Source organism: Kribbella sp. NPDC031520, from assembly GCF_055580825.1.
In genome coordinates, this window is the sequence record NZ_JBVIKS010000005.1 from 696,114 (window position 1) to 744,232 (window position 48,119).

45 protein-coding genes, 3 tRNA genes and 1 pseudogene (1 of these 49 only partly in view) are annotated in these 48,119 nt (G+C 67.7%); 30 read left to right on the top strand and 19 right to left on the bottom strand.

Annotated features, from left to right (window positions below):
- Positions 1-481: the 5' portion of a hypothetical protein gene (locus tag ACZ5BU_RS28605; RefSeq protein ID WP_465703520.1), read on the bottom strand. 722 nt of this gene lie to the left of the window's left edge; only the first 481 of its 1,203 coding nucleotides appear in the window; the start codon lies at positions 479-481; its stop codon lies off the left edge, out of view.
- Positions 478-1,611: a hypothetical protein gene (locus tag ACZ5BU_RS28610; protein WP_465703521.1), complete on the bottom strand. Its 1,134-nt coding sequence runs from the start codon at positions 1,609-1,611 to the stop codon at positions 478-480. The genes ACZ5BU_RS28605 and ACZ5BU_RS28610 overlap by 4 nt, the downstream gene beginning before the upstream one ends.
- Before the next feature lie 626 nt (positions 1,612-2,237).
- Between ACZ5BU_RS28610 and ACZ5BU_RS28615 the strand changes: the two genes are divergently transcribed.
- The gene (locus ACZ5BU_RS28615) at positions 2,238-3,416 is read left to right on the top strand and encodes an acyltransferase family protein (RefSeq protein WP_465703522.1); all 1,179 of its coding nucleotides are present in this window, start codon (positions 2,238-2,240) and stop codon (positions 3,414-3,416) included.
- Between the two features lie 36 nt (positions 3,417-3,452).
- On the opposite strand, the gene ACZ5BU_RS28620 is transcribed toward ACZ5BU_RS28615, so the two are convergent.
- Together ACZ5BU_RS28620 and ACZ5BU_RS28625 are read right to left on the bottom strand one after the other, a co-directional pair.
- Positions 3,453-4,064, bottom strand: a complete 612-nt coding sequence (locus tag ACZ5BU_RS28620; RefSeq protein ID WP_465703523.1) for a dienelactone hydrolase family protein — start codon at positions 4,062-4,064, stop codon at positions 3,453-3,455.
- 377 nt (positions 4,065-4,441) lie between these two features.
- Entirely contained in the window at positions 4,442-4,888 is a 447-nt protein-coding gene (locus ACZ5BU_RS28625; RefSeq protein ID WP_465703524.1) for a hypothetical protein, read from the bottom strand.
- A 265-nt stretch (positions 4,889-5,153) separates the two neighbouring features.
- Between ACZ5BU_RS28625 and ACZ5BU_RS28630 the strand changes: the two genes are divergently transcribed.
- The 3 genes from ACZ5BU_RS28630 (at position 5,154) to ACZ5BU_RS28640 (ending at position 10,143) form a co-directional block, all read left to right on the top strand.
- The gene (locus ACZ5BU_RS28630; RefSeq protein ID WP_465703525.1) at positions 5,154-5,831 is read left to right on the top strand and encodes a hypothetical protein; all 678 of its coding nucleotides are present in this window, start codon (positions 5,154-5,156) and stop codon (positions 5,829-5,831) included.
- A gap of 753 nt (positions 5,832-6,584) precedes the next feature.
- Complete coding sequence (locus tag ACZ5BU_RS28635; protein WP_465703526.1) at positions 6,585-9,464, top strand: HsdM family class I SAM-dependent methyltransferase; 2,880 nt, start codon at positions 6,585-6,587, stop codon at positions 9,462-9,464.
- 280 nt (positions 9,465-9,744) lie between these two features.
- Positions 9,745-10,143: a hypothetical protein gene (locus ACZ5BU_RS28640; RefSeq protein ID WP_465703527.1), complete on the top strand. Its 399-nt coding sequence runs from the start codon at positions 9,745-9,747 to the stop codon at positions 10,141-10,143.
- A 307-nt stretch (positions 10,144-10,450) separates the two neighbouring features.
- Here ACZ5BU_RS28640 and ACZ5BU_RS28645 read toward each other — a convergent pair whose 3' ends face one another.
- On the bottom strand, positions 10,451-10,549 hold the full coding sequence (locus ACZ5BU_RS28645) for a flavoprotein (RefSeq protein ID WP_465703528.1): 99 nt from the start codon (positions 10,547-10,549) through the stop codon (positions 10,451-10,453).
- Between the two features lie 113 nt (positions 10,550-10,662).
- On the opposite strand from ACZ5BU_RS28645, the gene ACZ5BU_RS28650 reads away from it, so the two are divergent.
- Both ACZ5BU_RS28650 and ACZ5BU_RS28655 read left to right on the top strand, forming a co-directional pair.
- Positions 10,663-10,833, top strand: coding sequence for a hypothetical protein (locus tag ACZ5BU_RS28650; RefSeq protein WP_465703529.1), 171 nt, complete (start codon positions 10,663-10,665; stop codon positions 10,831-10,833).
- A gap of 33 nt (positions 10,834-10,866) precedes the next feature.
- Positions 10,867-11,166, top strand: a complete 300-nt coding sequence (locus tag ACZ5BU_RS28655; RefSeq protein ID WP_465703530.1) for a hypothetical protein — start codon at positions 10,867-10,869, stop codon at positions 11,164-11,166.
- A 304-nt stretch (positions 11,167-11,470) separates the two neighbouring features.
- On the opposite strand, the gene ACZ5BU_RS28660 is transcribed toward ACZ5BU_RS28655, so the two are convergent.
- From ACZ5BU_RS28660 to ACZ5BU_RS28670, 3 genes are all read right to left on the bottom strand, one after another.
- Positions 11,471-11,546: transfer RNA gene (locus tag ACZ5BU_RS28660), tRNA-Phe, on the bottom strand.
- 45 nt (positions 11,547-11,591) lie between these two features.
- Positions 11,592-11,668, bottom strand: a tRNA-Asp gene (locus ACZ5BU_RS28665).
- A gap of 58 nt (positions 11,669-11,726) precedes the next feature.
- Positions 11,727-11,799, bottom strand: a tRNA-Glu gene (locus ACZ5BU_RS28670).
- A gap of 230 nt (positions 11,800-12,029) precedes the next feature.
- Between ACZ5BU_RS28670 and ACZ5BU_RS28675 the strand changes: the two genes are divergently transcribed.
- A complete protein-coding gene (locus tag ACZ5BU_RS28675) occupies positions 12,030-12,380 on the top strand; it encodes a metallopeptidase family protein (protein WP_465703531.1) in 351 nt (116 codons plus the stop codon).
- A gap of 387 nt (positions 12,381-12,767) precedes the next feature.
- Positions 12,768-13,412: a hypothetical protein gene (locus tag ACZ5BU_RS28680; protein WP_465703532.1), complete on the top strand. Its 645-nt coding sequence runs from the start codon at positions 12,768-12,770 to the stop codon at positions 13,410-13,412.
- On the opposite strand, the gene ACZ5BU_RS28685 is transcribed toward ACZ5BU_RS28680, so the two are convergent.
- Positions 13,409-14,137 carry a polyprenol monophosphomannose synthase gene (locus ACZ5BU_RS28685; RefSeq protein WP_465703533.1) on the bottom strand — a complete coding sequence of 243 codons (729 nt, stop codon included), beginning with the start codon at positions 14,135-14,137 and terminating at the stop codon, positions 13,409-13,411. The two genes, ACZ5BU_RS28680 and ACZ5BU_RS28685, sit on opposite strands and share 4 nt — an antisense overlap.
- 63 nt (positions 14,138-14,200) lie before the next feature.
- Positions 14,201-14,551, bottom strand: a complete 351-nt coding sequence (locus ACZ5BU_RS28690; protein ID WP_465703534.1) for an STAS domain-containing protein — start codon at positions 14,549-14,551, stop codon at positions 14,201-14,203.
- Positions 14,552-14,771: 220 nt separating this feature from the next.
- Between ACZ5BU_RS28690 and ACZ5BU_RS28695 the strand changes: the two genes are divergently transcribed.
- The gene (locus tag ACZ5BU_RS28695) at positions 14,772-15,515 is read left to right on the top strand and encodes an SDR family oxidoreductase (RefSeq protein WP_465703535.1); all 744 of its coding nucleotides are present in this window, start codon (positions 14,772-14,774) and stop codon (positions 15,513-15,515) included.
- Between the two features lie 11 nt (positions 15,516-15,526).
- The gene (locus ACZ5BU_RS28700; protein WP_465703576.1) at positions 15,527-16,246 is read left to right on the top strand and encodes a DNA alkylation repair protein; all 720 of its coding nucleotides are present in this window, start codon (positions 15,527-15,529) and stop codon (positions 16,244-16,246) included.
- Positions 16,247-16,255: 9 nt separating this feature from the next.
- Here the strand turns inward: ACZ5BU_RS28700 and ACZ5BU_RS28705 are convergent, their stop codons facing one another.
- A complete protein-coding gene (locus ACZ5BU_RS28705; protein ID WP_465703536.1) occupies positions 16,256-17,719 on the bottom strand; it encodes an MFS transporter in 1,464 nt (487 codons plus the stop codon).
- Positions 17,720-17,724: 5 nt separating this feature from the next.
- Positions 17,725-18,435 carry a hypothetical protein gene (locus ACZ5BU_RS28710; protein ID WP_465703537.1) on the bottom strand — a complete coding sequence of 237 codons (711 nt, stop codon included), beginning with the start codon at positions 18,433-18,435 and terminating at the stop codon, positions 17,725-17,727.
- Positions 18,436-18,656: 221 nt separating this feature from the next.
- Here ACZ5BU_RS28710 and ACZ5BU_RS28715 point away from each other — a divergent pair, with 221 nt between their 5' ends.
- Genes ACZ5BU_RS28715 through ACZ5BU_RS28730 form a run of 4 tightly spaced genes read left to right on the top strand, consistent with a single transcriptional unit; the run spans position 18,657 to position 21,418 of the window.
- Entirely contained in the window at positions 18,657-19,472 is an 816-nt protein-coding gene (locus tag ACZ5BU_RS28715) for a DUF4397 domain-containing protein (protein WP_465703538.1), read from the top strand.
- Positions 19,403-20,122: a class F sortase gene (locus ACZ5BU_RS28720; RefSeq protein ID WP_465703539.1), complete on the top strand. Its 720-nt coding sequence runs from the start codon at positions 19,403-19,405 to the stop codon at positions 20,120-20,122. Before ACZ5BU_RS28715 ends, ACZ5BU_RS28720 begins: the two co-directional genes overlap by 70 nt.
- 18 nt (positions 20,123-20,140) lie before the next feature.
- Positions 20,141-20,758, top strand: coding sequence for an L-threonylcarbamoyladenylate synthase (locus ACZ5BU_RS28725; RefSeq protein ID WP_465703540.1), 618 nt, complete (start codon positions 20,141-20,143; stop codon positions 20,756-20,758).
- A 12-nt stretch (positions 20,759-20,770) separates the two neighbouring features.
- Complete coding sequence (locus ACZ5BU_RS28730; protein WP_465703541.1) at positions 20,771-21,418, top strand: nitroreductase family protein; 648 nt, start codon at positions 20,771-20,773, stop codon at positions 21,416-21,418.
- A 59-nt stretch (positions 21,419-21,477) separates the two neighbouring features.
- Here ACZ5BU_RS28730 and ACZ5BU_RS28735 read toward each other — a convergent pair whose 3' ends face one another.
- A complete protein-coding gene (locus ACZ5BU_RS28735) occupies positions 21,478-21,978 on the bottom strand; it encodes a DNA polymerase ligase N-terminal domain-containing protein (protein ID WP_465703542.1) in 501 nt (166 codons plus the stop codon).
- Positions 21,979-22,108: 130 nt separating this feature from the next.
- On the opposite strand from ACZ5BU_RS28735, the gene ACZ5BU_RS28740 reads away from it, so the two are divergent.
- Positions 22,109-22,285 (top strand): hypothetical protein, encoded by a 177-nt coding sequence (locus ACZ5BU_RS28740; RefSeq protein ID WP_465703543.1) that lies wholly within the window; start codon positions 22,109-22,111, stop codon positions 22,283-22,285.
- Between the two features lie 28 nt (positions 22,286-22,313).
- On the opposite strand, the gene ACZ5BU_RS28745 is transcribed toward ACZ5BU_RS28740, so the two are convergent.
- Positions 22,314-23,375, bottom strand: coding sequence for a serine hydrolase domain-containing protein (locus tag ACZ5BU_RS28745; protein ID WP_465703544.1), 1,062 nt, complete (start codon positions 23,373-23,375; stop codon positions 22,314-22,316).
- A gap of 334 nt (positions 23,376-23,709) precedes the next feature.
- Here ACZ5BU_RS28745 and ACZ5BU_RS28750 point away from each other — a divergent pair, with 334 nt between their 5' ends.
- The gene (locus tag ACZ5BU_RS28750) at positions 23,710-26,154 is read left to right on the top strand and encodes an MDR family MFS transporter (RefSeq protein ID WP_465703545.1); all 2,445 of its coding nucleotides are present in this window, start codon (positions 23,710-23,712) and stop codon (positions 26,152-26,154) included.
- Positions 26,155-26,948: 794 nt separating this feature from the next.
- On the opposite strand, the gene ACZ5BU_RS28755 is transcribed toward ACZ5BU_RS28750, so the two are convergent.
- Positions 26,949-27,293, bottom strand: a complete 345-nt coding sequence (locus ACZ5BU_RS28755) for a hypothetical protein (protein WP_465703546.1) — start codon at positions 27,291-27,293, stop codon at positions 26,949-26,951.
- A gap of 21 nt (positions 27,294-27,314) precedes the next feature.
- Here ACZ5BU_RS28755 and ACZ5BU_RS28760 point away from each other — a divergent pair.
- From ACZ5BU_RS28760 to ACZ5BU_RS28790, 7 genes and pseudogenes are all read left to right on the top strand, one after another.
- Positions 27,315-27,392 (top strand): annotated as a pseudogene (locus ACZ5BU_RS28760) (SWIM zinc finger family protein); the annotation flags it as partial.
- A 48-nt stretch (positions 27,393-27,440) separates the two neighbouring features.
- On the top strand, positions 27,441-28,436 hold the full coding sequence (locus ACZ5BU_RS28765; protein ID WP_465703578.1) for an SWIM zinc finger family protein: 996 nt from the start codon (positions 27,441-27,443) through the stop codon (positions 28,434-28,436).
- The gene (locus tag ACZ5BU_RS28770; RefSeq protein ID WP_465703547.1) at positions 28,433-30,022 is read left to right on the top strand and encodes a DUF5691 domain-containing protein; all 1,590 of its coding nucleotides are present in this window, start codon (positions 28,433-28,435) and stop codon (positions 30,020-30,022) included. The genes ACZ5BU_RS28765 and ACZ5BU_RS28770 overlap by 4 nt, the downstream gene beginning before the upstream one ends.
- Positions 30,019-31,098, top strand: coding sequence for an ATP-binding protein (locus tag ACZ5BU_RS28775; RefSeq protein ID WP_465703548.1), 1,080 nt, complete (start codon positions 30,019-30,021; stop codon positions 31,096-31,098). Before ACZ5BU_RS28770 ends, ACZ5BU_RS28775 begins: the two co-directional genes overlap by 4 nt.
- A complete protein-coding gene (locus tag ACZ5BU_RS28780) occupies positions 31,095-33,269 on the top strand; it encodes a DUF5682 family protein (protein WP_465703549.1) in 2,175 nt (724 codons plus the stop codon). The genes ACZ5BU_RS28775 and ACZ5BU_RS28780 overlap by 4 nt, the downstream gene beginning before the upstream one ends.
- Positions 33,266-34,411 (top strand): VWA domain-containing protein, encoded by a 1,146-nt coding sequence (locus ACZ5BU_RS28785; RefSeq protein ID WP_465703550.1) that lies wholly within the window; start codon positions 33,266-33,268, stop codon positions 34,409-34,411. Before ACZ5BU_RS28780 ends, ACZ5BU_RS28785 begins: the two co-directional genes overlap by 4 nt.
- A gap of 41 nt (positions 34,412-34,452) precedes the next feature.
- Positions 34,453-34,881, top strand: coding sequence for a GNAT family N-acetyltransferase (locus ACZ5BU_RS28790; RefSeq protein ID WP_465703551.1), 429 nt, complete (start codon positions 34,453-34,455; stop codon positions 34,879-34,881).
- On the opposite strand, the gene ACZ5BU_RS28795 is transcribed toward ACZ5BU_RS28790, so the two are convergent.
- On the bottom strand, positions 34,878-35,222 hold the full coding sequence (locus ACZ5BU_RS28795; protein ID WP_465703552.1) for a YciI family protein: 345 nt from the start codon (positions 35,220-35,222) through the stop codon (positions 34,878-34,880). The two genes, ACZ5BU_RS28790 and ACZ5BU_RS28795, sit on opposite strands and share 4 nt — an antisense overlap.
- Positions 35,219-36,160, bottom strand: coding sequence for an aldo/keto reductase (locus ACZ5BU_RS28800; protein WP_465703553.1), 942 nt, complete (start codon positions 36,158-36,160; stop codon positions 35,219-35,221). Before ACZ5BU_RS28800 ends, ACZ5BU_RS28795 begins: the two co-directional genes overlap by 4 nt.
- A 156-nt stretch (positions 36,161-36,316) precedes the next feature.
- Between ACZ5BU_RS28800 and ACZ5BU_RS28805 the strand changes: the two genes are divergently transcribed.
- On the top strand, positions 36,317-36,865 hold the full coding sequence (locus tag ACZ5BU_RS28805) for a TIGR03086 family metal-binding protein (RefSeq protein ID WP_465703554.1): 549 nt from the start codon (positions 36,317-36,319) through the stop codon (positions 36,863-36,865).
- Here the strand turns inward: ACZ5BU_RS28805 and ACZ5BU_RS28810 are convergent.
- A complete protein-coding gene (locus tag ACZ5BU_RS28810) occupies positions 36,836-38,023 on the bottom strand; it encodes a hypothetical protein (RefSeq protein WP_465703577.1) in 1,188 nt (395 codons plus the stop codon). The two genes, ACZ5BU_RS28805 and ACZ5BU_RS28810, sit on opposite strands and share 30 nt — an antisense overlap.
- On the bottom strand, positions 37,983-39,044 hold the full coding sequence (locus tag ACZ5BU_RS28815; RefSeq protein ID WP_465703555.1) for a glycosyltransferase family 2 protein: 1,062 nt from the start codon (positions 39,042-39,044) through the stop codon (positions 37,983-37,985). Before ACZ5BU_RS28815 ends, ACZ5BU_RS28810 begins: the two co-directional genes overlap by 41 nt.
- Positions 39,045-39,252: 208 nt before the next feature.
- Between ACZ5BU_RS28815 and ACZ5BU_RS28820 the strand changes: the two genes are divergently transcribed.
- The 6 genes from ACZ5BU_RS28820 to ACZ5BU_RS28845 all read left to right on the top strand — a co-directional run.
- Positions 39,253-42,126: a S8 family serine peptidase gene (locus ACZ5BU_RS28820; protein WP_465703556.1), complete on the top strand. Its 2,874-nt coding sequence runs from the start codon at positions 39,253-39,255 to the stop codon at positions 42,124-42,126.
- A gap of 46 nt (positions 42,127-42,172) precedes the next feature.
- The gene (locus ACZ5BU_RS28825) at positions 42,173-42,730 is read left to right on the top strand and encodes a TetR/AcrR family transcriptional regulator (protein WP_465703557.1); all 558 of its coding nucleotides are present in this window, start codon (positions 42,173-42,175) and stop codon (positions 42,728-42,730) included.
- Positions 42,727-43,599: an LLM class F420-dependent oxidoreductase gene (locus tag ACZ5BU_RS28830; RefSeq protein ID WP_465703558.1), complete on the top strand. Its 873-nt coding sequence runs from the start codon at positions 42,727-42,729 to the stop codon at positions 43,597-43,599. The genes ACZ5BU_RS28825 and ACZ5BU_RS28830 overlap by 4 nt, the downstream gene beginning before the upstream one ends.
- 54 nt (positions 43,600-43,653) lie before the next feature.
- A complete protein-coding gene (gene aceB / locus ACZ5BU_RS28835; protein WP_465703559.1) occupies positions 43,654-45,219 on the top strand; it encodes a malate synthase A in 1,566 nt (521 codons plus the stop codon).
- Positions 45,220-45,236: 17 nt separating this feature from the next.
- Positions 45,237-46,205, top strand: a complete 969-nt coding sequence (locus tag ACZ5BU_RS28840) for a phosphotransferase (RefSeq protein ID WP_465703560.1) — start codon at positions 45,237-45,239, stop codon at positions 46,203-46,205.
- A gap of 104 nt (positions 46,206-46,309) precedes the next feature.
- On the top strand, positions 46,310-48,119 hold a 1,810-nt coding region (locus tag ACZ5BU_RS28845; RefSeq protein WP_465703561.1), incomplete at its 3' end, for an HNH endonuclease signature motif containing protein.

Consider the following 48,119-nt stretch of genomic DNA (forward strand, 5'->3'; position numbering starts at 1 on the left):
GGTCGAGGTGTCCGGCCAGTCGCCTGACGTCCCACGACTTGAGCGCGCGGATGTCGTCGTCGATGAACATGATCTTGTTCCATCCGCGCAGCCGGCCCAGCAGCAGCCCGATGTTCCGCTTCGCGCTGAGGTCGCTCGAACGGTTCGCCGAGGCCTCGCGGAACCGCTCGGCCGAGGTCAGCGGCGGCGCGCACGGAGGCCGGTAGTCCTCGGGTACGTCGATGACGAGGGCCTGGGCGCCGAACGTCTTCTTCACCCGCCGGACGACCTGCTCGATCTGCGCCTGCCGGCTGCAGAGGATGACCAGCGGTACGTCGAGCCGTGCCGCGAGCGAGATGACTGTCTGCAGCTCGGACGCCGGGCGCGCGGCGGGGACGACGATCGCGTCGGGAGCGGCGCTGGCGGATGCGGGCAGCGCGGCAGAGCCGTCGCAGAGGAGACCCGCGTGCGACGACTGGATTTGTCTGGACCGGCGGCTCATTCGTCCCCGTCCTCCGGAGACCATTCGAACAGCCGGTTCTCCTCGATCTCCAGGTCCGGCGTGACCGCCTCGCCGTTGACCACCGGAACGCGCATCAGCAGGCCGAAGACGCCGCCCGGGAACCTATTGGCCAGGTAGGCCTCGTTCCGCTCACGCACCGAGTCGTCGGTCAATGTGCGGACCGCGCCGAGGACGCCGCGGCTGTAGACGCCGTTGCAGATGGTGATCGTCCTGCTGTGGTTGAACGGGTTGGGGAGGCGCGCGAACAGCGCAACGTCCTCGACCAGCTCGCGAGGAGTGCTGCCGCGCCAGGCGTCCTGGGCCTGGTCCGCCTCGATCTCGTCCTTCGACGGCGTGTCGTCCTCGGGCGGGATGTCCTTGCGTTCTTCCCAGATCGGCCGGTACTCGCGACCGTCCCGGGACCGGAAGATCTCACCGTCGGCCAGGTCCGGTACCGACAGCTGCCGGATCGGCAGGTTGTCCAGGACCCGCAGCAGGCGGCTGGTCACGCGGTTCCAGGCGATGCCGCCGATGAGGATCAGATGGCCGGACAGGTGATCGGCGCTGACCTCCGACGGCAGCCGGTGCCGAGTCCTGAGCTCGGGGTTGGAGGCGCGGACATGTCCCCACATCTCGATCAGCGCGTCGAGATCGGCGTACTTGTACAGCTTGGTGAAGTTCGGGTTGGTCGCTTCGGCCAGGTGCGAGCGGCCTTCTTCCGGCACCTCCGGGCAGATGAGCGTGATCCGGCCGGACTCGAAGTCGAAGGTGTACGAACTGCTGGACTGCGGTCTGCCGGTCTGGTGTTGCCGGATCTCGTCCCGCAGGCTGACCAGCTCACGGTGCAGCATGCTGAAGCGCTCGCGCTGCGCCGGCGCCAGCTCCTGCTCGCGCGGCACGCGTTTCGGTGCTGGAGAGACGGCGAAGAGGAGCGCGTACGAACGCAGCCGCTCCTCGGGTGGCAGTTTCGGGTTGGACTGCGACTCCCACGAGCTGATCGTCGCCACCGCGACGCGGCTGTCACCGCCGACGCTCAGGGCGTTCGACAAGTCCTTCTGCGTGAGTCGCTCGGACTCTCGCAGGTCGCGCAGCCGCCTGGCGAGTCGTACGGCCTCTGGAGAGGGCGCCACTGTCACTCCTGAAATGGTCAACCAAGTGCGGGTGTGCCGGACCGGCCGATCCAACACCCTGCTCTACCCGACTTCACCGAGCCCTGCTGTACTGCTTCACCGAGTCCTGCAGTACTGCGCGCCTCCGGGGGTCACCCGGCGCCTTCCCGTCTGCGACGGCTGGGCCCTGCTGCGCGGTTCCCTCGCCCCATTGCTCCTGACAAACTGGCGATAGACCGTAGTACACCGTAGCTCTACCGTAGTACCGAACTCGACCTGAAGCCAACTGAAGCCACACGACTCGCTGGCAAACTCCCCAAAATCCGGGCCCGCGCACCGATTTCTCAGGCAGTTGTCAGGTGGCACGTTTGCCTTCGCCCCTTACTGCAACTGAGGTAACATCCAAGCGGGGGCAGGGCAGATACCGCCGCGGATATGGGCTCGCGGTTCGTAGCATGCCGACGGGTTGAGCACGGGGAGTTTGGGGGGAACGGTATCCGGTCGAGTGACCGGTGACGTTTGAGTGGCGCAGCAAGGGGGCTGCTCCGCGCGACGCGCTCGCGACTTCGCTGTCCGATGCGCGCGTCCGACGTCATCGTGCCGATCGACGGGGGCCGCCCCTGCGTGTTTGGGGCCGGGGAGCGTAGATGGCGAAGAGCCGAGACCGTGAGTCGGTGATGAACCGCGTCGATGGCGCCCGCGTGGTGGCGCCTCGGGTGGACGGCAGGGCCGCGCTCTACAACGTACAAGGCCTGCGTGGCATCGCCGCATTGATCGTGGTCGTTGCCCATGTCTTGGGTCCGGGCGGGTTCGAGGAGCGGGTCTTCGGGTCGCGGTGGATCTCGTGGGTGGATCTGCCGGCCAACACCGGCGTGGACCTGTTCTTCGTCATCAGCGGCGTCATCATGGTCGTCACGACCTGGCGTACTTTCGACCGGCCCGGCTCGGCACGGCGCTTCCTGCTCCGGAGAGTCGTGCGCATCTACCCGCTGTACTGGATCGTGAGCTCCACCATCATCTTCCTGTATGCGGTGAGCCCTGGCAGTGTGCGGTTCCAGGTCGGCCAGAGCCCCAACATCCTGCAGTCCTATCTGTTGCTGCCCCACGAAGGACGACTCCCCCTGCTCGTCGCGTGGTCCCTCGTCTTCTTGATGTACTTCTATCTGGTGTTCGCCTTCGCCCTGCTGCTCGGCAGGGCGAGGTTTCCGTGGGTCATGATCGGCTGGGTCGCCGTGACACTGACGCTGTATGCGACGGTCGGGCACACGAGGAACCCGTACCTGGCGATCGTGGCCAGCCCGCTGAGCCTCGAGTTCGTGCTCGGTGCGTTCGTCGGCCTCGCCGCAGTCCACGGACGGCTGTTGCGGCCGTACGTCGTGCTGGCTCTCGGCATCTTGACGTTCTCCGCGTGCCTGGTGTTTCTCGGTATGTCGGGCTGGCACCGGTTCCCTTCGGACGGCGTACGCGTCCTGCTCGTCGCGGTCCCCGCAGGCCTGGTCGTCTACGGTGCCGTCGGCGTCGAGACGAGGTACGGCCGCATAGTCCCGCCGTTCCAGCGACACTTGGGCGACGCCTCGTACTCGCTGTACCTGACGCACGTACCGGCCCTCACCCTCCTGGTGACCGTATGGACCAGGCGACTGCCGACCGGCCCGGTAGTGCACGCCCTCATGCTGCCGGCCGCTCTTCTCTACGTGGTCGTCGGAGCACTGCTGTGCTACGCCTTCATAGAGCGCCCATTGCAGAACGCCACAGCCCGCCTCCTACGCCGACCACCACGCCCCACCGCGCCGAACCCCGAGCGCCACACGTCAGAGGTGCGCTGAACGACCGCCGGCCACAGGCGACATCTCCAAGGCGGGTCAGCCAAGGTGCCGGGCGAAGAACCGGAGCGTGCTGTCTACCTCGAAAGCCGGAACCTCACCATGCATGCCAGGGTTGGCGTGCAGCGTCTTCTCGGTCGAGGCGAACGCGTCGAACAGTGCCAGGCTCTGGGCCCGCGGCACCCGTTCATCCTCCCACTGCACGAGAAACTCCACCGGAACGGTAATCCGAGCGGCGGTCTCGAGTGAGACCTCCGCACCGCCCAGGCCCAGCACCGCCGCCCGAACCCGAGGCTCGGCGGCAACAAGCGGAACACCAATCACGCAGCCCAGCGACACACCCCAGTAGCCAACTGGGCCAACGCCAACATGATCGAGGTCCTGGACCTCGTTGAGTACTCTCTGCCATTCCGGCACGATCTGGCGCACAACGAGCGCCTGGAAACGGGCGATCAGCGGGCCCAGTCCCTCACCGCCGTCAAGCCGGGCCTCGTACTCCGTCGCGATCCGGGCGAACTCCTCATGTTCCGGCCGATCACCATGGCTGGGCGCATCGACCGCCACCACAGCGAAACCACACTCGACCACGAAACGGCGCGCACGCTCCACAATGTCAGAGCTCTTCTTGTCCTGACCACCGCCATGCCCCATCGCAATCAGGGGCCGGCTACCGCCGGGACCTCGTGGAGTCCACAGCACACCAGGAATGTCCCCGACGAGAAAGACCTGTTCGAAGACCCCGCCGGACGACGTCTCAGACGTAAGGCGCATACCGTTCCGGGCCTTTCGGCGTGCCTACGGCGGTGCTTTCGAGCGTGTTGCGCCGTTGGTCCTCCATAGATTCCCCTTTGTCGACCATCGAGGGGATTCAACATATCGACCCATTGGACACCTAGGCCCCTTGTCGGGCGCGTGCAACATCCGCGCAACTACGCTGAAGCGAGCCACGGGGACTGGCGGGTGGGCCGACATGGTTCAGTTCACGCTCGGACATGGTGTTCAGGGGGGCGGTCGTCGGGGCGCGACCGCTAGAGCGGAGGCCGAGCAGAGTCCATGTCGGCCCGGTGTTCTCGGAACTGACGGAGGCGGTCATCTAGCCACTCATCAGTGATGAAGAACGCATTCTGTCCATGCCGCTCGTCATTCGTCCACCGGTACAGGCGTTGTCGGCCCTGCGGATCGGTGGCAGGGCGCGCATGTAGGAGGTGGTTGCGATCCGCTGAAGCTTCCTTGAGCGCCTTGCCTGCGATCGTCAGGTACGACCTGACCCTTGCATCGGAGACCTTCGGGAGCGAGTCATTGATGCGCCCTGCGATCTGCCCCATAGGTAGTCCGGCCAGTTCCGCGGTTGTCAACCTCGCGGGCAAATGCCTGCTTAGCCGCGTCAGATCACCCAGGATGAGCCATTCAAGCCATGCGACCTCGTACGCCAGTTCGCCGATCTTCTGAAGATACTGCGGCTCCGGACCCGCCATTTCAACTCCTTCGATAGATACGGACGACGGGCGCCGTCTCCGTCGACACCGTTCCACACGAGGCAACTTAGGCGTAGTTCAGGCGACATCGCAGGCGCCTGCATGGTGAGGTCTCTCTATGGTTGGCAATATTCCGGAACGCGCTGAACCATTTCTTCGCGACAACCGGCGTCCCGGAGATCCTCGAAAGAAGTCCGGGAGGCGGTGCCGGATCGGGGCAGAACAGTAGGCTTGATCGTGTTGACCCGGCCCTACGAGGATTGCCATGGGCACCGCATCGAAGTTCATCACCGGAGTCGCCGGCATCGCCGCCGTGGTGCTGCTGTTCGCGGGCCAGTTCGTCGGCGCGATCGGTTCCCGCACCGAGCCGGCGTTCGACAGCTCGACGCAGGAGATCGTGGCGTTCCTCCAGTCGCTGCGCAGCGGTCCGCAGACCGCCGGCACGGTGATCGTCCTCGCGGGCATGGTGGCGTTTCTGACCTTTGCCGCCGGGCTGCGTGATGTGCTGGCGCCCACCGGTGAGGGCGTGCCGGTACTGGCGGTGCGGGCGGCCCAGCTCTGCACGGTGGCTCTGGTCGTCGCCGTGACGGTCGGCGGGTGGGAGCTTGCCGTGCTGCGGGCCAGCGACCTCGACCCGCAGATCGCCCGGCTGATCTACGACCAGGGCAGCCTCACATTCGCGAACTCGTGGGTGCTCCTCGGAGGCTTCGCCGCTGGCGCCGGCGTGGCTGTGCTCACCGGCCGGGCCGTACCCGCCTGGTTGGGCTGGTGGGCGCTGGTCGCCGCCGCGGGGTTCGTGGTCGCCCGGGCGCTGTGGCTCAGCACGTTCTGGCTCCTGCCTTACCTCCTGCTGTGGCTGTGGATCGTGATAGTCAGCATCCTGCTCCTCGTCCGCGCCCACCGGCCAAAAGGTGCAGCGAGCAGCCGATCGGTGGGCGCGTAGTTGACGGTCAGCACCCGGGCGTAACTCCGCCACGATCCGTTGCCGAGCTCTCGACGGCATGCGTCGTCCGTGCGTTGGCCGCCGTCCCAGGTGATCGCCAGGCTTCTAGTCTGTCGCGAATCAGTTGGCAGACATGTCGTACCTAATGTATCGGGATCTACGGGGAGATTCCATGGGAGCCTTGCTACGCCAAACAGGCGATGACCACTCATGGGCCCGATCTTCAGGGGCGTGCATCGTCCGTGCAACTACGGATGGTCGCTGAGGGGGTTCCCCGGGACTGGCGGGTGGGCCGAGGTGGCCCGGTGCACGCTCGGAGATGGTGGTGAGGGGCGGTCTGAACCGCCGACCTTCCGCTTTTCGTTCGACTGAGGTGGGGCCGGGTGCAACGAGGCAGGGACGCCTAGCGGCTCGGCTCTTGTCTGCCGGCGGTCCCTGAGGCCAGCCGTTGCTGGACCTGTCGCTGGACCTCCTCGCCTGGGACGCTGCGGTTATCCACAGCGGTGCGTATCCCACTTGTGACAGGCATCGGCTGTGGGGGACTCTGAATTGTGCCTGGGTGAGGTCGTGGGCGATGGGCTGGCCACGACTACGAGTTGGCGGAGCGACACCATCGGACCGACACCACTACGGCCATATACCACGATCCGCCGCACAACGTACCGCCACACGCCCGCGAGCCAGCAGGCCAGTCCGGGCTCCGGAGCCGTAGGGTGGTCACCATGTCCGGCAACGAGCAGAGGATTCGCAACAGTGACCGCGGACTCTAAGCCCGGCCTTATTACTGCACTGGAGCAACTCGACTATGCCGGTGACGAGGGGCTCGTCACCGAGTCGACTCATCGACTCCCAGGGCCGCGTGACTATGTGTGGCAAGACCTGCACACGAAGGTCGGGCTTGAGGCAGCTTTCTTCCGCGATGGGGTTCCTCTGGTCGGTTTTACGGCTGAGACTAACGCGAGCAACTTGGCAGGTATTCGACGCAGACTGTGGAACTTCGGAAAAGTTCCATTGCTTCTGAATGTCGGGTCTGAAGGAATTACCGCTTACAACGCCGTAACGAATCCGCACAGGCCAGAGGACGGTACTCTCGCTACCGAGAGACGGGCTGATACCGCACACGGCCTACTTGAGGCATACAAGCGGAATCAGGTTACGGCCGGGAGTTTCGCGCGTCAGCATGCAGCAGCGTACAGAGGCTCCGCGCGAGTCGATCGGGCGCTTCTTTTTAACCTCGACTATTTGCGCCAAAGGGCGGCTGGCAACGACTTAAGCCACAGGTCGGCACTCGATGCGGTGACCGTGGGCCTGTTTGTAGCGAGTTATCTAGCTGATAGAGGAATCCTTACCACCGGCCACCTTGAAAGTCTAGCAGGCGTGCCGTCGCTGCAAAGTGCGCTCGAAGGCGGGCGCCGTTCGGTGCGGCGACTTTTCGAGGGCCTCGCGGAGCATTTCAATGGCGATGTCTTTGGCCCCATACCAGGCGCTCTTTCCAGCATTGACGATCAAGACCTGCTGGGTCTTGCCGCGCTTCTTCAGGGTGACGATCTGCCATCAGGCCAACAATCGCTTTGGCCATATGACTTCTCGGTCCTGCCTGCCGACTTGGTCGGAAGTATCTATGAGCAACTCCTCCAGGAGAGCCGCCGGGTCGAAAGCACTTACTACACGCCGCGCTTTCTGGTTGACATGCTTCTTGACGAGGTTCTGCCGTGGGACTCCACTCAGCGAACCCTGGTCGACCTCGCGTCTGGAAGCGGGGCCTTCATGACTGAAGCCTTCAGACGAATGGTCTACGCAGAAGGTTCGAGGTTAGGTCGGAAGCCGACCTATGCAGAGCTTGAGAGCATTCTGAAGAGCCGCATCTTCGGCGTAGAGCTAAATCCAGACGCAGCGAGGATTGCCACCTTCGGGCTGTACCTTGCGCTGTTGGAGCAACTTGATCCTCCGACTGTTTGGGAGACGGCGGTACTGCCAAAGCTCCTCGACACAAACGTGGTGGTGTCAGACGCCTTCGGCGACCACTCCCTCAGGGACAAGAAGTTTGATGCCGTTGTCAGCAATCCGCCATGGCGCAGCAGGTTGACGCCGGAAGCTGCCCGATTTATTCGTAGAACCAAGCTGCCAGTCTCGGATAGGCAACAAGCGCAAGCCTTTCTATGGCTCGGAAGCGAGATGCTCTCACCCGAGGGAGCGATTGGCCTTGTCATGCCAGCTAGGCCCTTACTCCACAACAGAAGCGCGCCTGCGCAGTCATTCCGCACTGAGCTATTCACGCGCCTCAACGTAAGGGCAGTTGTAGACCTGTCGGCGATCCGGCGCGACATCTTCTCATCCGCGGTTGCCCCTGCCGCGCTTCTGGTAGCAGACAGGAGGCGAGTTTCTGATGACGACAGCGGCGTCCTCGATGAGCGCGAAGAGGTGCTTCACGTTGCGCCGCACATTCGCCTTCTTAATTCAGCCATCGACGCACTTACGATCGCGCCGGAGGAGGTCCGGTCGGTGAGTATTCGCCAGGCGATTACTCGGCCTGACATCTGGAAGGTCATGCTGTGGGGCGGCCCACGCGATCTTCAATTGATAGACCGGATCAGGTCGTCATTTCCGACCGTCGCAGAGTTTGCGGCGAAGTTCGACTGGACGACCGGTCGCGGCTATCAAGTGGCCGGCGGCGATGAGAACGATGCGTCGGAGCTGCAGGGACTTCCTGACGTGCCTACGTTGGCCGTAGACCCCTTCTACATCGATCACGCAAACCTATCAACCTTCAACCGGGATTTCTTGCACCGAGTTCGCGATGTAAGTCTGTTCGCTGGTCCGCATGTCCTGATTCGTCGGACAGTGTCGCGCGATGGACTTGCTGCAGTCCTCGTGGAGGACGATGTCGTGTTTAAGGATGGAGTGATCGGCGTCGCGGCGCCCAGCGGCGATCGCCCATTGCTCGCAATGCTTGCTGCGACCATTGTGTCTTCTCTTGGCCACTATTACCACTTCATGACCAGCTCGTCTTGGGGTGTAGAACGGGACTTGGTTGAGGCTAACGAGCACCTCAGCCTGCCACTTGCCATGCCTACAGACGAGCAACTCAGCATCATCGAGAGTGTTATGGAGCACGCCAGTTCCGGGTTGACTGCGGAGCTTCGCGGTGAGCTAGATGATGTCGTTTTTGATGCCTACGGCCTGACCCCCGTTGAACGGTCGCGCGTTCTCGAGGGTGTTCGAGCTGGGCTCGATAGATTCCGCAACCCCAAGGCTTCTACAATCCCAATCTCCGACGCGGAGCTCGAACGATACGGCGAGCGGGTGCGATCAGTGCTAGCGACGACGCTGCCACGACTTGAAGTTCATTCTCAGATCTACTTTAGGGGGGACTTCCGCGCTGTGGCGATTACATTCAATCAGCCAAATATGCCAGTTGCGACTGGGGGACGTGAAGTCGACATCGAGTCGATACTTCGAAACGTGAATCGCGAGGTCGCTTCAAGCATTGGCGTTATTGCACAACCCGCCGGATTTTTCGTAGACCAGGACACTATCTACGTGGTCAAAACCTCGGACCCGGACCGCTGGTCTATGGATGCAGCCTTAAATGACGCGGACCGCATGCTCGCCGCTATAGCGTTCGGACAGTAACGTGCTGGAACAATTCAGTTCCGCCGTTCGCGGCCATCTTGCTTTGGAACTTCAGAGATACGTTGCAGAGCAAGCGGTCGATCTGCTCAAGCAATTGCTAATAGAGGCGGCAGACCTCTGGCGCGCGGAAAGTTACAGCCGATATGGCGATGATGAGCTGTCTTGTACTGTGCGAATATTCGACTGTGCCGATCGAGTTTTGCGAGCAGAGGCGCACAGATGGCCTCTCGTTCGAGTGCAGTATGATGGAACCCAGCCAACCCGGGAAATGCGAGCAGGCTTGGCCAACCCTAAGAGGGCACCTCGTCCGGACATCAACGTATTCATTGGGTCGGAACTCATTAATGTCGAAGCAAAGGTTCTCAAGTCGACATCTCCATATCCGCGGAACTACGTAGTGGAGGGGATGCATCGGTTTGTTACTGGTTACTACGGCATTGGCCAATCTGGCATCGGTGCCATGCTGGGCTACGTCGTCAATGGCACAACGGCGAGTATCGCCAGGTCGATCAATAAGGTGATTGAGAGAGAGGCCGACTTCGGGGCCTCAGCCACGATGTTGGAGGTCGGCCGGCCATCCGCGGGAGTCGTTATCTTCAGGAGCGAGCATGGGAAGGTCTCGCTGCACCACCAGGCGATCGAAGTAGCGGAGCCCGAGGATCCGCTGCACCCGGAGTAGGGCGTCTTGACCGCGGCTCGGTTCGACCCGGTCGGTCAGGCGGCGTCGGTCACTCACATGCTCAGATGAGCTTCCAGTGGGCTGAGAACCCCATTCGAAAGGAAGTCGTCCGCTACCTGGCCTCCCATCCCGGATTCGAGCGGCTTAAGGCAAGTGATCGAGCCGTCGTGTGGGTCGGAGACGCACACACCCGCGTACAGGAGGACTGCGAGCGATGCGAGGCAAGCGGGATGACCCGCCAGGTCTGCCTTGGCGAATGCGACCGCGACAGTTGGGGTGCGCGATCCGAGAGCGGCGCAGGGGATCGTTAGCGGCAGGTGTTGGCGTTGCCGTTGGCCCAGGCGTTGAGAGTGTTGAACGTGGTCGGGACCACGGCCATAGCGTCGGCCCGGAGACGCGGCTCCACTCAGTGCCGGAGCCAGACGAGACCCACCATCGAGACTGAGAGCGCCGACACGGCTCCTAAGGACGTTGCTGAGAGGTTCCCGCAGGTCACGCCGTCTGTAGACCCGTCCGCCCGTGGGCTGGCTGGGCAGGCTCCCCCGGATTACCCGGCGCCAGGGCATCTCCCCGGCTATCGAGGCGAGCACGGAGACCGCCGCCGAGGCCGAGCACGAGATGCGCCCGGTTCCGTCGTGGCCAGTACTGCTGATGGCGCTGCCCGCGTTCGTCGCGCTCTGGTCCGGCTAGGTCGGACTCGGTGAGCTGACTGGGTTCGGCGTTGTGGACCCGCTGCCGGGGATCGCGGACGGCTTCGCGATCAACTCTGCGATCAGGCTCCCAATCGGTGTCGAGAACTACGCCGCGTTCGAGCTGCAGGTGTCGCCGTGCGGCCGTGTCCCTGCCAAGGCGCGCCTGTTCGCGAAGGTGTCCGCTCTGGCACCGCCCGCACTCGTTGCGCTGGGTCAGCTCGCATACCACCTCCTAGACGCGTCAGGCGTCATGGCCGCCCCCTGGCCGATCACCACCGCCGTTGCCTGCCCGTTGCCGTGCTCGGCATGGGCTCCGCGCTGGCCCATCTGATCCACACCCGCCCCACCGACGACGGGGAGAACTGACATGTTCGAGAAGATGCGTTTGCACGATCTGCGGCACTCGTGTGTGACCTTGCTCCTACGGCCAAGGTGCGCCCGCACATAGTACAGGCGATCGTTGGGCATGCCGACGTGCAGGTGACCATGGCGGTCTACGCTCACGCGTCGCTAGAGGACCAGCGGAAGGCGCTGGAACAGCTTGAGGAGCTGGTTGCCGGATAGGCGTCGCGGTATCTGTTGCGGTACTAGCGGGAGGAACGGCGGTTCTCACATCGAGAAACCGCAGGTGGAGATGGTGGTCAGGGGCGGTCTCGAACCGCCGACCTTCCGCTTTTCAGGCGGACGCTCTACCAGCTGAGCTACCTGACCGGGGAGAAAGTTCGGCGGCGGTGTTTGGACACCGCCGCCTTCTCCTGGCGACCCAGACGGGACTCGAACCCGCGACCTCCGCCGTGACAGGGCGGCACGCTAACCAACTGCGCCACTGGGCCTTGCGACTCGATGATCTTACAGCATCCTCGAGCTAGGTTTTGCAACGGCCTTCGGCCGTATCCCCAACGGGATTCGAACCCGCGTTACCGCCTTGAAAGGGCAGCGTCCTAGGCCACTAGACGATGGGGACTCGGACCCGCGGGAGCCGAAGCTCCAGGGACAGCCGTAAGCATAGAGGAGACCGCGCCAGCTTCCAAAACGAGTTCCCTGGCACGCGAACGAGGGCGCCGCAGGTGGTCGGTGCGCGGCGCCCTGGGATCAGTTCGTCGCGTCAGGTGCGGTCAGCCGTGGGTACTGCGCTGGTTCGGGGCGGCGTGCTGGCGGACCGTTAGGGGTGGTGTGGGTCACTACGCTGGCAGCGTGATCGAGATGAGTCGGGGCGACTTCGAGGGGCTGGTCGCGCAGGCGCTGGATGAGGTGCCGGAGGAGCTCGCGGCGCTGGTCGACAACGTGGCGGTGTTTGTGGAGGACGAGCCGCCGGCGGGTGATCGGGAGCTGCTCGGGATCTACGAGGGCATTCCGTTGACCGAGCGCGGGCACTACTACGGTGGCGTACTGCCGGACCGGATCACGATCTACCGCAATCCGACGCTGCGGATCTGCGAGACCGTCGACGACGTGGTGGACGAGGTGAACATCACCGTCGTACACGAGATCGCCCATCACTTCGGTATCGGCGACGCCCGGCTGCACGAGCTCGGGTACGGCTGACCGTAGGCCGATCGCTGTCGGGTGAGGTAGCCTCGGGCGGCCGGTTTCGGGCACCGGTCCAGCCCGATATTTGAACGATCGAGCCGTGAGCGATCCCCAGCCGCCCTGGAACCCGCAGCAGAACCCGTACGGCGCCCCGCCACCGCAGCCGTACGGCGCTCCGCCGCAGCACCAGGCTCCCCCCAGAACCACGCCCCGCTGCCGCAGTACGCCCCGCAGTCTCCGCAGACTCCGCAGTACGACGGTCCGCAGTACGCGAACCGTCCGCCGTACGGCCCGCAGCGACACGGGAACGAGCAGCCGCCGAACAGGCCGGCCAAAGGTCCGTGGCTCGCGGTCGGCGCGGCCGCTGTCGTACTCCTCCTGGTCGCCGGCATCGTCGTGTTCGTGACCACGCGCGGCGGGGAGGACGCCGCCGGCGCCGAAATCCCGACCGCGACCTACACCGACGGCCTGACATCGAGCGAACCCTCGACCCCGATCGGCACGCAGTCCTTCACGCCGCCACCGACCACCCCGTCAGCGATCCCGACGCCCGCTCCGGAGCGGCGCAGAACGTTGAAGGACATCGACGAAGGTCTGCACGTGTACGACGACGTGTACGTGAAGGCGCTGAGAGGGTGGTCCCGGCGGATGCGGGAGAAGACCTCGGTGCTGCTCGTTGCTCCGAGTAAGGGCGGCGCGCTCTTCGTAGGGGTCGATCCGGTCGGCTATTCACCCGCCGTGGCGGCGTCGAACGTTGCCGACGGTCTCATCAAGGGTTCACGTCTGACCGGCGTGCAGAAGAAGCCGGCCAGGGCGCTTCGTCCGGTGAACTCGAACGTCAGCGCCCAGGCGGAACTCTCGTTCTCAGGCCGTTACCGGCTGAACGGCGTCGTCGTGTCCCTGGTCGGTCGGTGTACCGCGATGACCGGCGTCGAGTCGGTCCACAACGTGACGGTGATCGTCTGCGTCGAGGCGCGCCAAGACGCTCGGTCCACCGTCTTCCGCGATGGTGCCCGAATGCTGGCTTCGGTGGCCCGGTCGATCTAGGAGCGGCCGAAGAGGAGTTTCCAGGGCATCAAGGCCGACTCGAGTTGGACCTTGAGGGACATCTTGGAGACGCCTTCGGTGCGTTCCTCGAAGTGGATCGGGGTTTCGGCGATCTTCAGGCCGCGTTTGACCGTGCGGTAGTTCATCTCGACCTGGAACGAGTAGCCGTTGCTGGCGATCGAGGCGACGTCGATCCAGCGGAGGGTGTCCGCCTTCCAGGCCTTGAACCCGGCGGTGGCGTCCTTCACGTGCAGTCGCAGGATCGCGTTCACGTAGAAGTTCGCCCACGCCGACAGTGCCCGTCGGTGCCAGCCCCACTCCTCGGCGGCCGAGCCACCGGGGACGTACCGGGAGCCGATCACGACGCCGGCGTCGGTGGTCCGCAGGATGTCGACCATGGTGGGGATGACCGAGGCCGGATGCGACAGGTCGGCGTCCATCTGGATCACGATGTCGGCGCCCTCGTCGAGCGCGCGGGTGATCCCGGCGACGTACGCGCGGCCGAGGCCGTCCTTGACGGTCCGGTGCAGTACGCCGACCTTCTCCGGCGACTCCTTCGCCAGTTCGTCGGCGACGTCGCCCGTACCGTCGGGAGAGTTGTCGTCGACAACCAGAAGCTCCAGGCCGGGCAGGTTCAGGTCGGACAGCAGCCCGGCCAGCACGGGCAGGTTCTCCCGCTCGTTGTAGGTCGGTACGACGACCACGATCTTCGCTAGCTCACCCATGACTTTCCTTCGTCGGAGACACCGGAGGCTACCGCACCAGGTAGGCCCACCGGTTCAACGACCTCAGAAGTCAGCGAGTGCCTCGGCTGCTGTGCCGTAGATCCGGAACTGTCCGCCGAGACCGGTGACGGTGAGTGGGCGGTCGACCGGGCGGCCGACGCCGACCAGGGCGAGGGTGATGTTGTGCCGGCCGGCCAGGTTGCGGGCCTCGACCAGGTTGCCGAGGCCGGCGGAGCTGCAGAAGGTGACGGCGGAGAGGTCGATCAGTACGAGCCGGGCCGGCGGCGCGACCGCGGCGCGGATCGCCTCGGCGGCGAACTCGGTGCTGGCGATGTCGATCTCGCCGGACATCCGGACAAGCAGTACGCCGGGCTGGAGCTCGTCGGTGACCGCGTCGAACGTGGTCTTGATCATGTCGCCGTCCCGTGGATCTGGGTGGCTTGTCACGCGGGTGTATCCCCCCGGGGTAGCGCCACGAACGCGGGTCCTGGCGAAAACGGAACTGCCCTGCCCCCACACCGTATGCCTGATCGCTCAGGCGTCACAACGGTTCTGTGGACGATAGGTCCCGGAGCGTGACCTCGCGGGTGTAAGCGCTGTCAGAGTCAAGCAAACTGATGATAGACAAGGCGGTATGGGCGTCCTCGACGGTAAGGCAGCACTCGTCACCGGCGGCTCGCGGGGGATCGGCGCGGCGATCGTACGGCGGCTCGCCGCGGACGGCGCCGTGGTCACGTTCACGTACGCGAACAGCGGATCGGCCGCGGACCAGGTGGTCGCCGACGTCAAGGCGGCCGGTGGTGAGGCGATCGCCGTACGAGCCGATCAGGCCGACCTGTCCGCGATCGACGGGCTGTTCGAGCGGGCCGCCGAACCGACCGGCACGCTGGACATCTTCGTCTGCAACGCCGCGCAGGCGATGGTGAAGCCGATGGCCGACGTCACCGTCGACGACTACGACGCGTTGTTCGCGACCAACGTCAAAGGTCCGTACTTCGCGATCAAACGGGCCGGCCAGGTGCTGCCGGACGGCGGCCGGATCGTCGCGCTGTCGACGCTGAACACGGTGGTGCCCGGCCCGGGGATCTCGTTGTACGCCGCGAGCAAGGCCGCGGTCGAGCAGTTCGTGAAGGTCGCGGCCCGGGAGTACGGACCGCGCGCGATCACGGTCAACATCGTGTCGCCGGGCGCGACCGACACCGACATGTTCCACGACCACAACCCGCCCGAGGCGGAGAGCACACTGGCCAGAATCACCGCGCTCGGGCGGATGGGTGAGCCGGCCGAGGTCGCGGACGTGGTCGCGTTCCTGGCCGGCCCCGACTCCCGCTGGATCACCGGGCAGAACCTCCGTGCCACCGGAGGGATGCTGATCTGAGTACGGAGCAACTGCTCGCCGACGTCGACGCGGCCGCCGACCCGGCGACGGCGGAGATCCTCGCGCGCTACTTCAAGCTCGGCCCCGGCGGGTACGGTCACGGCGACCGGATGATCGGCGTGAAGCTGTCCACGATCCGCGGCATCCTCAAGCCGTACCTGCGGGCCAACCTCCCGCTCGACGAGCTCGAGCAGGCCCTGCGCAGCCCGATCCACGAGCACCGCCTGACGATCCTGTGCCTGCTCGCCGATCGCGCGACGCACGCGCTCAAGCCTCGTACGGCGAACCCGGCGGAGCTGCAGGCGCTGTACGAGATCTACCTGCGCAGTACGGCGTACATCAACAACTGGGACCTCGTCGACTGCAGCGCTCCACAGGTCGTCGGCGGGTACCTGCTCGACAAGCCGCGCGACCCGCTGTACGTCCTCGTCCGCTCGGCGTCGCTCTGGGAACGCCGGATCGCACTGGTCGCGACGCAGTACCTGATCAACCAGGGCCAGACCGCCGACACCTACAAGTTGTCCGCCGAAGTGCTCGGTGACCGGGAGGACCTGATCCACAAGGCGTCCGGGTGGATGCTCCGCGAGGCCGGCAAGCGCGTCGACGAGGGCGAGCTCCGTACGTTCCTCGACGAGTACGCCGGCCGGATGCCGCGGACCATGCTCCGCTACGCGATCGAGCGGCTCGACCCGGACAGCCGGAAGTACTACCTGGCTGTGCCGCGCGGATAAGTCGACAAATCAGCTCTTGCTGTCCGCGTACGGCGGGGCCTCGAGCGCGCAGTGCGGGTGGTGGTGCACCAGGTGCGCCCGTCCCGGCGTACCCAGAGTGAACCAGGCGATCGCGGCACCGGCCACGGCCAGCACCGCGGAGATGATCAGCGCCTTGCCGAATCCGTTGTGGAAGGCAACGGGATTGCGGTACGAGTCGCCGGTGATGCCGGCCGCCATCGGGATCGCCGCGACCGCCATCAGCTGCGCCGACCGGGCGACCGCGTTGTTCACCCCGGACGCGATCCCGGCGTGGTGGTCCTCGACCGACGACAGTACGGTCGCCGTCAGCGGCGCCACCGTCGCGACCAGTCCCAGCCCGAGGAGTACGACGGCAGGCAGCACGGCGGTGAAGTAGCTCGAGTCGGCGTCGATCCGCAGCATCAGCAGGAACCCGCCGGCCATCAGCACCGGGCCGACCGTCATCGGGATCCGCGCGCCGATCCGATCGGCCAGGCCGCCGGCGTACCCGGACAGGAAGAACATCAGGAACGTCATCGGGAGCAGCGACGCGCCCGCCCAGAGCGCCGAGTAGTGCAGTGCCGTCTGCAGGTAGACCACGACCAGGAAGGTCGCGGTACCGAGTGCGCCGTACACGACGACCGTGACCAGGTTCGCGCCGGTGAAGCGGCGGTTGGCGAAGATGTTCAGCGGCAGCATCGGGTGCGAGCCGCGGCGCTCGGCCTCGACGAAGGCCGCGAACGCGACCACGCCGATCACCAGGCTGGTCAGGACCACCGGGTCGCCGAAGCCGTGGTCGCCGGCGCTGATCAGGCCGTACGTGAGTCCGGCGAGACCGACCGTCGCGAGGATCGCGCCGGTGAAGTCGAGCTTGCCGCCGGCTTCCTCGTCGCGGGTCTCGGGGACGTGCCGCAGCGTGACGAGGACGGTGACGAGCGCGATCGGTGCGTTGATCAGGAAGATCAGCTGCCAGTACCCGCTGTCGACCAGCGTGCCGCCGACGAACGGCCCGACGGCCGCGGCGACCGAGGTGAGACCGGACCAGGTGCCGACCGCCTTGCCGCGATCGGAGTGCTGGAACGTCGTCTGCAGGATCGCCAGGCTTCCCGGCGTCAGCAGCGCACCACCGATGCCCTGCAGGACGCGGCCCGCGATCATCACCTCGAGGTTCGGAGCGAAGGCGCAGACGACCGACGCGGCCGCGAACCACACCACGCCGATGACGAACGTCCGCCGGCGTCCGAGCCGGTCGCCGAGCGAACCGCTGAGCAGCACCAGTGAGGCGAGCATCAGCATGTAGCCGTTCACGATCCACTGCAGACCGGCCATGTCCGCATTCAGGTCCTTGCCCATCACCGGCAGTGCGACGTTGACGACCGTCCCGTCGAGGAACGCCATCCCCGAGCCCAGAGCCGTCGCCGCCAGCACCCACCGGCCGCGGGCAGTGCCCAGCGCAATCCGTTCTTCACCCATGAGGGTCAGCGTGGCAGATCGAGCTGCAGTACCACGAGTGCCTTGGCAGCCGGGATGCCCGGCAGGATGCCCAGGTGGGGCGGATCGCCGACTGCGCAGCGCGGTTCGCTCAGCAACGGACAGATCGCGTTGAGCAGTCCGGTCGTGACGGTGATGTCGGTCGGCAGCGAGCCGTCGGCGCTCGCGGTCAGCGGCCGGATCGCCGCGCCGGCGCGGGTCGTCCTCGACGGGGACGCGAACACCGACGAGCCGGACAGCCGGTACGTGAGCTGCAGCTTGGACGCCGCGACGGTCAACGGGACCAGGTCGGCGCCGGGCACGGTGGCGGTCTGCAGCGGTACGGCCTGGCCGTCGGCGAGGATCTTCAGGTTCGTCACCCGCGGCTTCGTGGGCGACATCATGCCGGGCAGCTGGTCGCCGGTCGCGGGCAACTGCAGCTGGAGCATGTCGGTTGACCGCGGCAGCAGGACGTTCTCGGTGATGTCGAACGAGCCGTCGCGGCGCGGTACGACGGTGAGATGCACGCCGGGTCTGGTCTGCGCGTTCGTAGTGGTCTCGGATGCCGGCGCCGTCGGCCGCGCACTGCCCAGCCCGGGGCTCGGTGCGGTCGGTCCGGCCGAATCTCCGGAACAGGCCACGGTCGCGCTGTACCCCAGCACCAGCGCGACCGTGGCCAGGTATCGGGCCCGCTCGTGCACCCCCGATGTCACCTCCACGTAGCCGGACCCGGGCCGCCGATTTACAAGACTCGTGCGTCCCCTGGCGGCCGGGTCGAACAGCTGTTTACGATACGCCCAAATTCATGGGGACGGGCAATTCCTGCACTTTTTTCCGGGGCTCCAAGAGGGGGAGACAAATGCGGAGACGGAGTGTGGCCGGGCAATCCCGGGCGGTATTCAGGAATGTTTCGAGAATTCCTGGTTCGGTAATTCGAAGAGTGCTGCTGCTGTTACTCGCGGCAATGGTCGCGGCGGCTCCGGTGGTGCTCACCGTACCCGCCGAGGCGGCCGCGGGCGCCAACCTGTACTTCGTCCAGGGGCTGCCCGGGAAGACCTTGGACATCAGCGTCGACGGGCGTCAGATCGCCACCGGGGTGGCCGGTGGCAAGCTGGTCGGGCCGTTCGCGGTAGCGGCCGGGAAGCGGATGGTCACCGCCAAGCAGGGCGGCACGACGGTGATCCAGCGGGAGGTGACGGCCGGGGCCGGTGCCAGCCTGGACGTGGTCATTCATCAGCCGGTGTCGCCGAGTGGTGCGCCATTGCTGACGACGTACCCGAACAAACTCACCGCGGTACCGAAGGACAAGGCCGGACTGCGGGTCGCGCATGACGCGGCGGTGGGTCCGGCTGACATTCGGGTGAACGGAAACGTACTTTTCCGGAACGTTGCGAACGGGGAATCACTCGACGTGGTCGTTCCGGCCGCGACGTACAAGGTGGAGATCGTGCCGACCGGTGCGACGTCGCCGGTGGTGCTCGGTCCGCTCGACCTGCCGGTGAAAGCCGGCTACCTGACCCGGGTGTTCGCGATCGGTGCGCCGAGCCAGAAGACGATGACGGTCGCGCTCGGCACGATCAAGGTGCCGGCGTCGGGGTCGGACAAGCCACATGTGGTGAACACCGGAACCGGTGGACAGGCGGCAGGGCTCAACCAGGTGCAGAGCCCCGCCGGTCAGTCCGGACTGTGGATCCTGGCGTTCCTCGCACTTCTCGGGATCGCGGTGGTGACCGGCCGGAAGGTGGTCCGTCGCTGAAGCGGCTGCTGACAGGTACGGCGCTGTGCTGCCTCGCCCTGACCGGGTGTGCGGCCGGGGCGGGCAGTGCTGCGCCCGTACCCACCTCAACCTTCACCTTCAACACCACAGGTGTACCGACCCAGCCGCCGGCCCCGACCGCCTCGATATCCGCACCGCCAGGACGGATCGGTACGCCGGCGCCGAGTCAACGGATCCGGTTCGTCCCGCAACAGGTCGTACTGCCCGGTGGGGCGAACGCATCGGTGCTTACGGCAACCACCGTCGACGGTCTGCTCCAGGTCCCGGCGAAGGCGCAGAACGTCGGCTGGTGGGACGGCGGCGCCGAGGCCGGTGACCCGTACGGTTCGGTCGTCCTGGCCGGCCACGTCGACACGAAGACCGAGGGCCTCGGGTTCTTCGCCCGGTTGCTCGACGTACGGCGCGGTGAGGTCGTCGTACTGCGCGGCGCCGGGCACGTGGCGTCGTACCGGGTCACCTCGATCGCGTCGGTCCGGAAGGACGCCCTGGCAACGAAGAGCGGTGCGTTCGACCAAACGGTTGATCATCGGCTGGTCCTCATCACCTGCACAGGCGCCTATCACCCATCTCAAGGCGGCTACGAGGACAACCTGGTGGTGACCGCCGTACCGATCGGTCTGGCGCGTTAAGCAGTAGGCTCGGCGGTCATGGCCAGGTATTTCGACATCCATCCGGAGAACCCGCAGCGGCGGTCGATCGGGCAGGTGGTGGAGCTGCTCCGCGCGGACGGGTTGATCGCGTACCCGACCGACTCCTGTTACGCGCTCGGTTGCCAGCTGGGGAACCGGGACGGGATCGACCGGATGCGGACGATCCGGCAGCTGGACGACCGGCACCACTTCACGCTGGTGTGCGAGAACTTCGCGCAGCTCGGCCAGTTCGTGCACATCAGCAACGCCGTGTTCCGGTCGATCAAGGCGGCCACGCCGGGCAGCTACACGTTCATCCTTCCCGCCACCAAGGAAGTCCCACGGCGGCTGCTGCACCCGAAGAAGAAGACCGTCGGGGTGCGCATCCCGGACCACGTCGTCACACAGGCGCTGGTCGCCGAACTGGGTGAGCCGCTGGTCTCCAGCACGCTGCTCCTCCCCGGCCACGAGGAGCCGATGACGCAGGGCTGGGAGATCAAGGAAGAGCTCGACAACCAGATCGACGCCGTCATCGAGGGTGAGGCCGGCATCGAACCCACCACCGTCGTCGACTTCTCCGACGACGTCGCCGAGGTCGTCCGCGTCGGCGCCGGAGATCCTTCTCCGTTCGAGTGAGAGCATGCGTGGGTGACTTACACACTCGACCTGAACCCCGACGAGCTGCTGACGACGACCCGTACGGTCCGTAAGCGGCTCGACCTCGAGCGGCCGGTGCCGATGGAGCTGATCCGGGAGTGCATCGAGATCGCGCTGCAGGCTCCGTCGGGGAGCAACCGGCAGACGTGGCACTGGCTGGTGATCACAGACGCCGAGAAGCGTGCTGCGGTCGGCGAGTACTACCGGCGTGCCGTAGAGCAGTACCTGGCCGGTCCTGGCGCGGCAGGCAAGCTCCACGCGGACGACCCCGAGCGGGGACCCGTACAGCGCCGCGTGGGTGACAGTGTGGCCTACCTGGGCGAGCGGATGGGGCAGGTGCCCGTGCTGGTCATCCCGTGCCTGCAAGCTCGAACGCTGCCGCCAGGCAACCAGTCAGGTCTGTGGGGCTCTATCTTGCCGTCTGCGTGGAGCTACATGCTCGCAGCGCGTGCCCGTGGTCTCGGTACGGCCTGGACGACTCTGCACCTCACGTACGAGCAGGAGGTCCAAGAGCTGCTCGGTCTGCCCGCGGACATCAGGCAGACGGCGCTGATTCCGACGGCGTACTCGATCGGGACCAGCTTCAAGCCCGCCCCGCGTCAGCCGCTGGACGACGTACTGCACATCGACGGCTGGTGAGCCGGCCGGGTTGAGCCCTACGTTGTCAAAGGCAACGTCCGGTCTACCTGCGGCTCAGCTCAGGAGGCGGCCATCTCTTCTATGGTCAGACCACTCAGCACCGAGCGCGGCTCGGTGACGGTCAGGTCGAGCTCCGGATCGGCGTCCGCGTCCTTCACCTTGACCAGCAGCCAGTCGCCGTTGGTCCGGGTGAACGCCCAGGCGCCGTTCAGCTTGACGCCGTGTAGTTGCACCTTCAAGTGTCCGCGCTCGATCGCCTCCGCCGGATCGACGAGTTGCTGCCGGTCGTCGCGGGTCAGGTTCGTGTAGACGCCCGCGTCCCAGACGATCACCGCACCGCTGCCGTACTGCGCGTCGCGGTGCACGCCCTCGTACGACGCGTACTCGAGATCGTGGTCCGTGGTGAACACCGCCAGCCGCTTCACGATCGGATCCAGCGACGGCCCGCGCGGTACCGCCCACGACTTGAGCACCCCGTCCACCTCCAGCCGTACGTCGTAATGCAAGCGCCTCGCATCGTGAAGTTGCACCACGAAGATGGGCCGGGTCGCTGCAGACATGAGGCTCCGTACGATTTCGAGTTACAGCTAACGGTCGGTCAGGTTCCGGTTGTAGTCTTGCGTCTGGTTGGGAAACCAGCCCCTCAAACCCTCCTCCATCATCATCCGCCCCTGTCCCGAAGCAGGTGCCATGCCCGTAGCCCCTTCACCGGCGCGGCCGATCGCCGTCCAGATCCTGATCGGCGGACGCTGGATCGCCGGCCAGGAGCTGGGCCGCCGGACCGGGACGGCCGGGACCGACGAGATTCTCGTCAGTCACCACGGCCATCTCGTCTGGGTCGACCACAGCTCGGTCCGCTCCTCCTGACGCTGAAAGCCCTTACCGCAAAGGCTTATCAGCAAAGAGCTTTCGCAACCAGGTTGCCGATCTCGACCGCCGACGCCGAACCCGCCGGGTCGAACAGCGTCCTGGTCAGCGCGAACGAGACGCCTGCGCGGGTGTCCGCCCAGGCGACACTCCCGCCCATGCCCGGCCAGCCGAACGACGCCGGGCTCTCCTCTGCCGTCGACCCCAGCCGCCCGATCGCGTAGCCGAGCGCCATCGTCGCGTCGTTGCCGTGCAGTTCGTCCTTCGTGACCAATGCGGGTCCGGTGATCACCGGTACGGACTCGGGCCGAACGAGCCGTACTCCGTCGACCTCGCCGATCAGGCCGGCGTACAGCTTGGCGATCCCGCGGGCGTTCAGTACGCCGCTGGACGGGTCTTCGACGCCCAAGTTGTCCGGCTGGTTCAGGACGGCAGCGCGCGGCATCATCGCGAGCGGCGTGACCTTGCCGAACATCTCGGCCAGCATCCCGAACGTCTGCTCGGCGCCCGCGGGTTCGACCAACGGAACGTACCGGTGCCGTTGATCCGCGGGCAGCGCGAAGAACACGTCGTCCTCGATGCCGAGCGGGGCCGCGATCTCCCGCAGTACCTCGGAGATCGACCTGCCGGTCGCGCGCCGGACGATCTCGCCGGTCAGTAGGCCGAACGTCTCCGCGTGGTACGTCATCTTCGTGCCCGGTTCCCACCACGGCTCCGCGGCGGCGAGGGACTCTGCCTTGCTCTCGAGCGTCTCGCGGGTGGTGTCCGGCGGCAGCGCGGGCAGGCCGACCGAGTGCGTCAGTACGTGCCGCAGAGTCGCCTTGTCCTTCCCGTGCGCGCCGAACTCGGGCCAGCTGTCCACGATCGGCCGGTCGTAGTCGAGGATGCCGCGATCGACCAGGACGTTCGCGACCGTCGCGGACGCGCCCTTGCCGGTGGAGGCGGCGTAGTACAAGGAGTCCGAGGTCACGCCGTCGCCGGCCACCGCGTCCACGATCAGCTCGCCGTGCCGGTAGACCGCCACCTGCAGGCCGAGCTCGGTCTCCACGAGTTCGTCGATCCGCTGCTGCACCACGTTCTGAAGGTTCATACAGGTACGTCGTAGCCGACGCCGGCGGTTTTACACGTTGTCGAAGGTCTCCGGCGGGCCCTGACAGCTCCGCCGGAGACCGGGGGTGTTGATTACTCAACAAGCACCGGATCGTACGGCGGAAATCGCGTTCCGAGGAGGGCCCGTCTCATAATCCATCCGAGGGGTGTTTGATGCCTCCCGGTGAACAGTTGCTGACGGTGCGGGATTAAAGTTGGTAGTTGCAACCAAATATCGGGCTGGGTGAGGGATCCCAAGTCAGCCGTTTCCGCCCCGGGACAGCGCGTACCGCGCTGCCTCGGTCGACGCGTCCCGCCGTACGAAACGGAAGCTGATGTCTGCCACCCAGACCACGCATTACCGCTCCAGGTTCGCCGAGCCGGAGGAGCCCGCACCGGCCGCTCCACCCACCGGGCCTGGCCGACCCACCGGGCCTACCGGGTCGGCCGGCAGCCCCGAGCTCTCGCATCGGGAGATCCTGGAGATCCTCGCCGGGCTGCTCGCGGCGCTGTTCACCGCGGTGCTCAGTTCGACGATCGTCAGCAACGCGCTGCCGACGATCATCGCGGACCTCAAAGGCTCGCAGACGCAGTACACCTGGGTGGTCACCGCCAGCCTGCTCGCGATGACCGTGTCCACGCCGGTGTGGGGCAAGCTGTCCGACCTGATCAGCAAGAAGCTGCTCGTGCAGCTCGCGATCGTCCTGTTCGTGATCGGCTCGATGCTCGCCGGCGCCTCGCAGAACGTACCGTTCCTGATCGGCGCCCGGGTCCTGCAGGGCCTCGCGATGGGCGGGCTGATGGCGCTCGCCCAGGCGATCATCGGCGCGGCGATCCCGCCCCGGTCCCGCGGCCGGTACTCCGGATACATGGGCGCCGTGATGGCGCTCGCCACGGTCAGCGGCCCGCTCGTCGGTGGCGTCATCGTCGACACCTCGTGGCTGGGGTGGCGCTGGTGCTTCTACGTGTGCGTACCGCTCGCCGTCGTGTCGCTGATCGTGCTGCAGAAGTTCCTGCACCTGCCGGTGGTGAAACGCCGCGTCCGGATGGACTACCTCGGCGCTGTTCTGATCGCGGGCGCCGCCAGCTTGCCGCTGATCTGGGTGTCGTTCGCGGGCGAGCACTTCCCGTGGTGGTCGTGGCAGACCGGGGCGTACCTCGGCGGTACGGCGGTCCTCGCGATCCTGGCCGTCGTCGTCGAGACACACGCGACCGAGCCACTGGTGCCGGTGCGGGTGGTGCGCGAGCGGACGACGGCGCTGGCGATCCTCGCGAGCCTCTCGGTGGGGATCGCGATGTTCGGCAGCGCGGTGTTCCTCGGGCAGTACTTCCAGGTCGCCCGCGGGTACAGCGCCACCGAGGCGGGGTTGCTGACGATCCCGATGATGTTCGGGTCGTTCCTCGGGTCGGTCGGGTCCGGGCAGCTGATCACCCGGTTCGGCAAGTGGAAGCGGTACCTGGTGATCGGCGGGCTGTTCCTCACCGCAGGGCTCGGTGTACTCGGCACGATCGACCACGAGTCGCCGTACTGGTACGTCGGCCTCGGGATGCTCGGGATGGGCATCGGCATGGGCATGATGATGCAGAACCTCGTCCTCGCCGTGCAGAACACCGTCGACGTCAGCGAGGTCGGGGCTGCTTCAGCGACCGTGACGTTCTTCCGCAGCCTGGGTGGCGCGGTCGGGGTTTCGGTGCTCGGCGCGATCCTGGCGACGCGGGTGACGGACCTGATCACCGAACATCTCCGTGCCCTCGGCCCGGCCGCGGCAGCCGCTGCCCAGGGCGGGTCGGGGAGCGTGCTCGACGTGAACGCGCTGCCGGGGCCGGTGCAGGAGATCGTGCGGCACGCGTACGGCGACGCCACCGGGCGGATCTTCGTCATCGCCGCCGGCGCGGCCGTGGTGAGCTTGCTGGCGGTGCTGTTCATCCGGGAGGTACCGCTCCGCCGCACGGTCGCGATGGGTGCCGCGGAGGAAGCCCCGCCGGCGGAGCCCGTGACCGTTCCGGATGATCCGGCCGAGCGCGCCGCGATGGTCGCGCTGGACGTGATCACTTCGGCGGAGCTGACGGCGCGGGAGCGTGAGCGGGAGGCCAGCGAGCGGGTACAGGCGGCGGCGAACACGATCCGGCAGATGCGGACCGACGTCGCGGACCTGTTCACCCGGGTGGACCAGCAGATCGCGGAGCTCGAGAACACCCTCCCCGACGCGGACATCCCGCAACCGGCGGCCACGATCCTCGACTCCCAGCGCCCTGCCGGTGAACTGGTCGACGAACTCCGCCGGTACGAGCTGAGCGTCCTCAGCGCCAGCCAACGTACGGCCGACCACCTCCGCGAAACCGCCCGCACCGACGCCGAGTCCGTACGTACGACCGCCCGCGCCGAAGCGGACACCCTCCGCACCGCCGCCCAGGCCGAGGCCGACCAACTCCTCGCCGAGGCCCGCGCCGAGGAACAGGAGATCCGCACCCGCATCACCGAACTCGAAGCCGTCGAACAACGCCTCCTCACCACCATCCGCGACAACCTCTCCCAGACCACCCGCCCACCCGCCGCCCCCACCCACCCGGCCTCACCCACAACCTCCAGCCACCCGGTCGGCCCGGCCTCACACACAACTCCCCCGCACGCCGCCGGCCCGGCCTCGCACACAACTCCCACGCACGACGTCGGCCCGGCCTCGCACACAACCTCCACCCACGCGGGCGGCCCGACCACGACCCCCGCCCAGGGCAACGGCTACCCCGAGGAAGCCCACCACCGCCAGCCCTTCGGCTAACACGAACCACCTCCCGCGATCCGCCCGGGTCGCCTCACCCGGCCTCCCGCGGCCATCGGGGCGGCCCCATCGGGGCGGCCCACCGGGGCGGACCATCGCGGCCCACCCGGGCGGACCATCGTGGCCGCCCACCCCGCCCACCCCGAGCGCCCACCCGAGCAAGCCACCCCGACCACGCGACCGAGCCACCAACGTCAGCCACCTCACCCGACCGGCGCAACTCGGCCAATCCACCCGCGGCACCCCGCTCCCGGGCTGGCTCGGTCGTCGAGTCGTGCGGAATGGTTCGGGGTCCATTCGTCGAGTCGTGAGATGTGGTGCTCCGGCGCGACCGTCGTTCACGACTCGGCGGCCGGGGGTGGCTGGGTGGTCTCATCCGCCGGGCTCGCGTGCCCGGTACCCGGCCTCCTGGCCGGGCCGCTCTCCGGGTCGGCCTGATCGTCGAGTCGTGGGGGATGGTTCGGGGTTCGTTTGTCGAGTCGTGAGATGTGGTGCTCCGGCGCGACCGTTGTTCACGACTCGGCGGCAGGGGGCGGCTGGGTGAGTGGCGGGGGTGGGGGTGTCGGGGGTGGGTGGGAGGATTTGGGGTACGGCGTGACGTGAGGAGTGGTGTGGGGTTGTGGGACGTGGAACAGGTGCTGGGGCTGGCGTCTGATCCTGCGTCCGCGAAGGCCGCCCAAGGGCTGGCCCGCCCGGAGAAGTGGTCCGGCACCGGCGCCACCGAGCGCGCCATCTGGGGCCTGTGCCAGGGCAGCGGCAAACACCCGTACCAAACAGCCGTCCACCTGCCCCACTCAGCAACACCCGCCGCCCCCGCCGATCACGCCGACCCCGCCGGGCTTGCAGGAGCCGGCGGCCCCGCTCATCACGCCGGGCTCGCTGATCACGCCGGGCTCGCTGATCACGCCGGGCTCGCTGATCACGCCGGGCTCGCCGATCACGCCGGGCTTCCTGGGTCCGCCGATCCCGCTGGCGGCGCCGGGCTCGCCGACCATGCCGATCACGCCGACCATGCCGATCACGCCGACCATGCCGATCACGCCGATCACGCCGATCACGCCGATCACGCCGATCACGCCGATCACGCCGATCACGCCGACCGCGCTGCGCTCGCTGGGTCCGCCGATCGCGCCAGTCACGCCGGCCCCGCCTCGCTCGCTGTGGGTGGGGGTGGGTTGGCGTACAGGTGTTCTTGTCCTTCGCGGAAGGTTCCGTGTAAGCACGTGTTGGGGTTGATGGTGTTGTGGGCGCGGGGTGGGGTGACGGCGGCGGAGGAGCCGGAGTGGGTGCGGGGGTGGATTGAGCAGCGGGCTGTGCGGTCGGAGCGGAAGCCGGGGGAGGTGGCTGATCCGGTGGCGGCGCAGGAGCGGGCTGCGCGGCGGGCGGATCGGGTGTCTGCGGGGCTGGCGGAGTTGGCGGGGTGGTTGGACGATCAGGTGCGGCAGGGGCTCGGCGGGTTCGACCAGCGCGCGTACGGCGAACTGAACCGGCTCGCCGCGCGCATGGTCGACGCGCAGGCCCCGGGCGTGGCCGGCGCCGTACGTCGCGCGGCGAACGTCGTCGGACGCGGCCACGGCTGGCCGGGTGAGCTGCTCGAGGAGCTCTCGCTCATCCACCTCATCGTCGCGGCCCACGCGCACCTCCCCGACCTCCCGCCGTCCCTCGCCGACACCGTGCAGACCCGGATCGGCTGGCCGACCGAGACCGCCCGCGTACTCGCGGACGGCGAGAAGCTGCACGACGACTGGCTGATGCTCGGCCGCGTCGTCGAACCCGACGACCGCCTCACGGTACGGCGGGTCTGGTTGCGCGGGGCAACTACCGGGCGGCTCGGACTGATCCTCACGTTTGCCGCCGCCGGCCGTCCGCTGGACCCGCTGCCGGCGCGCCCTGGCGAGTACGTCCCCGGCGACCTCTCGTACTACCCCGGCGCTCTCCCGATGCGCGCGATCCTGACCCAGACGGATCCGCGTACCCCGGCCCCACGCCCCGCCGGGCTCACGGTCCGCCAGGCATTGGCGTCGTACGTCGAAGCGCTCACCGCGGACCCGTGGAACGAACGCTGGCCGCTCGTTCTGCAGGACGTCCGGCCCGCCCGCTACGGCGACGGGTGGGCGCTGGTGGACGAGGCCGGCGACGGACTGGAACTCCAAGCCGGCTGGGATCCTCTGAAGCTGCTCGCGGTCTCGGCCGGTGACCCGGTCACTGTCGCCGCCGAATGGAACCGCGCCGGCCTCCGCCCGATGACCTGCTGGCACAACGACCGCCCGGTGACGCTGTGAAGGGCTGGGACGGGCTGGTCAGCTCGATGCTGCTCGGCACTGACCGACGTCCGGCGGACTTCGACGAGCTACCGGACGACGTCCGGGAGCGGCTCGGGGACGGCGGGCTGCTCGACGCGGCGGCGCTCGCGACGCTGTACAAGCGGGCCGGCCGGAAGCCGCTGCGCGACCTCACGCCGCTGGAGCCTGCCGGTGGAGAGGACCGCCCGTTGCCACGGTCCGGAGCGGTACGGCGGTTGGCGGCGATGCTCGGTGGATTCCAGACGGCGGCGTTGGGCGAGTGGTTACGGGCGGCCGATGCGTACGGGTGGGGCGTGCCGCCTGAGCACCTGCCGGCGCTGGCCGACTATGCACGCAACAGGTCTGAGTACCGGCCGCTGGTCATCGCGGCGGCCGGGCGGCGGGCGCGGTGGTTGGCGGAGCTCAACCCCGAGTGGCGGTTCCTGTACGCGGCGGATGCCGAGAGCAACGATCCCGAGTTGTGGACGCACGGCAACGCGGTCCAGCGCCGTACGTGGTTGCGCGCCTTCCGCCGGCAGGATCCGGCGGCTGCGCGCGACGAGCTCGCCGAGGTTTGGCCGAACGAGGCGGCGTTGACGCGGACCGAGTTCCTCGGGTTGTTTGCGGAGGGACTTTCGTTTGCGGACGAGGAGTTCCTGGAGGCGGCGCTCGACGATCGTTCGAGAGAGGTACGCCGGGTCGCGGCGCGGCTGCTCGCCCGGTTGCCGGGGTCGCAGTACGGCGTACGCATGACTGCTCGTTTGCACGCGCATCTCACGCCGACGCAGGGTGTGCTGGCGGTCGACCTTCCGCGCAGCCTGACGGCGTCGATGGAGCGCGACGGCATCGACTCCCAGAACCCGGAAGGCATTGGTAAACGCGCCTGGTGGTTCTACCAGATCGTCGCCAACACACCCCTCGAAGCGATGGACCTGGTCTGGCTCCACACCCCGGTCGAGGGCTGCGCCCCCGAGATCCTGCAGTCAGCCTGGACCGAAGCCACAGTCCGAGAAGGCGCCAACCCGCCAACCGCCGCACCCCCGGAACTCCCGGCGGGCGGGGCCAGCGGCGCGGGCGCGGCATCCTCGGCAGGCGGTGTGCTTCCGGCGGGTGGGGCGAATGCCGTGGGTGCGGCTCCCTCGGCAGGCGGTGCGGTCCCGGCGGGTGGGGCGGGTGCCGCGGGTGGTGCGGGCGGTGGGTTGGCGAGTCGGTGGGCTCGGGAGTTGTTGTTCGTGAACGCGAATACCGGTAGTCGGAATCCGGCTGAACTGTTGCGGTTGTTGCCGTCTGACGAGTGGGCTCAAGCGGTCAACTCACTGCGGAACACCGTGGATGTTGCGGAGCTGGTTGGTGGGTTGCCGGTGCCGTGGCCCGCGACGCTCGGGAGCATGGTGCTCGACCAGTTGGCGAAGGTCGGGACCAACCGGGCCTGGGCGCGGCTGGCGAGCATTGCGGCTCGAGCCGTACCGCCCGACGTACTCGACCATCCGATCACCCGCGAACCCACCGGCGACGAGGACACCTGGCGTCGCCGCCTTGTGGAGACTTTGACCTTCCGCCGTGAAATGTACGAGGAGCTGAAATGACCGAGGTACTTCGTCCGCACGCGGAAGTCGAGTACGCCGACGAGCTGCGGGCCCTGCGCGCGCACGACGACAAACTCCGTCCGCCGGCCTGGAACCTGTCGCCGAGTGCGGTTGTCACGTACCTGCTCGGCGGGAAGGCCGGCGACACCGAGATCTCGCCGAAGTACGTCGGTCCGCGTCGCCTAGTCGAGGTCGCCGTCGCCACCCTCGCGACCGACCGCGCGCTGCTGCTCCTCGGCGTACCCGGTACCGCGAAGACCTGGGTCAGCGAACACCTCGCGGCCGCGATCAGCGGCGACTCCACCCTGCTGGTCCAGGGAACCGCCGGCACCGCCGAGGAAGCGATCCGCTACGGCTGGAACTACGCCCAGTTGATTGCCCAAGGCCCCAGTGAGGCGGCGCTCGTACCGAGCCCGGTGCAGCGCGCGATGACCGAAGCGAAGATCGCCCGGATCGAGGAACTGACCCGGATGCCGTCCGACGTCCAGGACGCGCTGATCACGATCCTGTCCGAGAAGACGTTGCCGATCGCCGAGCTGGCCACCGAGGTCCAGGCCCGTAAGGGATTCAACGTCATTGCCACCGCCAATGATCGGGACAAGGGCATCAACGAACTGTCCAGCGCACTGCGGCGCCGGTTCAACACCGTCGTACTGCCGCTGCCCGACTCCGCCGAGGACGAGGTGGAGATCGTGTCCCGCCGGGTCGCGCAGCTCGGTTCCGCGCTGGAGTTGCCGCAGCCCGACGACGCGCTCGACGAGATCCGCCGGGTGGTGACGATCTTCCGCGAGCTCCGGTCCGGCCGTACCGAGGACGGTCGTACGGCGGTCAAGTCGCCGTCCGGCACGCTCTCCACCGCGGAGGCGATCAGTGTCGTCACCGGAGGTCTCGCCCTCGCCGCGCATTTCGGCGACGGCGTACTGCGTCCGACGGACGTTGCCGGAGGCATCCTCGGAGCGGTCGTCAAGGACCCGTCGGCGGACCGGGTCGTGTGGTCGGAGTACCTCGAGACCGTCGTCCGCGAACGCGACGACTGGGCCCCGTTCTACCGAGCCTGCCGAGAGATTTCCGGATGACCCTTCATTTGCTGGGGATTCGGCATCACGGGCCGGGGTCGGCGCGGGCGGTGGCGGCTGCGCTGGCGGAGCTCGCGCCGGACATCGTCCTGATCGAGGGGCCGCCGGAGGCCGACAAGCTCGTCGAACTGGCGGCGTCGGAGGAGATGGAGCCGCCCGTCGCGCTGCTGGCGTATGCGGTGGACGATTCCACGCGGGCCGCGTTCTGGCCGTTCGCGGTGTTCAGTCCGGAGTGGCAGGCGATCAGGTACGGGTTGGCCGCCGGAGTTCCGGTGCGGTTCTGCGACCTGCCCGCGGCGCAGCAGTTCGCCTCGGCGGGCGGGCGTGGTCGGTCGATGTCGATGGATCCGTTGGCGACGCTGGCCGCTGCCGGTGGGTACGACGACCCGGAACGCTGGTGGGACGACGTGATCGAGTCCCGCCGCGACGGCGCCGAACCGTTCACGGTGATCGCCGACGCGATGCGCGAACTCCGCCACGGCGAGGAGGCGGCAGGCCGCGAGGCTCAGCGCGAGGCGTACATGCGTACGGTGATCCGCAAGGCGCAACGCGAAGGATTCGAACGCATCGCCGTCGTCTGCGGCGCCTGGCACGTCCCCGCCCTCGAGCTACCGTTGCCCCCGGCAACACACGATCAGCGGATCCTGAAAGGCCTGCCCAAGCGTAAGATCGCCTGCACCTGGGTCCCGTGGACGCACGGCCGGCTGGCTGCGACAAGTGGGTACGGCGCCGGTATCACTTCACCTGGTTGGTACCACCATCTGTTCACGGCACCCGACCAGATCACCACGCGCTGGCTCGCGAAGGTTGCCCAGGTACTGCGTGACGAGGACCTGCCCGTCTCCAGCGCGCACGTGATCGAAGCCGTCCGGCTCGCCGACACGTTGGCCGCCATGCGTGAACGCCCGCTCGCGGGCCTGAGTGAAGTCACCGAGGCCACGCGGGCAGTCCTCTGCGGCGGGAACGACGTACTCCTCGATCTCGTCACGCGCGAAGCGGTCGTCGGTGAACTGCTCGGGTCGGTTCCCGGTGCGACGCCGCAGGCACCGGTCGCGGCGGACTTCGCGACGCACGCCCGCCGGTTGCGAATGAAACGGGACGCAACCGAGCGGGTGATCGAGCTCGACCTGCGGAAACCGAACGACCTGGACAAGTCCAGACTCCTGCACCGGTTGCGGATCCTCGGCGTGGACTGGGGCGTACCGGCCACGGACGAACGGCGCGCGCAGGGCACGTTCCGCGAGATGTGGAGACTCGCGTGGGACCCCGGCCTGGAGGTCGAGCTCGTCGCCGCCGGCGCCCACGGTACGACGGTGCTCGGCGCCGCGACGGCTGTGATGCTCAAGGCCGCCGACTCGACCACGCTGGCCGACGTCACCGCCGCGCTGGAGAAGTCGCTGCTCGCGGAACTCACCGACGCGCTACCACCGTTGCTGCAAGGTATCGACACCCGCGCTGCGGCCGACGCCGACGTCGGGCACCTGATGGCGGCGCTTCCGTCGCTGGCCCGGGCTTCGCGGTACGGCGACGTACGGGGAACCGATACCGCCGGACTCGCCTCGGTCGCGGGCCGGATGGTGTCGCGGGTGTGCGCGGGCCTCGCGCGGACGGTCCACGGACTCGATCCGGACGCCGCTGCCGCCGTACAGGAACTGATCGACGGCGTCCAGGATGCGACCGCGCTGCTTGCCGAGGACGTACGGACCGAGTGGCTGAACACCCTGCAGGGGTTGAGTGATCGGACCTCGGTACCGCCGATGATCCGCGGACGGTTGACCCGGTTGATGCTGGACACGTCGCGGTTGCCGGACCGTGAGGTCGAGCTGCGGCTCGGACGGTCGTTGTCGCCCGGTACGCCGACGGCGGACGCGGCCGGGTATGTCGAAGGGTTCCTCGCGGGTGGCGGGTTGTTGCTGGTGCACGATGAGCGCCTGCTCGCGTTGGTGGACGCGTGGCTGGGCGGGATTCCGGACGACGCGTTCGTCGAGGTGCTGCCGTTGTTGCGGCGTACGTTCGGGACCTTCGCGGCGCCCGAACGGCGGTCGATCGGGTCGCGGGCGCGGGTGCTTGCCGATCCTGCTTCGGCTGTTGTTGCTGATGACAACGATCTCGACGCCGAGCTCGCGGCGACCGCATTGCCGGTGGTGGCGCGTTTGCTGGGGGTCTCATGAACGACGAACGTCTTCGCCGCTGGCGGCTCGTGCTCGGCTCGGAAGCGGAGGAGGAGACCGGTACGACGCTGTCCAAAGCCGACCAGTCCGTCGACGCCGCGTTGGCCGCGCTGTACGACGCCGGCGAATCGTCCGGTACGCAACGCGCGTCCGGGCTCGGCTCGTCGGCGCCGCGGGTGGCGCGGTGGCTGGGCGACATCCGGCAGTACTTCCCGAGCACCGTCGTTCAGGTCATGCAGCGGGATGCCGTCGAGCGGCTCGGGATCACCCGGATGCTGATGGAGCCGGAGCTGCTCGGCGCGGTCGAACCCGACGTCCATCTGGTCACCACGTTGCTCGCATTGAACGAGGTGATGCCGGAGGAGACCAAGCAGACCGCGCGCGAGGTCGTCGGCCGGGTCGTCGCCGAACTGGAGGCGCGGCTGGCCGAGCGGACCCGGGCGGCCGTCACCGGTGCGCTCGATCGGGCCGGGCGGACGGCGCGGCCGCGGCATTCGGACATCGACTGGGACCGGACGATCCGGGCCAACCTCAAGCACTTCTCGCCGGCGCTCGGGACGATCGTGCCGGACCGCCTGGTCGGCTACGCGCGCCGGAACCACAGTGTGCAGCGGGACATCGTGCTCGCGATCGACCAGTCGGGGTCGATGGCGGAGTCGGTCGTGTACGCGTCCCTGTTCGGCGCGGTGCTCGGGTCGATCCGGACGCTGCGTACGTCGCTGGTCGTGTTTGACACGGCGGTCGTGGATCTGACCGACCAGTTGGAGGATCCCGTCGACGTGCTGTTCGGCACGCAGCTCGGCGGCGGTACGGACATCAACCGGGCGCTCGCGTACTGCGAGGACCTGATCACGAAGCCCGCGGACACGGTTCTCGTACTGATCTCCGACCTGTACGAGGGTGGCGTCCGGGAGGAGATGCTGCGGCGGACGCGCTCCCTGGTGGAGTCCGGCGTACAGGTGATCGCGCTGCTGGCGCTCGCGGACTCGGGTTCCCCGTCGTACGACGCCGAGAACGCGGCCGCGCTGGCAGCGCTCGGCGTACCTGCGTTCGCCTGTACGCCGGACAAGTTCCCCGACCTGATGGCGGCCGCCATCCGCCACGAGGACATCGCCGGCTGGGCGGCCACCAACCTGACGTAATCGGCCTGACAACCGGGCGCAGGGGTGCGACCGTGAGCGGCATGGAGATCAGCGAGATCCGCCCCGACGAGTACGACCGGGCCGCCGAGCTGTGGGAGGCGTCGGTGCGGGCGACGCACACGTTCGTCACCGAGGCGGACCTGGACGTCTTCCGGCCGCTCGTCCGGGCGTCGTTCGGCGAGATCGCGCAGCTGGCCGGGCTGCGGGACGGCGGGCGGCTGATCGGGTTCATCGGGGTCGAGGACGGGAACGTCGAGATGCTGTTCCTCGACCCGGAGTACCGCGGTCGCGGTGGCGGCAGCCTGCTGCTGCGGCACGCGTTCACGTCGTTCGCGGCAACCTCGGTCGACGTCAACGAGCAGAACCCGCAGGCCATCGGCTTCTACGAACACCACGGGTTCCGCGTCGTGTCACGGAGCACCCACGACTCGACCGGCAAGCCGTACCCGATCCTGCACCTGAAGCTCTAGCCGGCGATCTCCAAGATGTCGATCGGGGTGTACGGGTCGGCCTCGGCGAAGCGCAGCGCCCAGCGGACGGCCTCCTCCTTGGAGTCGACGCGGATGATCGAGACCCCTGCGACCAGTTCCTTGGTCTCCGCGAACGGCCCGTCGATCACCCGCGGCTGACCCGGTACCGGGAACGTCACCCGCGCGCCTCGGGAACTTGGCATCAACCCTTCGCCGAGCACCAGGACCCCGGCCTGACGCATCTCCTCGAGCACCGCGTCCGCGCGCTCCAGGATCTCCGGATCCGGCGGGTTCCCGGCCTCCAGGTTGTCGTTGGTCTTGTGCAGCAGCATGTACCTCATAGCGCTGACCTTAATGCGGTCCAGAACGCTTGCGGGATCTCGAACGCGTGCCACGCCGCCGCGTCCGCGATCTCCCGCGGGCTGCGCGCGCCCACGAGGACGGCCGGTACGGCGGAATGCCTCAGTGGGAACTGCAGCGCAGCGGCCGGCAGCGGTACGTCGTACGTCCGGCAGAGCTCACGCAGTACGTCGATGCGCCGCAGCACCTCCTGCGGGACCCGCGCGTATCCGTGGGGCGTGCCGTTCGCCGTGTCCGTGAGTACGCCGCCGTGGAACACCCCGGCCGCCAGCACGGCGACGCCGTACTTCTCGCACAACGGCAGGACTTCGTCGGCGCCGGACTGGTCCAGCAGCGAGTAGCGCCCGGCGAGCAGGACCAGATCCGGGCCGCCGTCGGTCTCCTGGAGGAACCGTGCGGCGACGTCGGCGTGGTCGACGCCGAGCGAGATCGCCCGGATCGTGCCGCGGCCGCGGAGCTCGTACAGCGCGCGGAAGGTCTCGGCCGAGGCGCCGAGTTCGGGGTCGTCGACGTGCAGCACGTCGACCCGGTCGATCCCCATCCGCTCCAGACTCGCCTCGAACGAGCGGATCGTCGCGGCGTACGAATAGTCGAGCCGCGGCCCGATCCCGGCTGGAGGATCCGCCCAGATCGGCTGCAGATCCGGGCCGCCCGGCTCGATCAGCCGGCCGACCTTCGTACCCAGCACGAACTCGTCCCGCGGCCGCCCGCGCAACGCCAGCCCGGCCCGCTGCTCGGACCGGCCGTACCCGTACACCGGCGCGGTGTCGAAGAGCCGTACCCCCAGCTCCCAGGCCCGGTCGATCGTCGCCACCGCCTGCTGCTGCGGGACCGCCGCGAACATCCCCCCGACGGACGCGAGCCCCAGCCCCAGCTCACTGCCCCGCAACCCCGTCCGCCCCAACTCGACCGTCCGCATAACCCGGACGCTAGACGGCGGCACCGACAATGTCGGCCAGAACGACAGGAGGTGTCTGCGTGTCTGCGCTCACCGGACGCCTGACCAGGGGAGAAGGATCCCGCCACGACCCACTACCTCCTGTTCTTACGGCCCTCAGACGGGCACCATGCCTGCATGGGTGAGATCGCGGAGCGGTATCGCCGGCGGGCCGACGCCTTCGAGCGGAAGGTCGCGGCGGTCCGGGCGGACCAGTGGGGGAACCGGTCGCCGTACGCCAAGTGGACGGCGCGGGACGTGGTCGAGCACGTCGTCACGATGCACGGCGCGATGCTGGCGCCGGTCGCCCGCAAGCTGGAGCCCGCGGACGACCCGCTGACCGCTTTCCAGGAGGCGCGGGCCGCGATCGAGGACGTTCTCGACGACCCGGTGGCCGCGCTGACCGAGACCCGCACCGCGACCGGCCCGATGACGACCGAGCGGCACATCGACAAGGCGGTCTCCGACGACCTCGTCCTGCACGGCTGGGACCTGGCCCGCGCCACCGGTCAGGACGAGCTGATGGACCCGCTCGACGTCGAACGCCTCTGGGCCACCGCTCTTGCGATCCCAAGGGAGCGCATGGAGCCCGGCGAGGGCATCGAGGTGTACGGCCCTGAGGTACCCGTACCGGCTGACGCGCCGCTCCAGGACCGTCTACTCGGGCTGCTGGGCCGTGAGCCGTGAGAGGTCGCTAGGGGCGTAGTAGCTGCTCGGGTCGTCGCAGAGTGGCGCCTGGGTGAGCTGCGCGGGGTCCTGCATCAGCAGGGCGTGTCCCTTGGCGATGGCAGGCTCCAGGTACTCGTGACCAGGCAGGTCTGCTACCGCAGTACGGCAGCCGAGTGCCATGCCCTCGAAGAGCGCCGTGGTCGAGACGCCGACCTGGTACGTCGCTGTCGCCAGCAGGTCGAGCGTGCTGCCTCCGGTGGACAGCTGGACGTTGTCGGGGATCGTGTAGTCCTCGGGGCGTTCGCTCGGGTGCAGGCGGTACAGGACCTCGAGGTCCGGGTGTTCCTTGGCAACTGCGGCTGCCGTTCGGACGAGCTCGGCGCCGATCGTTCCCTGGGAGAGGAACATGGCCTGGTTCTTCTTCGGGCCCGGCTTCGGCAGGAACGGGGCGCCCATCACCTCGGTACGCATGCCCGCGGGGAGGTCCGCGACGTCGGTCCAGTACGAACCGAAGCACCACAGCTCGTCCGGCTGATCCGCGACCACCGGGCGGCCCGGGTAGCTGTACCCGAGGTGGAACGGGCTGATCGCGCCGTGCTGCAGCTCGACCACGCGGATCCCGAGATCGCGGGCGGCACCAACGATGTGCTGGTGGAAGTACGCGACGACCAGGTAGACGGTCCTGATCCGGTGCTTCTTGAGGAGCGCGCGGTACAGGGACCGCAGCCGCAGGTGCTTCGGTACCTCGCGGGCGAGCAGCGCGCCGATCGGGACGCGGACACCGGTCAGTTTCTCCAGCGCGTCGGGGATGCCGCGGTCGTCGACCGTACGGCGATGCAGCGCGCCGGCCGCCGAGGTGAAGAAGTCGAGGTTCTTGCTGCCTTTGAGCGGTACGCCGTTGATGCCGGAGTCCAGGATCAGGGCGTTGTTCCCGAGGATCGTGCGGAGTTCGTCGGTGTAGATCTCGACACCGTTCGGTTTCCGCGGGTGCGGTACGACCAGGGCGTCGTACCGGCCGGGGAACGGGCTGCGCGTGACGACTCCGCTGACGTGCTTCGCGACCAGGACGGCCTTGTCGTACGGCGTACGCCGTACCGGATGGGGCGCGCCGTGGATGCCGCTGCGGCGGGTCAGCTCATGAAAGACGCGCATCCGGATGATCGGCCAGGGATGCATCCCCTTGATCTGCCACGTCAGCAGCTCCAGGTCGTGCTCCACCGTCCAGATCGCCCGGCACAGCTCCGCCACCGTCGGCGGGGTGCTCGGCACCGTGCCGTTCCCGGTACTCGTCATGGTTGATCCCAACTATCCCGGCGAGACTACCGACGCCCGAGAAGAACCGGCGGACTGCCTTCAGCAGGTGCGTCTTCCGGCCGAGCAGCAGCCCGGCGAGGGCGAGCCCGAACGCCGAGATCACCCGGGCCGAAGCATAGGCCAGGACGAGTACGTAGCTGACCGCGCCTGGGCGGATCAGCAACCGGCTGATCGTGTCGCCGCTGCCGGAGCGGAAAGCCCGCCGTACCAGCCAGCGCAGCGTCGTCCGCCCCTCCGGGACCTCCTCGGCGATCCACGCCTCCTCGCACCAGACGATCCGGAACCCGGCGCGGTGCACGCGGAGGAAGAAGTGCAGGTCGCTGGAGCCGGTGTACCGGAACGCGGGGTGGAAGCCGGGCGTGACGGCGTGGTACACCCGGCGGCTGACCAGCGTGTTGTTCGTGTACGCCTTCCGCAGTTCCTCGCCGGTGGTGTGCCGGCCGGTCGAGTCGTGCACGTCGCTGTGCGCGTTCCACTGCGGGGCGCCCGGCGGCAGGTTGCCCTTCACCGGGCCGGTCACGACGTCGGCGCCGGTCGTCTCCCACGCCTGGAGCAGCGTCCGCAACCAGCCGGGCGGCGCAACCTCGTCGTCGTCCACGAAGATCAGCGCGTCATCGTTCCAGCACAGCTCGACGGACCGCTCCCGGGCGAAGGGGATCCCCGGTTCCGGTTCCACCACCGACTGGATCGGGTACGGCGTGCCCTCCCCGAACTCCTCCAGCACCTTCGCCGCCGACCCGTCGGCGTCGTTGTCCACCACGACGATCCGGATCGAGTAGTCCGAGTCCGCGTCCAGCTCCTGCGCCTGCAAACTCGTCAACAACCCCCGCAACAGAGCAGGTCGCCTGAAGGTAATCACCGCAATGGCGACGCAGGTGCTCATGCCGCCCGAGACTATCGGTCCCCACCAGCAACCGCCCATCCACCAGGTGTGACATCCCTCCAAGCTTGTGATTCTGCGACCCGAGCGTGGCACCAAGCCACCCGCCCGGGCCTATCGCCGTGAAGATGTAACGCCGGTGGCACTTCCGACGATTTAGGGCCTGGGCCGAATGTGGCTCGTCCGCCCGATCGAGGTCTTGGGGGTTGTGGTGTTGCGTTCTGTCCGTTTGCTGCGGCTGGCGGTGCCTGCTGCGCTGGTCGCGGGCTCGGTGGTCGTGCTCACCGGCTCGTCCGGCTCCGCGGCCGAGCCGAAGCCGTATCGGCCGGCGTTCGCCACTGGGCACCACGGTGCCAAGGCGGCGTTCGAGCCGAACACGGTGCTGGTCAAGTTCAAGCCGAAGGCGACGACCTCGGCGCGGAAGGCCGCGGTGTCGAAGTACGGCGCGACCGCCGAGGACCCGGTCGCCTCGAAGGTCGTGAAGCTCAAGAGCGACGTGCCGGCGCCCGAGCTGCTCAAGAAGGTCAAGGCCGACCCGACGGTCGAGCTCGCCTCGCTGAACTACAAGCGCTACATCTCGGCCGTTCCGAACGACGAGTACTACGCCACGGACCAGAAGACGTACCTCAACACCGTCCGCATGCCGCAGGCGTGGGACCTGTCGAAGTCGACCGGCAGCCAGATCGTCGCGGTCCTCGACACCGGCGTCGACGCCGGTCATCCCGACCTCGTCGGCCACCTCGTCCCCGGGTACAACGCCGTCTCCAGCACCCGGCCGACCCCGGTCGACGACAACGGCCACGGCACGATGACGCTCGGCATCATCGCCGCCGGCGCGAACAACGGCGTCGGCGTCGCGGGCGTCGGCTGGAACGTGAAGGCGATGCCGGTCAAGGTCCTCGACGCGAACGGTGAGGGCTACGACGCAGACATCGCCGAGGGCCTCGATTGGGCCGTCGCCCACGGCGCCAAGGTCGTCAACATGTCGCTCGGAGGACCGGACGACGACCCGATCCTGCACCAGGCGATCTCTGATGCGGTCATCAACAAGGGCGTGACCGTCGTGGCGGCCGCAGGCAACGACGGCAGCGACGACTTTCAGTACCCAGCCTCCTATACGGAGGTGATCGCGGTCGCGGCGACCGACGCGGGTGGTTCGCTGACCGACTTCAGCTCGTTCGGCAACTGGGTCGACATCGCGGCGCCCGGCGTGGACATCCTGAGCACTGGTCCGCGGAACCTGACTCCGCCCGACTACGAGCCGTACTGGTACTGCACCGGTACCTCCTGCTCGGCGCCGATCGTCACGGGTGTCGCCGCGCTGGTGAAGAACAAGTGGCCGTCGCTCACCCCGGTCCAGGTCGAGCAGCGCCTCGAAGGGCTCTCCCGGGACGCCGGGCCGCGCGGCACCGACCGATTTTACGGCGCCGGCATCCTGGACGCGTACGCCGCCCTCGGTGGCCGCTTCGCCCCGGACTTCCCGACGGCGGTTGCGGATGGCGACGACCAGCCGATCCGCGCGAAGAAGCTGACCGGGTTCGGCTCGGCCACCGGCGCGATCGACTCCGAGGGTGACGTCGACTGGTACTCGATCGACCTCGCGGCAGCCCAGGACGTGCACGTCGCGGCCACCGGTCCCAGCTACGACGAGCGCACCACGTACTCGAACGCCGGTCCGGTCGTCGATGTCTACGACACGGACCTGAAGTTCCTCGGCCACGCCGAGAACGAGTTCCCGGTCGTCGACCCGGTCAAGGGTCCGCTCTGGGGTCCGCTGACCGCAGCGGTTGACGTCAAGGCGGGAGCGGGTGCGACGTACGTTGCTGTACGCAACTACAACGGTTCGAAGGTCACCCGGCCGTACACGCTGACGCTGTCGAGCAGCACGTCGGGGGTGACCGGCAGCGGGACTGCGTACCAGCTCCGGGACGTGTTCCCGGCGAACCTGGCGTCCGGTGTGCCGGCGTCGGTGGTGCCGACGCTGACGTTCGCGCGAGACGTGGTTGCGGACTCCGTGCACACCGCCAACGTGCTGCTGCGCGACGGCAAGACGGACTTGCAGCTCGACGCGGTGACCACGTACGACGCTGCGACGCGGACGGCCACCATCACGCCGGCCAACCCGCTCCTCGACAACCATCCGTACAAGATCGAAGCCTGGGGCGTGCTGGACTCGGACCACACGCAGATGCCTGGGTTCCAGACGGTCTTCAGTACGGCCGACCTGGCGCCGAAGGCCCTGACCACGTTCACCGGCAGCGGCTCGTACCTGGCCGCGAACCTAGGCTGGAAGATCCCGCCGACCAACGATCTCGACCAGGTGATCGTACGGCGGAACGTCGGGAGCAAGGCGCCGACGCCGACGACCGGGACTCTCGTGTACGCGGGCACCGGTACCGCCGTGAAGAACACGGGCCTGGCCCAGAACACGACGTACACCTACGCCGCCTGGGTCGTCGACCGCACCGGGCACTACAGCCCGATCGCGATCAAGCAACTGCTCGGGATGAAGTCGGGGATCGCTGTGACGTCGACGCTGATCAGCTACGGCGGGGCGATCACGATCAAGGGCAGCACCTTGCGGATCGACAACCTGGCGTACGCCGGGTTGCCGGTGAACGTCTACGTGCGGCCGAAGACGTCGTCGAAGTTCACGCTGCTGGCGGCGCTGAAGACATCGTCCACCGGAACGCTGTCGGTCACGACCAAGCCGACCGTGTCGTCGGTCTACATGCTGACGTTCCCCGGTAACGCGGACCTGATGGGCACCCGCACCGCGGACGTCACCGTGCAGGTCAAGCCGACGATCTCGGCCACGCTGTCGCCGACGGCGATCCGCCTCGGCAGCGCGACGGTGTTCAGCGGGTACGTCGCTCCCGCTCACGCCGGGAAGCTCGTCTACCTGCAGCAGTACGGCAACAAGGTGTGGAAGTCGATCGCGTCGGTGAAGCTCACCACCTCCGGCAAGTACGCCTTCGGCATCAAGCCGGCGGTCCGCGGCAAGATCGCCTACCGAGTCTGGTTCCCGGCCGACGCCGACCACGCGACCGCGTACACAGTGAACAAGATCGTCACCGTCAGCTGACCACAGCCAACCGCCCTCTCGCTGTACCTCTGGGTACAGTGAGGGGGTGGAGACGGTTGAGCGGTTGATTCGTAGTACTCAGGAACTGTTGTGGGAGCGGGGGTACGTCGGTACCTCGCCGAAGGCTATTCAGCGGGAGGCTGGGGCCGGGCAGGGGAGTATGTATCACCACTTCGCCGGGAAGGCGGAGTTGGCGAAGGTGGCGATCGAGCGGTCGGCGGAGGAACTGCGGGCGGCGGCCGAGGAGCAGTTCGGCGGTCCCGGGTCGGCGGCGGAGCGGATCGACGGGTATCTGGGCCGTGAGCGGGACGTGCTGAAGGGGTGCCGGGTCGGGCGGTTGACGGCGGATCCGGAGGTGGTCGCGGATCCGGAACTTCGCAGACCGTTGGCGGAAACGTTTGCCTGGTTGCGGAAACGGCTGGCGGAAGTGGTTGCTGAGGGCAAGCGCAATGGCGAGTACCCGGAGTCCCTCGATCCGGAACGGACCGCCGCGACGATCGCCGCCGTGCTGCAGGGTGGGTACGTACTCGCCCGCGCGGAAGGATCCACCGAACCGTACGACCTCGCGGTCAACGGGCTGATCGACCTGCTGGAGGCGAGGTGAAGATCGGCGCGGTGTTCCCGCAGCTCGAGATCGGGGCGGATCCGGCCGTCGTGCGGGAGTGGACGACGACGGTCGAGGCGGCCGGGTACAACCATGTGGTCGCCTACGACCACGTCCTCGGCGCGGACCCGGCGAACCGGCCGGGCTGGACCGGGTATACCGACAAGTCCTTGTTCCACGAGGTCTTCGTACTGTTCGGGTACATGGCCGCGATCACGACCACGCTCGAGCTCGTCACCGGCGTGCTCGTCCTCCCGCAGCGGCAGACCGCGCTGGTCGCGAAGCAGGCGGCCGAGGTCGACGTACTGAGCGGCGGCCGGCTGCGGCTCGGCGTCGGCATCGGCTGGAACCAGGTCGAGTACGACGCCCTGGGCGTACCGTTCGAGAAACGCGGTGCCAGGCTCACCGAACAGGTCGAGCTGCTGCGCAAGCTCTGGGCGGACCCGGTGATCTCGTACGACGGTACGTTCGACCACGTCGACGAGGCCGGCCTGAACCCGCTCCCCGGCCGCGAGATCCCGATCTGGTTCGGCGGCAACGCGGACGCCGTACTACGCCGTACCGGCCGGATCGGTGACGGCTGGATGCCCCAGTCAGCTCCTGACGACAACGCCCGCCGACAGCTCGCGTTGATCCGTCAGGCTGCCGAGGACGCCGGACGCGACCCGGCCGCCATCGGCATCGAGGCCCGCCTGACCCTGGGCGCCGTACCGGAGCAGGACTGGCGCGCCTTCGCGGACGGCTGGCGTGAGCTCGGCGCGACCCACCTCTGCGTCAACACGATGAACCTGGGGCTCCGCCGACCGGAGGACCACGCCCGCCTCCTCCGAGACGTCCTGCCGAAGCTGGCGCCGGGTGCATTACCGTGACGTATACCGAATGGCGAATAGAGAAGTCGCAGTTCTGAGTGAAGGAGTCCTCACGTGTCAGTCGACGTCACCGGCCCGATGCACGATCGGTACGACGAGATCCTCAGTGAGCGCGCGCTCGGGCTGATCGAGACACTGCATCGTGCCTACGACGCGCGCCGGCGTGAGCTGCTCGAGCGTCGGGCGGAGCGGATCGCGGCGATCACGGCCGGGACGGAGCTGGGGTTCCTGCCCGAGACGAAGGACGTGCGGGACGACCCGGAGTGGCGGGTCGCGCCGCCCGCGCCGGGGCTGGTCGACCGGCGGGTGGAGATCACCGGGCCGACCGACCGGAAGATGACGATCAACGCGCTGAACTCGGGCGCCAAGGTGTGGCTGGCCGACCAGGAGGACGCGAACACGCCGACCTGGGAAAACGTTGTCGGCGGTCAGCTGAACCTGCTGGACGCGATCACCCGGAAGATCGACTTCAGCACCGACGCGAAGAGCTACGAGCTGAAGTCGGACGAGGAGCTCGCGACGATCGTGGTCCGGCCGCGCGGCTGGCACCTGCCGGAGAAGCACATCCTGGTGGACGGCCAGGAGACGTCCGGTTCGCTCGTCGACTTCGCGTTGTACTTCGTGGCCTGCGCGCAGCTGCAGCTCGACCGCGGCCAGGGACCGTACTTCTACCTGCCGAAGATGGAGTCGCACCTCGAGGCACGGCTGTGGAACGAGGTTTTCCTGACCGCCCAGGAAGCGCTCGGGATCCCGCGCGGAACGATCCGGGCGACGGTCCTGATCGAGACGTACCCGGCGGCGTTCGAGATGGAGGAGATCCTGTACGAGCTCCGCGAGCACTCGGCCGGCCTGAACGCCGGCCGCTGGGACTACATGTTCAGCGTGATCAAGACGCATCGCGCCAGCGGCAAGGCGTTCCAGCTGCCGGACCGGAACAGCGTGACGATGACCGTACCGTTCATGCGCGCGTACACCGAGCTCCTGGTCCGGACCTGCCACAAGCGCGGCGCGCACGCGATCGGCGGCATGGCGGCGTTCATCCCGAGCAAGGACCCGGCGGTGAACGAGGTCGCGTTCGCGAAGGTCAAGGCCGACAAGACCCGGGAGGCCGGCGACGGCTTCGACGGTTCGTGGGTCGCGCACCCGGGCATGGTCGAGACCGCCCGCGAGGTGTTCGACTCGGTTCTCGGTGACCGCCCGAACCAGATAGACCGGCTCCGCGAGGACGTCTCGGTGACGGCCGAGCAGTTGCTGGACGTGGCTGCCACGCCGGGTGCGGTGACCGAGGAAGGCCTGCGCAACAACGTCAGCGTCGCGGTCCAGTACCTGGCCGCCTGGCTCGAAGGCACCGGCGCGGTCGGCATCTTCAACCTGATGGAGGACGCCGCGACAGCCGAGATCTCGCGCTCGCAGATCTGGCAGTGGCGCCGCAACGAGGTCGTCCTCGACACCGGTGACACGGTCACGACCGAACTGGTCGAGCGGATCGCTGACGAGGAGATCGCCAAGCTCAGTACGCCGGAACGGTACGCGGCGGCCCGGTCGCTGTTCCTCGAGGTCGCGCTGGCCGACGAGTACGTCGACTTCCTGACCCAACCGGCGTACGAACGCTTCAACTGACGGGCACACTGGTCGTCGTGCATACGCCGACGCCGCAGGAGATTGCGCTCGCGTTCGATCTGGGTGCGCCTCGGGGGGGGGGGGAGTTGGTGCATGTTCGGCGTGGGGACAACGATGCCTGGCGACTGGACGCGGCAAGCGGAAGCTACTTCGTCAAGGGGTACTTTCCGGCCACGGGTGGGCAGTTTCACGGTGCGGGACTGACGGACCAGTTGACGGTCGCGATGGCGTTCGAACGGCGGGCGCTCGAGGCCGGGGTGGACATGCCGGAGCCGGTCGATTCGGGCTCGGGGTGGCTGGTGCGGATCGAGGGTCGGTTGTTCCGGGCGCACCGGTGGGTCGAGCACGCGGAGCCGGTTGCGGATGTCTCGGGCTGGCTTGGGCGGACAATGCTGCAGGTCCACGAGTTGCAGCCGCTCGGTCTCGGTGAGTTGCCTGCCTGGTGGCGGGATTCGGTCCGCACACCGGAAACTTGGGCGGGCTGGTTCGCTGCGGGCAGGAAGCGTGGTGCGGCGTGGGCTGCACAGTACGAGGAGCGCGTCGTCCTGGACGTTGCCGAGCGCATCGTCTCGTTGTGTGCCGAGGTCCCGGATCTGGTGACGACGCACGGCGACTTCAAACCGCACAATATCGTTGGCGGTCCCTACGGTCCCGTGCTGGTGGACTGGGACAGCGTCCGTATCGACAGCGCGGCCCTGGAGGCGGCGCGGGTCGCGTACATCTTCGGCGCCGGCGATCCTGAGCGGATCGACGGCATCCTCGCGGCGTACGTCGAGGCGGGTTGCGACCTCAGTTGGGCCGGCGCCGATCTGTTCCTCAGCGTTCTCCGGAATCAGTTGCAAGTCCTCGGCGAACACATCCAGGTCTCCCTCGGCGAATCCGAACCCGCTCGCTGGATGGGCGACAGTCTCTCGATTGACGTTGCTATCGGCAACAGCCTCCGAGACCTCCCTGGCCGGATCGAAGAGCTGCGGGGTCTGGCGTAGCTCTCGGCCGCTGAGGTGTGGGCTGGTGTGGGCCCACAAATTGTCAACAAAACAAGGGGATTCTGGTTCGGAAACTGTCGGTGGGGTCGTCTATGGTCATTGCTATGGAACTCCTGGGCGAACGGCCGGTGTGGTCGATGAGTGGCGGCGAACTGCTGTCCACTCTCGACGCGCTGGAGGCTAGGATCGCGCAACTGGAGTCCTACCGCGTCCACGTAGTCGCCTCGATCGACTCCACCGGCTACGCCGCCGACCTCGGTGCCCGCGACACCGCAGAACTCCTCCGCTTCCGCTACAACCAGGACGCCTCCACCGCCCGCGCCACCCTCCGCCTGGCCCAGGCCCTCCCGAAGTACCCGTCTGTCTCCGCCGCCCTCGACGCCACCGCCACAGACCCTGACGGTCACACAGAGGATGGTGGTGTGGGTAGTGGATGGTTGTTGCGGCCCGCGCAGGCGGAGGCGATTGTGTCGTCGCTGGAGCGGGTCCCGGCGCACGTGCCGATCGAGGATCGCGATGCGGCCGAGCGAGAGCTGGTGGGGCTGGCCGCCCATCTGTCGCCCCTGGAGTTGCGCCAGGCCGGGAAACAAATGCGCGACGTACTGGACACCGACGGCCCCGAACCGGAAGAGGCCAAAGCGTATGCCCGGGAGTCGCTGACGCTGAGCGCGGCCGATCGTGGAGTGAAGTTCCGCGGCTACCTCGCCAACGAGAACGCCGAACTCCTCCGTGCCGTGATCCACGCCGGCGCCCGCCCCCACAAAACCATCGACGGCGAACACGACCCCCGCCCCCGCGACAAACGCCAGGCCGACGCCCTGTCGACAGCCCTGTCCATAGCCGCCACAGCCACCGACGCCGGCAGCCTACCGACAACCCACCAGCCGCACCCCACCCACAACCACGCAGAAACCGCACCTTCCGACACCGCCGACACTTCAACCTCCAGCACCACACCCACCACACCGCGAGCGACCGCAGACGCAGCCCGGCCCGCGTCGACAGACGCCGTACTGCCCGAGACCGCGGCGCCCGCGCCATCCGGTATGGCAGATGGGTCACCGCCCGCGGCGGCAGGTGCCGTATCGTCCGGGACCGCGGACGTCGTGCTGCCCGCGTCGGCAGGCGCCGTACCTTTCGGGACCGTCGGCTCGGCGCTGTCCGAGGGTGTGAACGCTGGACCGTCGGCGACGGGCAGCGGCGTTTCGTCTGGGACCGCGGATGTTCTGCCGTTCGCGACGACGGCCGACGTCGCAGCGGGGCGCGCGGGGGATGTGGTGCCGGGGTTTGGGGCCAAGGCGCAGTTGACGGTGACGATCGACTTTCACGATCTGAAGGCGGCGACCGCGGATGCGTGCGGGCAGCTGGTGTACGGCGACGGACTGTCGGCTGCGACCGTACGACGTCTGGCCTGTGACGCGAAGATCATCCCGCTCGTGCTCGGTACGAAGTCCGAACCGCTTGACGTCGGCCGCAGCAAACGCCTCGTCACACGGGACATACGCCGCGCACTGAACGCCCGCGACAAGGGCTGCGTGGTGTGTGGTGCTCCGCCGATCATGTGCGAGGCACATCACCTGATCAGCTGGATCGACGGCGGGGTTACCGCGGTCGACAACCTCGGGCTGCTCTGCCGTCGTCACCACGTCGACGTACACGCAGGCCAGTGGTCCATCACCATCACCAACGGCCAGGTACACGTCGCCCGCCCGACCTGGGCACAATCACCCCCCATCCACCTCCACCCCACCGTTCTCCTCCGACCCGACCAGCCAACCAACACCCCACCCGACAACACGTCCCCGAACCCGGCACCACACGCACCGCACCCCACACCCGCACCCACACCCGCACCCCACACCCGCACCCCACACCCGCGCCGCACCGACGACCGCGCCCAACTCCCCCACATCC

Bases quoted from the DNA above. Each gene is read 5' to 3' on its own strand.
- ACZ5BU_RS28685 (WP_465703533.1), bottom strand. From the start codon at position 14,137: ATGGGTGAGCTAGCGAAGATCGTGGTCGTCGTACCGACCTACAACGAG.
- ACZ5BU_RS28725 (WP_465703540.1), top strand. From the start codon at position 20,141: ATGGCCAGGTATTTCGACATCCATCCGGAGAACCCGCAGCGGCGGTCG.
- ACZ5BU_RS28625 (WP_465703524.1), bottom strand. From the start codon at position 4,888: ATGGCGGGTCCGGAGCCGCAGTATCTTCAGAAGATCGGCGAACTGGCG.
- ACZ5BU_RS28795 (WP_465703552.1), bottom strand. From the start codon at position 35,222: ATGAGGTACATGCTGCTGCACAAGACCAACGACAACCTGGAGGCCGGG.
- ACZ5BU_RS28615 (WP_465703522.1), top strand. From the start codon at position 2,238: ATGGCGAAGAGCCGAGACCGTGAGTCGGTGATGAACCGCGTCGATGGC.
- ACZ5BU_RS28790 (WP_465703551.1), top strand. From the start codon at position 34,453: ATGGAGATCAGCGAGATCCGCCCCGACGAGTACGACCGGGCCGCCGAG.
- ACZ5BU_RS28750 (WP_465703545.1), top strand. From the start codon at position 23,710: ATGTCTGCCACCCAGACCACGCATTACCGCTCCAGGTTCGCCGAGCCG.
- ACZ5BU_RS28775 (WP_465703548.1), top strand. From the start codon at position 30,019: ATGACCGAGGTACTTCGTCCGCACGCGGAAGTCGAGTACGCCGACGAG.
- ACZ5BU_RS28800 (WP_465703553.1), bottom strand. From the start codon at position 36,160: ATGCGGACGGTCGAGTTGGGGCGGACGGGGTTGCGGGGCAGTGAGCTG.
- ACZ5BU_RS28705 (WP_465703536.1), bottom strand. From the start codon at position 17,719: ATGGGTGAAGAACGGATTGCGCTGGGCACTGCCCGCGGCCGGTGGGTG.
- ACZ5BU_RS28780 (WP_465703549.1), top strand. From the start codon at position 31,095: ATGACCCTTCATTTGCTGGGGATTCGGCATCACGGGCCGGGGTCGGCG.
- ACZ5BU_RS28620 (WP_465703523.1), bottom strand. From the start codon at position 4,064: ATGGGGCATGGCGGTGGTCAGGACAAGAAGAGCTCTGACATTGTGGAG.
- ACZ5BU_RS28695 (WP_465703535.1), top strand. From the start codon at position 14,772: ATGGGCGTCCTCGACGGTAAGGCAGCACTCGTCACCGGCGGCTCGCGG.
- ACZ5BU_RS28735 (WP_465703542.1), bottom strand. From the start codon at position 21,978: ATGTCTGCAGCGACCCGGCCCATCTTCGTGGTGCAACTTCACGATGCG.
- ACZ5BU_RS28690 (WP_465703534.1), bottom strand. From the start codon at position 14,551: ATGATCAAGACCACGTTCGACGCGGTCACCGACGAGCTCCAGCCCGGC.
- ACZ5BU_RS28740 (WP_465703543.1), top strand. From the start codon at position 22,109: ATGCCCGTAGCCCCTTCACCGGCGCGGCCGATCGCCGTCCAGATCCTG.
- ACZ5BU_RS28785 (WP_465703550.1), top strand. From the start codon at position 33,266: ATGAACGACGAACGTCTTCGCCGCTGGCGGCTCGTGCTCGGCTCGGAA.
- ACZ5BU_RS28630 (WP_465703525.1), top strand. From the start codon at position 5,154: ATGGGCACCGCATCGAAGTTCATCACCGGAGTCGCCGGCATCGCCGCC.
- ACZ5BU_RS28745 (WP_465703544.1), bottom strand. From the start codon at position 23,375: ATGAACCTTCAGAACGTGGTGCAGCAGCGGATCGACGAACTCGTGGAG.
- ACZ5BU_RS28805 (WP_465703554.1), top strand. From the start codon at position 36,317: ATGGGTGAGATCGCGGAGCGGTATCGCCGGCGGGCCGACGCCTTCGAG.
- ACZ5BU_RS28815 (WP_465703555.1), bottom strand. From the start codon at position 39,044: ATGAGCACCTGCGTCGCCATTGCGGTGATTACCTTCAGGCGACCTGCT.
- ACZ5BU_RS28810 (WP_465703577.1), bottom strand. From the start codon at position 38,023: ATGCATCCCTGGCCGATCATCCGGATGCGCGTCTTTCATGAGCTGACC.